56 protein-coding genes (2 of these 56 running past the window's edge) are annotated in these 56658 nt (G+C 68.6%); 24 read left to right on the top strand and 32 right to left on the bottom strand.

Going from position 1 to position 56658, the window contains the following annotated elements; translation table 11 throughout:
- Positions 1–45, top strand: the 3' end of a protein-coding gene (locus NCO8_RS25180; protein ID WP_067496897.1) for a KasA/KasB family beta-ketoacyl-ACP synthase. The gene continues 1176 nt to the left of window position 1, outside the view; the window shows 45 of its 1221 coding nt (coding positions 1177–1221); its start codon lies beyond the left edge, outside the window; its stop codon occupies positions 43–45.
- Entirely contained in the window at positions 45–1919 is a 1875-nt protein-coding gene (gene fadD32, locus NCO8_RS25175) for a long-chain-fatty-acid--AMP ligase FadD32 (RefSeq protein WP_067642714.1), read from the top strand. Before NCO8_RS25180 ends, fadD32 begins: the two co-directional genes overlap by 1 nt.
- Positions 1920–1988: 69 nt before the next feature.
- Here the strand turns inward: fadD32 and NCO8_RS25170 are convergent, their stop codons facing one another.
- From NCO8_RS25170 to NCO8_RS25150, 5 genes are all read right to left on the bottom strand, one after another.
- Complete coding sequence (locus NCO8_RS25170) at positions 1989–3434, bottom strand: LCP family protein (RefSeq protein ID WP_084457461.1); 1446 nt, start codon at positions 3432–3434, stop codon at positions 1989–1991.
- Between the two features lie 125 nt (positions 3435–3559).
- Positions 3560–4762 (bottom strand): L,D-transpeptidase, encoded by a 1203-nt coding sequence (locus NCO8_RS25165; protein WP_067642711.1) that lies wholly within the window; start codon positions 4760–4762, stop codon positions 3560–3562.
- 26 nt (positions 4763–4788) lie between these two features.
- Positions 4789–5334, bottom strand: coding sequence for a YceI family protein (locus NCO8_RS25160; protein WP_067642708.1), 546 nt, complete (start codon positions 5332–5334; stop codon positions 4789–4791).
- A 90-nt stretch (positions 5335–5424) separates the two neighbouring features.
- A complete protein-coding gene (locus NCO8_RS25155; RefSeq protein WP_067642705.1) occupies positions 5425–5619 on the bottom strand; it encodes a hypothetical protein in 195 nt (64 codons plus the stop codon).
- Positions 5616–6815, bottom strand: a complete 1200-nt coding sequence (locus NCO8_RS25150; protein WP_067642701.1) for an MFS transporter — start codon at positions 6813–6815, stop codon at positions 5616–5618. Before NCO8_RS25150 ends, NCO8_RS25155 begins: the two co-directional genes overlap by 4 nt.
- A 105-nt stretch (positions 6816–6920) precedes the next feature.
- Between NCO8_RS25150 and NCO8_RS25145 the strand changes: the two genes are divergently transcribed.
- Positions 6921–7751 (top strand): DUF72 domain-containing protein, encoded by an 831-nt coding sequence (locus tag NCO8_RS25145; RefSeq protein WP_245655488.1) that lies wholly within the window; start codon positions 6921–6923, stop codon positions 7749–7751.
- A 314-nt stretch (positions 7752–8065) separates the two neighbouring features.
- Entirely contained in the window at positions 8066–8374 is a 309-nt protein-coding gene (locus NCO8_RS25140; protein WP_067496918.1) for an Rv3235 family protein, read from the top strand.
- Between the two features lie 6 nt (positions 8375–8380).
- Here NCO8_RS25140 and NCO8_RS25135 read toward each other — a convergent pair whose 3' ends face one another.
- Together NCO8_RS25135 and NCO8_RS25130 are read right to left on the bottom strand one after the other, a co-directional pair.
- On the bottom strand, positions 8381–8869 hold the full coding sequence (locus NCO8_RS25135; protein ID WP_167353330.1) for a DUF4254 domain-containing protein: 489 nt from the start codon (positions 8867–8869) through the stop codon (positions 8381–8383).
- 96 nt (positions 8870–8965) lie between these two features.
- Positions 8966–10111 (bottom strand): acyl-CoA dehydrogenase family protein, encoded by a 1146-nt coding sequence (locus NCO8_RS25130; protein ID WP_067642692.1) that lies wholly within the window; start codon positions 10109–10111, stop codon positions 8966–8968.
- A 331-nt stretch (positions 10112–10442) separates the two neighbouring features.
- On the opposite strand from NCO8_RS25130, the gene NCO8_RS25125 reads away from it, so the two are divergent.
- Positions 10443–11729, top strand: a complete 1287-nt coding sequence (locus NCO8_RS25125; protein ID WP_067642689.1) for a hypothetical protein — start codon at positions 10443–10445, stop codon at positions 11727–11729.
- A gap of 63 nt (positions 11730–11792) precedes the next feature.
- Here the strand turns inward: NCO8_RS25125 and NCO8_RS25120 are convergent, their stop codons facing one another.
- The 10 genes from NCO8_RS25120 to NCO8_RS25075 form a co-directional block, all read right to left on the bottom strand.
- Entirely contained in the window at positions 11793–13370 is a 1578-nt protein-coding gene (locus tag NCO8_RS25120; protein ID WP_067642685.1) for an AIM24 family protein, read from the bottom strand.
- Positions 13371–13436: 66 nt separating this feature from the next.
- Entirely contained in the window at positions 13437–13997 is a 561-nt protein-coding gene (locus tag NCO8_RS25115; protein ID WP_067642682.1) for a GNAT family N-acetyltransferase, read from the bottom strand.
- Positions 13994–14968, bottom strand: a complete 975-nt coding sequence (locus tag NCO8_RS25110) for an ABC transporter substrate-binding protein (protein ID WP_067642679.1) — start codon at positions 14966–14968, stop codon at positions 13994–13996. The genes NCO8_RS25115 and NCO8_RS25110 overlap by 4 nt, the downstream gene beginning before the upstream one ends.
- Before the next feature lie 32 nt (positions 14969–15000).
- On the bottom strand, positions 15001–16080 hold the full coding sequence (locus NCO8_RS25105) for a FecCD family ABC transporter permease (RefSeq protein WP_067642676.1): 1080 nt from the start codon (positions 16078–16080) through the stop codon (positions 15001–15003).
- Complete coding sequence (locus NCO8_RS25100) at positions 16077–16988, bottom strand: ABC transporter ATP-binding protein (protein ID WP_084457454.1); 912 nt, start codon at positions 16986–16988, stop codon at positions 16077–16079. The genes NCO8_RS25105 and NCO8_RS25100 overlap by 4 nt, the downstream gene beginning before the upstream one ends.
- Entirely contained in the window at positions 16985–17971 is a 987-nt protein-coding gene (locus tag NCO8_RS25095; protein WP_084457453.1) for a GHMP family kinase ATP-binding protein, read from the bottom strand. Before NCO8_RS25095 ends, NCO8_RS25100 begins: the two co-directional genes overlap by 4 nt.
- Entirely contained in the window at positions 17968–19233 is a 1266-nt protein-coding gene (locus tag NCO8_RS25090; RefSeq protein ID WP_067642673.1) for an MFS transporter, read from the bottom strand. Before NCO8_RS25090 ends, NCO8_RS25095 begins: the two co-directional genes overlap by 4 nt.
- A complete protein-coding gene (locus tag NCO8_RS25085) occupies positions 19230–20312 on the bottom strand; it encodes a PLP-dependent cysteine synthase family protein (protein WP_067642670.1) in 1083 nt (360 codons plus the stop codon). The genes NCO8_RS25090 and NCO8_RS25085 overlap by 4 nt, the downstream gene beginning before the upstream one ends.
- Positions 20309–21130, bottom strand: a complete 822-nt coding sequence (locus NCO8_RS25080) for a hypothetical protein (protein ID WP_245655487.1) — start codon at positions 21128–21130, stop codon at positions 20309–20311. Before NCO8_RS25080 ends, NCO8_RS25085 begins: the two co-directional genes overlap by 4 nt.
- Positions 21127–22386, bottom strand: coding sequence for an ATP-grasp domain-containing protein (locus tag NCO8_RS25075; protein ID WP_157105088.1), 1260 nt, complete (start codon positions 22384–22386; stop codon positions 21127–21129). The genes NCO8_RS25080 and NCO8_RS25075 overlap by 4 nt, the downstream gene beginning before the upstream one ends.
- Positions 22387–22486: 100 nt before the next feature.
- On the opposite strand from NCO8_RS25075, the gene NCO8_RS25070 reads away from it, so the two are divergent.
- Positions 22487–23179, top strand: coding sequence for a DUF8020 domain-containing protein (locus tag NCO8_RS25070; RefSeq protein WP_067642667.1), 693 nt, complete (start codon positions 22487–22489; stop codon positions 23177–23179).
- A gap of 94 nt (positions 23180–23273) precedes the next feature.
- Positions 23274–24698 carry an amidase gene (locus tag NCO8_RS25065; protein ID WP_067642664.1) on the top strand — a complete coding sequence of 475 codons (1425 nt, stop codon included), beginning with the start codon at positions 23274–23276 and terminating at the stop codon, positions 24696–24698.
- Between the two features lie 4 nt (positions 24699–24702).
- Here NCO8_RS25065 and NCO8_RS25060 read toward each other — a convergent pair whose 3' ends face one another.
- Together NCO8_RS25060 and NCO8_RS25055 are read right to left on the bottom strand one after the other, a co-directional pair.
- Complete coding sequence (locus NCO8_RS25060; protein ID WP_067642662.1) at positions 24703–24927, bottom strand: hypothetical protein; 225 nt, start codon at positions 24925–24927, stop codon at positions 24703–24705.
- Positions 24928–25126: 199 nt separating this feature from the next.
- A complete protein-coding gene (locus tag NCO8_RS25055) occupies positions 25127–25576 on the bottom strand; it encodes a MarR family winged helix-turn-helix transcriptional regulator (RefSeq protein WP_067642659.1) in 450 nt (149 codons plus the stop codon).
- A 69-nt stretch (positions 25577–25645) separates the two neighbouring features.
- On the opposite strand from NCO8_RS25055, the gene NCO8_RS25050 reads away from it, so the two are divergent.
- From NCO8_RS25050 to NCO8_RS25020, 7 genes are all read left to right on the top strand, one after another.
- Entirely contained in the window at positions 25646–26020 is a 375-nt protein-coding gene (locus tag NCO8_RS25050; protein WP_067642656.1) for a cupin domain-containing protein, read from the top strand.
- Between the two features lie 67 nt (positions 26021–26087).
- Complete coding sequence (locus tag NCO8_RS25045; protein WP_067642653.1) at positions 26088–27017, top strand: metal ABC transporter substrate-binding protein; 930 nt, start codon at positions 26088–26090, stop codon at positions 27015–27017.
- Complete coding sequence (locus NCO8_RS25040) at positions 27014–27742, top strand: metal ABC transporter ATP-binding protein (RefSeq protein ID WP_067642650.1); 729 nt, start codon at positions 27014–27016, stop codon at positions 27740–27742. Before NCO8_RS25045 ends, NCO8_RS25040 begins: the two co-directional genes overlap by 4 nt.
- A gap of 41 nt (positions 27743–27783) precedes the next feature.
- Entirely contained in the window at positions 27784–28611 is an 828-nt protein-coding gene (locus NCO8_RS25035) for a metal ABC transporter permease (RefSeq protein ID WP_210740780.1), read from the top strand.
- A 31-nt stretch (positions 28612–28642) separates the two neighbouring features.
- Positions 28643–28993 (top strand): MmcQ/YjbR family DNA-binding protein, encoded by a 351-nt coding sequence (locus NCO8_RS25030; RefSeq protein ID WP_067642645.1) that lies wholly within the window; start codon positions 28643–28645, stop codon positions 28991–28993.
- Positions 28994–29006: 13 nt separating this feature from the next.
- Positions 29007–29549: a YaeQ family protein gene (locus tag NCO8_RS25025; protein ID WP_067497047.1), complete on the top strand. Its 543-nt coding sequence runs from the start codon at positions 29007–29009 to the stop codon at positions 29547–29549.
- Between the two features lie 40 nt (positions 29550–29589).
- Positions 29590–30513, top strand: coding sequence for an alpha/beta hydrolase fold domain-containing protein (locus tag NCO8_RS25020; protein ID WP_067642757.1), 924 nt, complete (start codon positions 29590–29592; stop codon positions 30511–30513).
- On the opposite strand, the gene NCO8_RS25015 is transcribed toward NCO8_RS25020, so the two are convergent.
- The gene (locus tag NCO8_RS25015) at positions 30504–31085 is read right to left on the bottom strand and encodes a TetR/AcrR family transcriptional regulator (RefSeq protein ID WP_067642643.1); all 582 of its coding nucleotides are present in this window, start codon (positions 31083–31085) and stop codon (positions 30504–30506) included. The two genes, NCO8_RS25020 and NCO8_RS25015, sit on opposite strands and share 10 nt — an antisense overlap.
- 93 nt (positions 31086–31178) lie before the next feature.
- Here NCO8_RS25015 and NCO8_RS25010 point away from each other — a divergent pair, with 93 nt between their 5' ends.
- Positions 31179–32216: a beta-ketoacyl-ACP synthase 3 gene (locus NCO8_RS25010; protein WP_067497053.1), complete on the top strand. Its 1038-nt coding sequence runs from the start codon at positions 31179–31181 to the stop codon at positions 32214–32216.
- On the opposite strand, the gene NCO8_RS25005 is transcribed toward NCO8_RS25010, so the two are convergent.
- A complete protein-coding gene (locus tag NCO8_RS25005; RefSeq protein WP_245655491.1) occupies positions 32213–32629 on the bottom strand; it encodes a CinA family protein in 417 nt (138 codons plus the stop codon). The genes NCO8_RS25010 and NCO8_RS25005 overlap by 4 nt on opposite strands.
- Positions 32626–32997, bottom strand: a complete 372-nt coding sequence (locus NCO8_RS31560) for a hypothetical protein (RefSeq protein WP_157105087.1) — start codon at positions 32995–32997, stop codon at positions 32626–32628. Before NCO8_RS31560 ends, NCO8_RS25005 begins: the two co-directional genes overlap by 4 nt.
- Before the next feature lie 285 nt (positions 32998–33282).
- On the opposite strand from NCO8_RS31560, the gene NCO8_RS25000 reads away from it, so the two are divergent.
- Together NCO8_RS25000 and NCO8_RS24995 are read left to right on the top strand one after the other, a co-directional pair.
- Positions 33283–33927 (top strand): MspA family porin, encoded by a 645-nt coding sequence (locus NCO8_RS25000; RefSeq protein WP_084457452.1) that lies wholly within the window; start codon positions 33283–33285, stop codon positions 33925–33927.
- Between the two features lie 34 nt (positions 33928–33961).
- Positions 33962–34627, top strand: a complete 666-nt coding sequence (locus NCO8_RS24995; protein WP_067496968.1) for an MspA family porin — start codon at positions 33962–33964, stop codon at positions 34625–34627.
- Positions 34628–34822: 195 nt separating this feature from the next.
- Here the strand turns inward: NCO8_RS24995 and NCO8_RS24990 are convergent, their stop codons facing one another.
- The 6 genes from NCO8_RS24990 to NCO8_RS24965 all read right to left on the bottom strand — a co-directional run bounded on the left by NCO8_RS24990 (position 34823) and on the right by NCO8_RS24965 (position 41596).
- Positions 34823–36205: a sensor histidine kinase gene (locus tag NCO8_RS24990; protein ID WP_084457451.1), complete on the bottom strand. Its 1383-nt coding sequence runs from the start codon at positions 36203–36205 to the stop codon at positions 34823–34825.
- A complete protein-coding gene (locus tag NCO8_RS24985; protein ID WP_067642637.1) occupies positions 36192–36893 on the bottom strand; it encodes a response regulator transcription factor in 702 nt (233 codons plus the stop codon). Before NCO8_RS24985 ends, NCO8_RS24990 begins: the two co-directional genes overlap by 14 nt.
- On the bottom strand, positions 36890–37417 hold the full coding sequence (locus NCO8_RS24980; RefSeq protein ID WP_067642634.1) for a TerD family protein: 528 nt from the start codon (positions 37415–37417) through the stop codon (positions 36890–36892). The genes NCO8_RS24985 and NCO8_RS24980 overlap by 4 nt, the downstream gene beginning before the upstream one ends.
- Before the next feature lie 21 nt (positions 37418–37438).
- A complete protein-coding gene (nhaA, locus tag NCO8_RS24975) occupies positions 37439–38728 on the bottom strand; it encodes a Na+/H+ antiporter NhaA (RefSeq protein ID WP_067642751.1) in 1290 nt (429 codons plus the stop codon).
- A 157-nt stretch (positions 38729–38885) separates the two neighbouring features.
- A complete protein-coding gene (locus NCO8_RS24970) occupies positions 38886–39467 on the bottom strand; it encodes a TerD family protein (protein WP_067642631.1) in 582 nt (193 codons plus the stop codon).
- A gap of 56 nt (positions 39468–39523) precedes the next feature.
- The gene (locus tag NCO8_RS24965) at positions 39524–41596 is read right to left on the bottom strand and encodes an acyltransferase family protein (protein WP_157105085.1); all 2073 of its coding nucleotides are present in this window, start codon (positions 41594–41596) and stop codon (positions 39524–39526) included.
- Between the two features lie 170 nt (positions 41597–41766).
- Here NCO8_RS24965 and NCO8_RS24960 point away from each other — a divergent pair, with 170 nt between their 5' ends.
- Positions 41767–42813 (top strand): hypothetical protein, encoded by a 1047-nt coding sequence (locus NCO8_RS24960; protein ID WP_067642628.1) that lies wholly within the window; start codon positions 41767–41769, stop codon positions 42811–42813.
- Here the strand turns inward: NCO8_RS24960 and NCO8_RS24955 are convergent, their stop codons facing one another.
- Both NCO8_RS24955 and NCO8_RS24950 read right to left on the bottom strand, forming a co-directional pair.
- Complete coding sequence (locus NCO8_RS24955) at positions 42814–43182, bottom strand: MerR family transcriptional regulator (protein ID WP_067642627.1); 369 nt, start codon at positions 43180–43182, stop codon at positions 42814–42816.
- A gap of 1 nt (position 43183) precedes the next feature.
- Positions 43184–44701 carry a SulP family inorganic anion transporter gene (locus NCO8_RS24950; protein ID WP_067642624.1) on the bottom strand — a complete coding sequence of 506 codons (1518 nt, stop codon included), beginning with the start codon at positions 44699–44701 and terminating at the stop codon, positions 43184–43186.
- 304 nt (positions 44702–45005) lie between these two features.
- Here NCO8_RS24950 and NCO8_RS24945 point away from each other — a divergent pair, with 304 nt between their 5' ends.
- The 4 genes from NCO8_RS24945 (at position 45006) to NCO8_RS24930 (ending at position 55167) form a co-directional block, all read left to right on the top strand.
- Positions 45006–46034, top strand: a complete 1029-nt coding sequence (locus NCO8_RS24945) for an Acg family FMN-binding oxidoreductase (protein ID WP_067642621.1) — start codon at positions 45006–45008, stop codon at positions 46032–46034.
- Between the two features lie 291 nt (positions 46035–46325).
- Positions 46326–51782 (top strand): ATP-binding protein, encoded by a 5457-nt coding sequence (locus NCO8_RS24940; protein WP_067642618.1) that lies wholly within the window; start codon positions 46326–46328, stop codon positions 51780–51782.
- Positions 51783–52113: 331 nt separating this feature from the next.
- Positions 52114–53154: an ATP-grasp domain-containing protein gene (locus NCO8_RS24935; protein ID WP_225280910.1), complete on the top strand. Its 1041-nt coding sequence runs from the start codon at positions 52114–52116 to the stop codon at positions 53152–53154.
- Positions 53155–53166: 12 nt separating this feature from the next.
- Positions 53167–55167: a hypothetical protein gene (locus tag NCO8_RS24930; protein ID WP_067642615.1), complete on the top strand. Its 2001-nt coding sequence runs from the start codon at positions 53167–53169 to the stop codon at positions 55165–55167.
- Here the strand turns inward: NCO8_RS24930 and NCO8_RS24925 are convergent.
- Positions 55164–55436 (bottom strand): hypothetical protein, encoded by a 273-nt coding sequence (locus NCO8_RS24925; RefSeq protein ID WP_067642612.1) that lies wholly within the window; start codon positions 55434–55436, stop codon positions 55164–55166. The genes NCO8_RS24930 and NCO8_RS24925 overlap by 4 nt on opposite strands.
- A gap of 195 nt (positions 55437–55631) precedes the next feature.
- Between NCO8_RS24925 and NCO8_RS24920 the strand changes: the two genes are divergently transcribed.
- Positions 55632–56048, top strand: a complete 417-nt coding sequence (locus NCO8_RS24920) for a hypothetical protein (protein ID WP_157105083.1) — start codon at positions 55632–55634, stop codon at positions 56046–56048.
- Complete coding sequence (locus NCO8_RS24915) at positions 56045–56512, top strand: hypothetical protein (protein ID WP_157105082.1); 468 nt, start codon at positions 56045–56047, stop codon at positions 56510–56512. The genes NCO8_RS24920 and NCO8_RS24915 overlap by 4 nt, the downstream gene beginning before the upstream one ends.
- A gap of 3 nt (positions 56513–56515) precedes the next feature.
- Here NCO8_RS24915 and NCO8_RS24910 read toward each other — a convergent pair whose 3' ends face one another.
- Positions 56516–56658, bottom strand: the 3' end of a protein-coding gene (locus tag NCO8_RS24910) for a RidA family protein (protein WP_067642604.1). The gene runs 253 nt beyond the window's last position; 143 of the gene's 396 nt are visible here — the last part of the coding sequence; its start codon lies beyond the right edge, outside the window; its stop codon occupies positions 56516–56518.

Here is a 56658-nt window from a genome sequence, read left to right as displayed (position 1 = left end):
GGCTTCGGCGGGCACAACGTGGCCCTGGCCTTCGGGCGGTTCTGATGATCGGCGAGACACTCGACGACTACCTCGACGAGCACGGCGCCATCCGCATTCCCGGTAACCAGACGCTCATCGATTTCGTCGACAAGCACAGCGAAGCCAACGGCGACGAGCTGGCCTACCGGTTCATCGACTACTCGCGCGAACGCGACGGCGAGTACCAGGAGCTCACCTGGCGTGAGTTCGGGGTGCGGTTGCGGGCGGTGGCGGCGCGCTTGCAGCAGGTCACCGAGCCGGGCGACCGTGTTGCGGTCCTGGCGCCGCAGGGGCTCGACTACGTGGTGGCGCTGTTCGCGGCGGTGTACGCGGGCAATGTCGCGGTGCCGCTGTTCGATCCGGAGGAGCAGGGGCACAGCGATCGGTTGCACGCGGTGCTCGGCGACTGCGAGCCGGCCGCGGTGCTCACCGTCACCGGTTCGGCGGCGGGGGTACGCAACTTCTTCCGTGAACAGCCGAACACACGAAGGCCGAGAATCATCGCGGTGGAGGCGATTCCCGATGCGGTCGGGTCGCGCTGGCGCAGGCCCGATATCTCGATCGACAGTGTGGCCTACCTGCAGTACACCTCCGGCTCCACCCGGGTGCCCGCCGGTGTGGAGATCACGCACCGCTCGGTCGGCACCAATCTGCTCCAGATGATCGACGCCATCGGCATCACCGAGAACGCGCGCGGTGTCACCTGGCTGCCGCTGTTCCACGACATGGGTCTGCTCACGGTGATCCTGCCGACCATCGGCGGCAAGTTCATCACCATCATGTCGCCGAGCGCGTTCGTCCGCAGGCCGTCGCGCTGGATCAAGGAACTCGCCGCGCAGGCCGACGGGGCCGAGATCTACTCAGCGGCACCGAACTTCGCGTTCGAGCACGCGGCGGTGCGCGGATTGCCCAAGGGTGACGAGACGCTCGACCTGTCGAACGTGATCGGGCTCATCAACGGCAGCGAACCGGTGTCGGTGGCCTCGATGCGCAAGTTCAACGAGGCGTTCGCGCCGTTCGGGCTGTCCAAGACCGCGATCAAGCCTTGCTACGGGATGGCCGAGGCGACGCTGTTCGTGTCGGCGACCCGCCGCGAGGACGAGGCGCGGGTGGTCTATGTGGACCGGGGCAAACTCAATGCCGGGCGCATGGTGGAGGTCGACGAGCACGCCGCGCAGGCGGTGGCGCAGGTGTCGTGCGGGTATGTCGCCAGGTCGCAGTGGGCTGTGATCGTCGATCCGGAGACGGGCATCGAGCGGCGCGACGGCGAGGTCGGCGAGATCTGGTTGCACGGCGACAATATGGGCATCGGGTACTGGGGGCGGCCGGAGGAGACCGCGCAGACCTTCCACAACCGGGTGACCCGCAATCCGATCGGCAGCCGGGCCGAGGGCGCGCCGGAGGACGCGACCTGGATGCGCACCGGCGACTTCGGTGCCTACTACGACGGGGAACTGTTCATCACCGGCCGGGTGAAGGACCTCGTCATCGTCGACGGACGCAATCACTACCCGCAGGACCTCGAGTACTCCGCGCAGGAAGCGAGCAACGCGCTGCGGCCGGGTTTCATCGCGGCGTTCTCGGTTCCGGCGGGAGAACTGCCCGCGCCGGTGCGGGTGGCCGACGCCGACGACCTCGCCGAACAGCTCGTCGTGGTGGCCGAAAGAGGTTCGGGGGCAGCGAAACTCGATCCGCAGCCGATCATCGACACCGTGCGTGCGGCGATCTCGCGCAGGCACGGCGTGACGGTGCGTGATGTGCTGCTGGTGCCTGCCGGTTCGATTCCGCGGACCTCGAGCGGCAAGATCGCCCGACGCGCGTGCCGGACGGCCTACCTCGACGGGACGCTGCGTGGGGGTTACCGGCAGCAGGACTATCCGGACGCTCCGGTCGACTGACGTCATCGAAAACGGCTCGGCCGCCGGGAAACCGGTGGCCGAGCCGTTTGTCGTCAGCCGTAGAGCGGCTCAGTTCACGCAGGGGATCGTGTCGCCGATATTGGTGGTGAGTGGTTTCCCGGCGTCCGGCAGGGGCTGTCCGGCGACGCTGGTTGTCGTGGTGACGGGGCGGGTGGTGGTGGTCGGGCTGAGTTCGGCCGGGGGAGTGAAGTCGGTGCCGAGGATGACGCGCACATGGCCGTCCTCCACCCAGGGTGACGCGGAAACCGGTAGCCCACCGAGGATTTCGGCGACAGCACGGGCGTCATGGATGGCACCGGGGCCGTAGGTGACCGCCGAATAGGGCTCGTCGTTGCCGTCACCGCCGCCGACCTCGCCCTGGCCGTAGCCGCGCGCTGTCAGCATCTTCGACACCAGGGCAGCCTGCCCGGTCGTCGAGCCGAGATTGTGCACATCAACCACGGCATCGGGATTCGCCGCCACAGTGGTTGTCGGGGCCTGCTGACCGAAAGCCGCACGCACCTCGCGTTTGATGGCCGCCGGGTCGACGATATTGACGTCCTGACCGTCGATCACGTCGTAGCGCAGCACCGGCAGGGTGCGGAACTCGACCGGGATGCTGCCCGCCGCACCGAGATCGCGGACGAATTCGAACAAGTCCCAGCCCTGCGACAGCACGATGTCGCGGTGCGCGGCATCCATCAGGGCGGACAGCTTGCTCAGATCGGTGAGCGTGCCGGAGTCCTTGAGCGACTTGGCAACCGAGGTGAGGAAGGCCTGCTGACGGTGGGTGCGGTCGAGGTCGCCGTTGGGCAGACCGTGGCGCTGACGCACGAACGCGAGGGCCTGGGACGCGTCGAGATGCTGACGGCCCGCCGGGAACACCGCGCCGGAGAACTCGCTGTCGTCGACGGCGTTGGTCAGGCACACATCGACGCCGCCCACCGCGTCGGCCAGGTCGTAGAACCCGGCGAGCGAGATCTCGGCGAACCGGTCGATCGGCACCCCGACCAGGTTGCGCACCGTGGTGACGATGGATTCGCGGCCCGCCTCCCGGCTGCGGCGCTCGAGTTCCACGGGGTCGTCGACGCCCTGCTCCATCAGTTTCGCCTGCACCACAGCCTTTTTCAGGCCGTACGCCTCTTTGATCTTGATGCGCGAGTAGCCGGGGATGCCGGTGACCGCCACATAGTTGTCGCGGGGGATGGAGAAGGCGACGATCTTGCTCATGTCGGCCGGGATGTGCAGCAGGATCAGTGAATTGGCGTTGTAACCGCCTTCGCTGCCGTCGCCGGCGTGCAGCTGATCGAGGATCGCTTTCGGCAGGTCCTTGCCGTCGAGGTCTTTGCGGGTGTCCAGGCCGATCAGCAAGATGTTGACCGCGCCGTCGAGCGAGCGCGGCGCGTCGTCGCCCAGCGCGTCGGAGTGCAGGAAACCGGCATCGAAACCGTTCTTCGCCGACCAGGCGAGGCCGGTACCCGCCAGCACCGCGAGCGCGACGGCGGCGACGAACATCCTGGTGGCGATCGAGCCGATGCGGCGCAAGCGGGCATGGTTGGTCGACCGGGGGACGGGTGGGGCGCCGATACGCCTGGGCGGCTGCCGGCGCGGCCAGGGCGCCGGTGGTTCATCGATCCGGTTCACCTCAGGGCACTACCCGCCAGCCACTGGTCCCAGGGCACGCTCCAGTCACCGTTCTGCCACACTTCGAGCGGTGCGCCGCCGGTATTGCGGATCTCCACCACATCGCCGGGCTGGGAGAACTCGTAGAACCAGCGCGCGTTCTCCCCGCTGAGGTTGAGGCAGCCGTGCGAGACGTTGGTGTTGCCCTGCGCCCAGATGGTGTCGTCGAGTTGATGCAGGTAGATACCGTCGGTGCTGATCCTGGTCGCCCAGCCGATGGTCTCCTTGTAGCCGAGGCGCGAGTTCACGGGCAGACCGTAGGTGGAGGAGTCCATCACCACCGGGTTGGCCTTGTCCATCACCGTATAGACACCGGGCTGGGTCCAGAAGGAGATGGTCTTGCCCGCGACCTCCTCGCTGCCGCCGCGACCCATCGAGGTCGGCATGGTGCGCACGAGGGTGCCGTTCTCGTAGACCTGGACCTGTTTGGTCGTGTCGTCGACGATCGAGACGTGGGACGCGCCGATGGTGAAGCTGGTCTCGGTGTCCTCCTGGCCGTAGAGGCCGCCGCCGAGGTCCTTGCCGTAGATGTCGGCGGCGAGCGTCACGCGGGTACCCGGCTCGTAGTAGTTCTGCGGGCGCCAGTGGGCGTTGCGGTCGTCGAGCCAGTACCAGGAGCCGGTGACGGGCGGGTCGGTGGTGACCGACAGGTGCCGTTCGGCGGTGGCGCGATCCGGCACGTTCTCGTCGAAATGGGCGACGACAACCGTGCCGACGCCGAAGGTCCCCTGCGGTGACAGGGCCGTGCCGCCCGTGGTGCGGAAATACACCTTGGTCTGGTTGTTGGGGGCCAGCGTGGTGAACGTCGAGGTGGTCGGTTCGGTGCCGCGGTCGGTCGCGGCGGTGATCGTGTAGGTGCGGCCGTAGCCGAGGGGTTCGGTCGGCTTCCAGGCGGTGCGGTCGGGGGTGAAGACGCCCTCGACCTCGTTGCCCTGCTCATTGGTCATCGTGACCGAGGTGAGCGTGCCTTCGCTGGTGCTGACCCGGACCGGGGCCAGCGGGTCGATCTCGGTGGCGCCCGACTCGGGCGACACCGAGACCACGGCCTCGGGCGGAGCGTCGGTCGAGGACCCGGAGTCGGTGGTCGAGCCGCCGCAGGCCGCGACCAGCAGCAGCACGAGCACGGCGGCCAGCGCGGCCGAACAACGTTGTCGGATCATCTGCCCCTCCCTCGGTCCGGTTCCGCTCAGCTCTGCAGGCCGACCTCGATGTCGAGGGACAGGTTGATCTTGTCGCCGATCACCGCGCCGCCGTCGGCCATCGGCATGTCGATGGTGAGGCCGAAATCGCGGCGGTTCACGGTGGCGGTCGCGGTGAAACCGGCGACCGGCGCGTCGGCCATGCCGGGGCCGGTGCCGAGGAACTCCACGTCGAGGGTGACCGGGTGGGTGATGCCACGCACGGTGAAATCGCCGGTGACGCTGAATTCGCTGCTCAGGGCCTTGAATCCGGTGGCCTTGAAGGTGGCGGTCGGATAGTTGGCGGCGTCGAAGAAGTCGGCGGTGGCCAGGTGGGCGTCACGCTGGGGGTTGTCGGTGGTGAGTGAGGCGACCTGGATCTCGGCTTCGGTGTCGGCGGTGCCGTCGTCGTGGACGACGAGGGTGCCGGAGAAGTCGGTGAACCGGCCGCGCACCTTGCTCACCATGAGGTGACGAACCGAGAATTCGAGGCTGGAGTGGGCGGGGTCGATGACCCAGGTTCCCGCGGCCAGTCCCTTGGCAGGTGCCGACATGATCTCTCCTCACTTGACGATCCGGCCGAGGGACGGCCGACGGGGTGTGAAGCGATAACGAACCCAGCCTAGCCCGGCGGAGAGTATCGGTCAGCTATCGCTGCTCGTCCGTTCGCCGAGGAACCGCAGCAGCGCGGGGTCGGCGGAGGTGAACCGGTCGACCTCCTGGCCGCCGGTGCATTCGAACAAACCGATGGTGACGCTGTCGGCGCGGCGGGTGAGCACCCGCCAGATCGCGCCCGAATCAGCCCAGCGATGCAGGGTTTCGACCGGGTCGGTGCTCATACCCGTTCACGATAGTTGGCCGCGACCAGCGCGAGGCAGGCCGCGGCGATCACCGCGGTCACCAGATACATGGCGGGATAACCGAACCCGAAGCTGCCGTGCAGCGCCGACAGGATCGCGGGCACACCGAAACCGAGGTAACTCACCGAATAGAACACCGCGTTGAGCCCGGCCAGGTCACCGGGGCCCGCGATCCGCTCGATCTGCTGCAGTCCCGCGACCAGACCGATGCCGTAACCGCTGCCGAGAACGACGGCGGTGAGCAGCGTCGCGCCGATGGTGAGGGTCGACGCGGTCCACGCCGCGAACAGCATGCCGGCGGTGAGCAGCACGAGCGCGAGCACCGCGGCGCGGGCGGTGCCGGGCCGATCGATGCGGCGCGCGACCGACTGGATGGTGAAACCACAGCCGAGCGTGACCATGGTGACCAGGGCCGAGAACGCGATCGGGGCCTGGGCGACCTGCCCGAGCATGAGCGTGGGCAGCACGGCGTAGGCGGTGGCGTTGGCGGTGAACAACCACAGGGCCACGGGCACCGCGACCCGCAGGAAGCGGCGGTGACCTGCGGCGGGGATCTTCAGATCGTCGAGCAACCGGGCCGGATGTGTCTGTCGCCGCACGGTTTCCGGCGCTCGCACCAGCCAGACCGTGGCCAGGACACACAGCGCCACATTGACCAGATACGCGGTGGAATCGGGCAGCGGACCCCACTGCGCGAGCACGCCCGCCACACCCGCGCCGAGGGCGAAACCGGCGGTCAGGCTCATCGCCGAGCGCCGAGCACCGACGCCCGGCCCGGACAATTCCTTGAGCCAGCTGCCGCCGACGGCCATCGCCAGCCCGAGCGCGACACCGCACAGCATCCGCCCGGCCGCGAGCATCGGCACCGACGACGCCCCCGCCGCCAGCAACAGCGAACCGGCCGCGGCGATCAGCGGGGCGGGCAGCATGAGCGGGCGCCTGCCGAAGCGGTCCGACAGCGGACCGCCGATGAGCAGGGCGGGCACGATGCCGAGCACGTAGTAGAAGAGCAGCAGATCGACGGCCGTGGCGGCCAGCCCGTGCCCCTTGTACATCACCAGCAACGGGGTGAACTCGTTGCCGCCCCAGGCGATCGCCACCACGGCGGCCGAGACCGCCTGCCAGGCGCGGGTCGCCGGGACAGCACGGGGCCGCTCGCTGGTGAGAATCGCCATCACAGGCCCTTTCCGTCGTGCGCGCACCGGGGAAACGCGCACGGGCGAAATGGTGGCAACCGGTCTCATTTTAGGGACGGGCGCTCGCTGTAATACGGTCGGGTAGTGCGTGAGCTGCGGGTGGGGTGTGCGATGTGGACTCATCCGCAGTGGCCCGCGTCGGCCGAGAAGCTGCGTTCCTACGCCGCGCACTGCGGCGCCGTGGAGGGCAATACGACCTTCTACGCGACCCCCTCGGCGTCGACGGTGCAATCCTGGGCGCGTCAGACGGCGCCGGACTTCCGGTTCGTCCTCAAACCGCCGAGGGCGATCACCCACGAACGCAGGCTCGTCGACGCGCGCGCCGAACTCGCCGCCTTCCTGGACGTGATGGCGCCCCTCGGTTCCCGGGTGCACGCGCTGTGGCTGCAGCTGCCCGCCTCGTTCGGTCCCGGAGATCTCGGCGCGCTCGCCCGGTTCCAGCGTGAGCTGCCCTCGGGTCTGCGCTGCGCCGTCGAGGTGCGGCACCCGGCCTTCTTCACCGACGACCACGCCGCCGTGCAGCTGGAACGGGTGCTCGGGCGAATCGGCGCCGAATGGGTGCCCTTCGATACGACGGTGCTGTTCGACGGGCCGTCGGCCGACGCGGCCGAGGTGGAGGCACGGGCGAAGAAGCCTCGGGTGCCAAGGCGTACCCGCGCGCTCACCGAGTATCCGATCGTGCGCTATCACGGCCGTTCCGACGAGGAGCGCACGGTGGCGGGGTGGGAGCCCTGGGTGGCGACGGTGGCGCAGTGGATGCGGGAAGGCCGGTCGCCGACGGTCTTCGTGCACACGCCCGACAATGCGGCCGCCCGCGACCTGGCCCGCCGGTTCCACGCCGAGGTCGCCGCGGTGGTTCCCGAACTCCCACCGCAACCCGCGGGCGGGACCGAGGAACCGATGACACTGTTCTGACCAGCCTGTCCGCCTCGGTTCCGCGCACACTTGTCGGAGGGTCGTGGCATGCTGTGCGCCAGCACTGGGGAGTGTGTGGGCGGGACTCGAGGGGACAGCCCATGTCTGGGTCGATGGATGGAACGTCGTTGTTGCCCGCGCCGCACTGTGAGCCGCGCTTGGAGTACGGCGGGCGATCGGAAGAGGTTGTGCCGCATCGGGTTACCCGGGCGCGCACGCGGCGGTCCGGGCACGGCACGCCCGCCGGGATCAGGCGCGCGGTACGCGGTGCCTGTGTGGCGCAGCCGCCGGTGGTCGAAGCGCCCACGGAGACAATGCGATTCGCCGAGCAGGTGCTGCGGTGGGTGCTCGAAGTCCTCGACCGGCGGCGGTCGGTCACGCATCTGCGACCCTTCGCCGATCCGCTGGTGGTGTCGGCGGTCGCCACCATGCTCGCCCAGGATCTGGTTCCCGGAAAGGGATTGGGCGCCGCCAATCTCACGCGTGTCCGGCAGACCTCGGCCGAACCGGGAGCAGCCGAGGTGTTCGCCCTGTATCAACGGGGCGACCGCACCCTCGCCATCGCCGGACGGATCGAATCGGGCAAGGACACCTGGCGGCTGGTCGCGCTGCGAATGTATTGAAGAAGGCTATTCGGTGCCCGGCCGATGCTGGTCGGCCTGGTCGCGGCCGCTGCCGGGGGCGTCGTCGGAGCAGTCGGGCAGGCGGCGCGTGCCGTTGGCCACCTCGGCGACGAGATCGTCGTAGCCGCAGGCCAATTCGTGCAGCCGCTGCTGGGCGGCGCGCAACTCGGCCTCGGCGCCGCAGGCCAGCGCCCGATAGGTGAGCGCGGCGAAATGGGCCATGCGATCGACGACGGCGCCGATGCTCTCGGTGTGCATCGGCGCCGTGGTCGGTGGTTTCGGCGAGCGGAGCAGCACCCAGCGGTCGATCTCGCAGACCAACCGGGCACGCTCCCAATCGATGTCGCTGGTGTCGCCGGGCACCAGCTGTTCGCGGCGTTCGTGCAGGGCCGCCAGTTCGTGCGCGGCCGCGAGCACGGGGTCGGCGGACCCGGTGACCCCGCACACGGCACGCATCATGTCGGTGCGGGCAGGCAGTCCCGGTTCCCTGTCCACGTTTCGCCGCACCGTCCTGTCCTGTTCGTACCGCTTTCCGAAGAACATTCGTCCCGGTCGCGGATACGGATAGGTCGGACGGTTGCGCCCGCGGTCCTACAGGCTGCGCGCGATGATCTCCTTCATGATCTCGTTGGTGCCCGCGTAGATCAGCTGCACGCGGTTGTCCACCCACATGCGCGCGATCGGGTACTCGTTCATGTAGCCGTAGCCACCGAACAGCTGCAGGCAGGTGTCGGCGATCTGCATCGCCTTGTCGGTGCACCACCACTTGGCCATCGCGACGGTGGGGATGTCGAGTTCGCCGCGCAGGTGCTTCTCGATGCAGTCGTCGATGAACACGCGCGCGATGCGGGCCTCGGTGGCGACCTCGGCCAGCTTGAACTTGGTGTTCTGGAAACCGAACACCGGGCGGCCGAACGCCTCGCGCTCCTTCGTGTAGCGCAGCGTGTGCTCGAGCGCGACCTCCATGCCCGCGACCGCACCGTGGGCCACGATCAGGCGCTCCTGGGGCAGCTGCTGCATGAGCTGGACGAAGCCCTGGCCCTCCTGGGTGCCGAGCAGGTTGCTCACCGGCACGCGCACGTCCTCGAAGAACAGCTCGGAGGTGTCCTGGCCCTTCTGGCCGATCTTGTCGAGCACGCGGCCGCGACGGAAGCCCTCGCGGTCGGCCTCGACCAGCACCAGCGAGACGCCGGACGCGCCCTGGGTGGGGTCGGTCTTGGCGACCACGATGATGAGGTCGGCCTGGGCGCCGTTGGTGATGAAGGTCTTGGAGCCGTTGATGACGTACTCGTCGCCGTCGCGGATCGCCTTGGCCTTCACGGCCTGCAGGTCGGAGCCGGTGCCGGGCTCGGTCATGGCGATGGCGCCGACGACCTCACCGGAGGCCATCTTGGGCAGCCACTGCTTCTTCTGCTCCTCGGTGCCGTAGGCGAGCAGGTAGTGGGCGACGATGCCGTTGTGCAGGCTCACGCCCCACGAGGTGTCGACGGCGCGCGCCTGCTCCTCCATCAACACCGCCTCGTGGGCGAAGGTGCCGCCACCGCCGCCGTACTCCTCCGGGATCGACAGACAGAGCAGACCGACTTCGCCCGCCTTGTTCCACAGGTCGCGATCCACATGGTGCTGCTCGCGGTACTTGTCGATATTCGGGACGAGTTCCTTGGCCAGGAAGGCGCGGGCGAGGTCGCGCAGGGCGTCCAGATCCTCGTTCATCCAGCTGGACCGATTGGCGGCCATCGAGTCTCCTTATTACGGCTCGGCACAGCACCGGCCTCAGGCGTGACCGGTGGTTACGGATACAGTGTGTACCAATATTGGCGGAGTGACAATAGCGGCTTCGATCGGGGTGGCGAACGGTGTTCGACAACATTTGAGCCGCAGTGAAGTGAAAAGTGGGCTGTTTCGGCCGCAGGTGTGAAATGCGCGTGTCGCTCGCGGCGCGCCGCGTTTGGGCAGTGGTGTGGGAGCATCGGTTTCGCGCCGGAGGGTGAATGCACTAAGAATGGCGTGTGCCGTTCACACGTGTGCTCACCTGTCTGCCATCGCGATCCCGGGGCGGTGGTCTGGCATGACCAGCGAATCGCCCCTCGAGGACGACGTCAGCCAGCTCGCCCAGCGCGTCGAACGGGCGCGCGGACGACTCGCCTACCAGTTCGACCCGGCGCTCACCGACGCCCTGTCCGAGGACGAACTGCGCGCCGAACGTGAACTCGCCGAACGCATCCGTGAACAGGATCGCGAACAGCGCTGGAAACACACCCAGGCGATGGCGCAGGCCTCGGACCGTGCAAGGCAGACCACCGAAGCTATCGAGAAGGCCGACATGCGAGATCTGCTGCTCGCCAGGAAGGCGATGGCCGCCCAGCGGCGCGAATCGAGCCCGCACGCCAAACTCGCCTCGCTGTATCGGCACCGGTCCTGGTCACTGAAGGCGCTGGCGGGCGTGGTCGCCGCGGGCATGCTGTGGTCGGCGGTGAACGTGCAGCAGAACATCGCGCCCGGCGGCCCGACGGACCCGCTGTTCTGGTTCAGTTACCTGCTCGAGGCCATGATCAGCGTGTGTCTGATCATCATCATGGTCGGCACCAACAAGGTGGCCGAATGGGGCGTCATCGACAACCGGCGCCAGGTGGCGCTGGCCGAGATGGCGCTGCTCTCGCTCACCGTCACGCTCAACACCTACCCCTATGTGCGTGACGGCCGCTGGTACGACGCCGCCGTGCACGCTGTCGCTCCGGTGATGATCGGTGTCGCGCTGCTCATCCACGACGCGGTGAGTGCCAGGTACGGCCTGGCGATCACCCGGGCCACCAGCCAGGTCAGGGACCTGCCCGACCCCGCCGAGAGCATCCTCAACCGCCAGGCCGTCGACGGCGTGCGCCTCACCTACACCCCGCCGATGACCGGAAGCACCCGCATCGAGTCGGCGCCGCCCGCGCCGTCGGTGACCGCCCCGGTCACCCGCGAACCCGCCTGGACCCCGTCCGAGCCGGTTTCCAACGGAAGGCCGGCCGAGAAGCGCAAGCGTTTCGGCATCGGCAAGCCGTCCTCGGGTGACAAGGCTACGGCGAAGAAGACCGTCGTTGCCGCGGCCGAGCCGGTGAAGGAAACGCCCAAGCCGGTCGAGCAGGTGAAGACCACCGATTCGGTCCCCGCCGCCCGCAAGAGCACGATCTCCGATATCGAGGCTCGCGTCGAAAAGGCCTTTGCCGAAGCCAACTTCGGCTACGAGGCCATCGAACCGACCAGCATCTACGACACCGGCCAGTTCCGCATCGCCGAGAGCCTGGAACAGGAACTCAACGAGATGCGCGAGGCCCGGAGGCAGGCCCGCAAGGAGCGCGCGGGGTCGTAGGCACTCCTTCCATACGCGCAAAACCGCCCTGGTTCCGAGCGAACCAGGGCGGTTTCGTGTGTGTCAGCCGAAGAGGCTGCCGCCGGTGCCTGCTTGCTGGCCGCCGCCGGTGCCGCCGAGGAGGCCGCCGGGTGGGAGTTCGGAGGGCTGGACGATGACGAAGCCGCGGCCGGAGAACGACAGGGTGCTCGCTTCGCCGGTGCTGCGGCCGATGAGGCGGCCGAGGCCGAAGGAGTCGTTGCGTTTGATGCCGGTCTGCAGGCTGGAGGACCAGGCTACGGCGGCGTTGGGGTCGGCGTAGGTGGCCTGGTCGACGGTGAGGACGACCGGGGTGCCGTGGGTGGTGATGGCGATGCGGCCGCGGCCGGTGAAGACGCAGTTGAAAAGGCCGGCGTTGGAGGCGATTCCGGCCGCGCCCTGTACCCGGCCGATGTCGTAGCGCAGGGTGGAGTCGAAGGCGAGGACGTTGGCGCCGTTGATGGTGAGACCGTCGGAGCCGTCGAGGTCGATGATGTGCACGTCCGCGGCGCTGTTGGCCAGGAACAGGTCGCCGCGCCCGCTCACCTTCATCAACGGCACACCTTCGCCGGTGAGGTGCTGCCGGATCGCGCGGCCGATGCCGCCGGAGCCGAGCGCTTCGAATTTCAGGTCACCCTGGTAGGCCACCATCGACCCGGACCGCGCCATCACCTCCCCGTTCAACCCGACCTTGACCATCTTGCCGCCCTGCTTCTGGATACCGAGGCCGTTGACCTCGGCATGCGAGGGGTCGAACAGGTCGCTGTGCACGGGCGGGACTCCTTGCTGAGAGGCGTACGAAGGTTGCGCACCAGGGTGAGCGGGTGGTGGGGAACCCGGTTGACCAGGCGGGGGGAACTGCCCGGGCGGCGGGTAGGCGGCCGGTCCGGGGGTTGGTGCATGTCCGGGCGCAGGGGCGTAGGCGCCTTGTCCGGGGGCCGGGGCCTGTCCAGGTGGTGGGTACGCGCCAGGTGGTCCGGGAGGTGCGAACTGCCCGGGAAGGCCGTGACCAGGCAGGGGGTGGCCCCCGCCCACCGGGGGCTGCCCGGGAGGCATCGGGGCGCCGGGATGCTGCGGCGGGTTCGCGGGAAGCGTCGTATTCCCTTGGTGCGCGGCGGGTTCCGGTTCGTCGTCGAGGTTCACCCCGTAGGCCGACGCGATGCCCGCGAGCCCGTCGTCGTATCCCTGGCCGATGGCGCGCACCTTCCACGCCGCGCCGCGCCGGTAGATCTCCACGCACACCACACCGCTCTCGGTGGTGAGCCCGGAGACGGGGAACGTCAGGGCGGTCGGCCCGGACTGGATGGTGGCGGTGAGGTTGCCGACGGTGGCGAAGGTGGCGGGTCCGCGTCCGTCGAGGCTTGCCGTGACCACCACCTTGTCCACGTCGGCGGGCAGTGCGGAGGTCTTCACCTGCACGATGTCGGGTCCGCCGTTGCCGTGCCGGTACACCACACCCGGCCCGGTCGGCTGGTTGAAGAAGACGAAGTCGGCGTCGGAGCGCACCTTGCCCGCGGTGTCGAGCAACAGGGCCGACACGTCGACCGGGGCCGAACAGGCCACGGTGACGGTCAGCTCATCGCCCGGCGCGGGCCGGTTCTCTCCCGGTGCGAGCACGGTCACGACACGGCACCCGAACGCGGGCGGTTTCGCTGCTGTTCCACGAGTTCGATAGTGCCGTGTGTGCCGTCACCGCGCCAGTTCTCGATTCGGCCGGTCGAGGGGGATCTCGAGGTGCACCGTCTGGAACCCGTCGTGCGGACCGCGCGCGTCGTGCACGATGTGGCCGAAGGTGAGCCAGAACTCCAGGGCGCCCGGAGTCCGTGCGTCGGTGTGCAGGTACAGCCGGTCGAATTCCGGTGTGGCCCGGACGGTTTCGACGGCAGCGGTGACGAGTCGGGTGGCCAGCCCACGCCGGTGGTGTTCGGGCCGGACGTAGACCCGGAACAGCTGGGCGGTGGTGTCGTCGGGATAGCGGCGTGCCAGCTCGGCCGGATGGGGTGGGTGCGCAGGTCCCTTCGCGCGGATCGCGGTGGTGCCGACGACGACTCCCTCGTGCTCGGCCACCCACAGCCGATTGCGCGGGTGACGCAGGTACGTGGCGTCGAGGTCGATCACGTCGTGGTGGTGTTCGGGCAGGTAGCCGATGCCGAACACCTGGTAGAAGGTGTCGAGCATGACGCTGCGCGCGCCGGTCAGGTCGGCGGGACCGGCCGGGCGGACGAGATAGTCGGTGGTGGTCGCGGTCATCGCAGGCCCGCCAGTTCGCGGTCGAGCACTTCGAGACCTTCGACGGCGACCGGTCCCGGACCGGTGTAGCCGAAGGGTGCGACGATGATCCGGTTGTCGCGGATGGCGCGCAGCCCGGCCAGCTCGGGGCGCTGGCGAAGGGTGGTTCGCACCGATTCGGGGGTCTGGTCGCCCTGGGTGAGCAGGATGATCACCTCGGGGTCCTGGGCGATGAGCGTTTCGGTGTTGGCTTCGAAATTGCGTTTGGCGATGTCGCCGTAGATGTTGGACAGGCCGAGGATGCGCATCTGTTCGTGGACGGTGCTCTGCGAGCCGTAGGCCTTGAGCTGGGCCCCGTCGCGCGACAGGATCAGTGCCGCGGCGCGTCGAGGAGCAGTTGTGCCGCTGTGCTTTTCGGTGACCGCTCGCACCCGCTGCCGCAGCGTGGCGACTTCGGCATCGGCGGCGTCCGCGGTGCCGAAGAGCTTGCCGTAGAGCGAGATGTCGGCGAAGACGTCCTCGAAGGTGCCCGCCGCGTCGCGGCAGTAGCCACGGGTGACGATCAGCGGGATGTTCACCTGGGCCAGGTCGTCGGGGGTCACCGACAGTCCCTCGACGCTCACCACGAGGTCGGGGGAGCGGGCGATGATCTCCTCGCGAGCGAGTTCGGCTGTCGGCGCGGTGATCTCGATGCCTTTCAGGGCATCACCGTACTGGCCCGGGAAGGCGGCGGCTTCGAAGGTGCGGGTGACGATGCGGTCGGCGGCACCGGCGGCGGCGATCGTCGGCGCGGCGATGGAACCGACGGTGACGACCCGCTGCGGGGGCGCGGTGAAGGTGACATCACGCCCACAACTCGAAACAGTCAGGGGGAAGCCGTCTTCCGCCGTGCTGGTGGCCGGTGCGGGCGCACCGCAACCGGTGACCACGGCGGTGAGCAGCGCGAGGGCGGGGATCGCACGGTGACGTGCGGAGGAGACACCTGTGAACACGGTGATCGGTATTCCTTTCGATGGAGCAGAAATCAGGAGGCGCGGGAGCGGCGGATCAGCAGCAGGAGCAGGGGCGCGCCGACGGCGGCGGTGACGATGCCGATGGGCAGTTCGCGCGGTGCGAAAACGGTGCGGGCGCCCACATCGGCGATCACCAGGAACAGCGCGCCGAGCAGGGCACTCACCACCAGCAGGTGCCGGTGGGTTCCGCCGACGCACAGCCGCGCGACGTGCGGAACGATGAGCCCGACGAAGCCGATCGCCCCCGCGACGGCCACCACCGCGCCGACGGCGAGCGCGACGATCAACAATGCCCACAACCGGATTCGATTCGGGGCGAAGCCGAGCGTGCGCGCGGTATCGTCACCCGCTGCGAGCGCGTCCAGGCGTGGCGCCATCAGCAGCACCGCGAGCAGGGCGCCCGCGACCACGGCGACGGTGGTCGCCACCGAGGACCAGGCCGCCGGGGCGAGTGAGCCGAGCAGCCAGAACAGCACGGTCCGCGCGCCTTCGGGGCGGTCGGAGGCGAAGATCAGAAAGCTCGTGGCGGCCGAGAAGATGTAGCCGATGGTCACCCCGCCGAGCAGCAGGCGCAGCGAGGTGAGCTGCCCGTTGATCCGGGAGATGGCGAACAGCAGCACCGTGGCGATCAGTGCCCCGATGAACGCACTCGCCGCGAGTGCGGCGGAGGTCGCCGCCGCACTCACACCGAACAGCAGGTAGACGGCGGCACCGGTCGAGGCGCCCGAGGTGACGCCGAGAATGTGCGGATCGGCGAGCACATTGCGCACGATGGTCTGCAGAACGGCGCCGGTGATCGCCAATGCGGCGCCGACGAGCGCGCCGAGCAGTACGCGCGGCACCCGGACGAGCCAGACGATCGAGTCCTGCGCGGTGGTCCAATCGGGAGTCACCGGCCGGCCGAACGTGTGGTGGCCGATGATCCGGGCGACGGTGCCCGGCGGAACGGCCACCGGCCCGAGCCCGGCCGCCACCAGCACGGTGACGGCGAGTGCGATGAGCAATCCGCCGATCAGCAGCACGGTGCGCGTGCGGTGCCGTGCGTGATCGAGGTCGTCGACGATCTGCTCGACCTCCAGTGTCGCGGTCATCGCGTCGCCGCCTCTCGGGTCTCGGTCATCGACGGTGACCCCTCGGGGCCGTCATCGGTGAGTTCTGCTGCGCCGCCGGGAGTGTGGTCAGCCGGCGTGGGGTGGATTTCGGCGGCCTCCGCGACAACCGGGTTGTGTTCTTCCGCATCGTCCGACGGCCCGAAGAGGAGTTGGGTGGCGCCGAAGGCGGTGGTGCGGCGGACGGGGATGTGGTAGACGGGTTCGAGGGTTTCGGGGGTGAGGACCTCGTCGACCCGGCCCGCGGCGGCGACGCGGCCGTTGTCGAGCAGGACCAGGTGGTCGCAGTAGCGGGCGGCCAGGTTCAGGTCGTGCAGGACGACGATGGTCGTCGTCTTGTCGAGGCCGCGGACCAGGGCGAGCAGTTCGTGTTGGTAGCGGATGTCGAGGTGGTTGGTCGGTTCGTCGAGGAGCAGGTGGTCGGCCTGTTGGGCCAGGGCGCGGGCGATGAGGACGCGCTGCCGCTCGCCACCGGACAGGGTCGCGAAGGGGCGGTCGGCCAGGTCACGGGCGCCGACACGGGCGAGGGCGGCGGCCGCGGTGATGCGGTCGGCGCGTGAATATCCTTGGAAGGCACCGACCCACGGCGCCCGGCCGAGCAGAACCGTCTCGGCGACCGTGATCGGTGTGTCCGGTGGTGATTCCTGGGCGACGACGGCCAGGCGCGTGGCGAGATCACGTCCGCGCAGTGTGCCGACCGGGGTGGCATCGATCGTGATGGTCCCACCAGCGGGGCGCAGGGCGCGGTACAGCAGGCGTAACAGCGTCGACTTGCCCGATCCGTTCGGGCCGATCAACCCGACGGTGCTGCCCGGGTCGGCGCGAAAGCTGATGTTGTCCAAGGTGATTCGTCCGCCGTAGCCGAAGCGGACCTGTTCGATGGTGATCATGCGGGTAGCTCTCTGCTCGGGAGGCGCTCGTGCGGAAGCCGGTGTCCCCGGACCGGTCGGCGGGTGTGATGCACGCTCACCGCGCAGCCGAACGAAGCGCAGAGCTGCTCCGCGGCAGCGAGTTTGGTGCGGTAGTCGCGGTCATTCTCGCTCAGCAGGATTCCGGTCGTCGTGCCGCTGTGCGCGACGACGACACCCACCGCGCCGAGTGCGCGCGCTTCCCGGATGGTCGAGTCCAGATGCGGGCGGTGGCGGAACGCGGCACTCAGCACAGCACTGCGGGTGGCCACCGCGCCGATCGCCGTCACGTCCCCGCGCACGATCGCGACACCGAGTTCGTCGAGCAATCCGGCGTATTCGCGCTGGTGCCCGGGGCCGAAAGACGGTTCGGTGCGGTTGAATTCGACGGTGTCGACCACGCCGCCCTCGTCGCCGGTGACGATGGTCAGCGGCGGCAGCGCACCCAGCCGGGTGTGCAGACGCACCTCCCGATGGAAGTAGGCGACCGTGCCGGAATACATCACCCCGTCGGAGGGCTCGATGGCACGCAGGTCGGCTTCGAGTTCGGTGAGGCCGACCGTGCGGCCTTCGGCATCGGCGACCGCGCGAGCCGTCGCCACCAGGTCGGCGGTGGAGCTGGCCAAGCCTTTGCCCTCGGGCAATTCGCTGCGCACGGTGAGTCGTCCGCCGCGCAGCACCCGTGAGCGCGCCACCATCGCGCTCGCCAGGCGCCGAGCCTTCGACTTGTGCCCGGGGACGACGGTGATGTCGTCACCGCCTGGTTCGAAGACGGCGACGGAGCCGCGCTGGATGGGCAGCGTGACGAGGAAGTGGCGGTCCCCGTCGAGCACGCCCTGCAGCAGTTCCCCGCAACTGCCGTTGGCGCGGCCGACGCCGATACCCGGAGTGTCGGCCGTCGGCGGTGTCCGGTGCTCGATAAAAGGCGTGCGCCACTCGCGCACCGGGTGGCGGGGATCAGTCATGTGCGGTCTCCCGAGTGAGCGATATCGGCATCGGGCAGCACGGCCCGCCGATGCAAGCCGAGGATCGCGACCGCGGACAGCACACCCGTCCCGGCGCACAGCAGTGCGGGCGGCCAGGTGAGCGACCCGCCCGCCCAGTCGAGCACCGCGCCGCTCAGGGATGTCGCGACCACGGTGAACAGTCCCGATGCCAGGTAGAACGCCCCGAAATAGGTTCCGGTGAGCCGGTTTCCGGCGAAGCGGCCGATCGACTCGTTCACGAACGGCTGCACTGCCGTGACCCCGATGGCCAGCACCACCGCGCCCGCCACCACGGGAACGACCCGCAGTACGGTCCCCGCGAGTCCGCTGCCCACGCCTGTGACAACACCCGCGGCGGCCGGTGCGATCAGGAACGACACGCCCATGATCGCCATCCCCGCCGCCATCGCGGGCCCGCGCCGAGGCCGGCGGATGAGCACCGTGGTGACCCGAACCTGCAGGGCCACAACGGCTATGGTCTCCACCACGAACAGCGCGGCCACCGCCCCGGCGCGGTACCGGGGATCGGCGCTGTCCTGTGCCTGCAACGTGAGCAGAAAATAGATCTGGCTCTGTAACGCGAACATCGGCATCAGGGCGAGGGTGAACGCCCAGAAACGGCGATCGGTGAACACGGTCGTGAAGTCGGCGCCGATCCCGCTCTCGTGCGCGGGCACCGGGCGCGCGGGCAGCAGTACCCACTGAACCACCGCCAGCACTACGAAAATCACGGCGGCGACCAGCGCGGATATCCGGAAGCCCGCCGCGATCAGCACGGTCCCCAGCACCGGCCCGATCGCCGAACCAGCGTTGCCGAACACATTGAACAGAGCGAACGCCTCCGCCGACCGCGAACCACTGTCGGTGGCGATATACGCGCGCACGGCCGGATTGAACAGCGCGCCCGCGAAACCCGTGAGGATCGCCGCCGCGAGCACCACCGGCAGTGAACCACCGAGTGCGAACAACGCGAACCCGAGCGCCCGCACGGCCAGCCCCACCATGATCACGCCCCGCGCCCCCAGCCGATCCGCCGCCGACCCCCCGACGAGAAACAGGCCCTGCTGACTCAGATTGCGCACTCCGAGCACGACACCGACCACCGCCGCCGACAGCGCGAGGTCGTGCAGCAAATAGTCGGCGAGAAACGGGATCAACAGATAGAAACCGATATGCCCGACCAGATGATTGACCAGCAGCAACCGCACGCCCTTGGGCAGCGCGAGAAACGTCGTCCTCACCCGAGCACCTCGGCAGCGTCGTCGTGCACTGCGGTGGCGGGATCGGTCGGCGCGGGGGCGGGGTCGCGGACCACTGTGCAACGCCCCCAGCCGCTGACCTCGGCGCTGTCGGGGGTCGGGATGGTTGTGGGTTCTGTTGCGGGAGGGGCGAACAGGCCGTTCGCGCCGCACCAGGTGTCGTTGTAGATGGTTCGGAGGTAGCGGTGGGGGCCGTCGGGGAAGACGGTGAGTACGCGGGAATCCGGCTCGCGGTCGGCGATCCAGCCGGCGACCAAGGCGGCGGCGCCGGTGCTCCAGCCGCCCGCGATTCCGGTGTGGGCCGCGAGTGCGCGGCAGGACGCGACGGCTTCGGCGGCGCCGACCCAGTGCACCTCGTCGAAGTCGGCATAGGCCACGTTGCGGGGCAGGATGCTGCTGCCGAGGCCGCGCATGAGCCTGCGGCGGTCCGGTTGCCCGAAGATGCGGGAGCCGACGGCGTCGACGCCGACCACCCGCAGCCGAGGCCAGCGGGTGCGCAGGACGCGGGTGAGCCCCGCACAGTGGCCGCCGGAACCGATCGAGGCGACGAGCACATCGACGTCGTCGACCTGCGCGAGGATCTCCGCGCCCATGGCCTGGTAGCCACCGGCATTGTCGGGGTTGTCGTACTGGTCGGGCCAGTACGCGCCGGGTGTCGCGGCCAGCAGTTCGGCCAGCCGGTCGAGCCGGGCCTGCTGCCAGCCGCCGGTCGGGTGCGGGGTGGTGACCACCTCGAGGGTGATGCCGAACGCCGAGAAGAGACCGCGCAGGTCCGGTTCCAGTTCGTCGTCGACCACGAGCACGATCGGGTGACCGAGCGCCTTGCCTGCCAAAGCAAGGCCTAATCCGAGAGTGCCGCTGGTCGATTCGATGATCGTGGCGCCCGGCGCGAGGTCGCCTCGCGCGGCCGCCGCCCGCATCATCGAGACCGCCGCACGGGCCTTCATCCCCGCGATGCTCGCCGATTCGAGTTTGGCTGTGTACCAGCTGTTCCCGGTGGGAACCTGGACGACCGGGGTGTTGCCGATCAGCTGCAGCAGGCCGGGCTGCGGTGCGGTCATGAGCGCTCCCGGTAGGTGACCAGGGTGCTCGCGGCACCGTCGAGAGAGAAGAAGGGATAGGGCTCGGCCGAGATCGCGTGCACTCCGGCGCCGAGGAACCAGGGCAGCACCGCGCTGCCCGTCTGGGCGAAGAGAACCAGGGGTAGTCCCCGCTCGCCCGCGATGGCGCGGAATTCGTCGAATGTGCCGTTGCCCAGGGTCATTCCGGTGACGAGCAGTGCGTCGTAGTCCGACGGAGCCGCCGTCACGGACTCGAAGATCGGTTCGTCCCACTCGGTGACACCACCCGCGAGATCGCACGGCACGTAGGCGATGCCACGGTCGCGCAACTCGGCCAGCAGCGAACCGACCACCCCGACCACGAGCACCTTGGTGACCTCGGAAGGGAGCAGATCGACGACGGTGTTCGCGCGGCGCCGCGATTTCGTCAACGAGGTCGGCCCCGCCACCACCACGGGGCTACCGTGCAGACCCGCGGCCTGCGGATGCGGGTGAACATGCATCAGATAGGCATCGAGCGCCGCGACACGCACCGCCCCGACCTGGTGTTCGAGCAGGTCACCGACGGTCGCCGCGACACAGTCGTCGATCAGCTCGCCGGTAGTCGAACCGGGTTCGAGCCCACACGAGCCGACCGCCGCACCGACCCGGATGCTGAGCACCTCGTTGCGGTAGGCGCGGGTGCGTCCCGCGTGCCTGGTGCCGTAGGTCGTGAGAAAGGCGGTCGAAGCCTTCAGGGTGTCGGGGTCGGGGCCGAGTCGCCCGGTCCGTGCCCACATGGTGAGCTCGGCCACCGAGGCGGGGTGTGTCTGGATCACGCGACACCGCCGTCGAGCTCGACACGCAGCTCGGCGATCAGGAAATTCGCGAGTTCGCCTGCCTCGCCGGTGTTTTCGGACGTTACGAGGACGTGGCCGAGGTAGGTGTTGTTGTCGGTGGCCGGGCGGATCTCGGCGCCGGGCTCGGGGAGTTTGTGTTCCACGATGCGCGGATCGTCGGCCCAGCCGGCCGCACCGGCGACACGGGTCACCACGCCTGCCCGGTCGGGCACGGCGAAGGCGACGGCGGCGCTCCCGGCATCGGTCTGCCGTGGGGTGAGCTCGGGTGTCCCACCCAAGACGGCCTCGACATGGACCCTGGTGAGGTCGATGCCGGTGACCCGGCGGACCAGTTCGGTGATCCGGTTGCCCGCTGGTCGTGGGTTCACCTCGATCAGGCACGGCCCGTCGACTGTGAGCTTGACCTCGGTATGGGCGACGGTCGCGTCGAGACCGAGCGCCTCGACCGCCGCTACGGCGGTCTCGGCGACGGCCCGGCGATCGGTAGCCGACAGGTCGGCCGGGAACATATGGCCCGACTCGATGAAGGCGGGGGCGCCGGTGAGCTGCTTGTCGGTCACCCCGACGACAGTGGTCCGCCCGGCGGCGGTCACCGTCTCCACACTGAATTCGGGTCCCTGCACACATCTTTCGACCAGCACCTGCGGTGACCTGCGCTGCCCACGCGCGTTCACCGGGAACCCGGCGATGCGCTCCACCGCGGCGCGCAACTCGGCATCGTCGTCGACCCGGCACACGAACATCCCGCCACACAGATCGATCGGCTTCACCACCAGCGGATAGCCCAATCGAGCTGCGGCGCCGAGAATCTCGTCCATCGTCTCGGCGACGGCGAAGTCGGGTCCGGGAACTCCGGCGGCGCGACAGATCTCGCGGGTCCGGTACTTGTCGCACGCCGCCGTCACCGCCTCCCGGCCGGGGCCGGGCAGGCCGAGATCGGTGGCGATCGCGGCCACCGTCGGCAGGTAGTAGTCGCACGAGGTGAGTACGCCGTCGAAACCGAAGAGCTCGTGCAGCTTTCGCACATACGGCAGCAGCGCGGCCTCGTCGTTGGTCTCGGCGGTGAACACATTGTCAGCGGCCAGCAGCGGGTGCGGCGACGGTGTGCCCGGGCGGAGGTAATGCCCGAGATCCCTGGTCAGGAAGCTGAATCGGTGTCCGCCGTCCTTGATTCCCTGCGGCAGCAGGGTGCTCATCGAGCCGACCCAGCTCTCCACCATCAGCAGATGTCCCACTACGACCTCCCAGCCTCATCGAGATGATAATGATAACCATTATCGCTACGATTGCCACCGCCGGTCACCGCGATCGGCTGAAATCGATGAGGAATCACCCATGTTCTTGAAGAAAATCGCTGTGCCCGTGGCCCTTTCGCTGTCCGCTCTGGCCGTCACCGCAGCCGGCGCCCAGGCGGAACCCGCGGCACCGCGGCCGGTCGAATACACCGCGCACACCGACGGCACCACCTCGGTCATCGAGATCGAGCACGGTTCGCTGGTGGTCGACAACGGCACGCTGCAGGTGCGCGACGCCGCGGGCACCGTCGTCGGCGCGACGCCGCTGACCTTCGCGATCGACGACTTCCAGTTCCCCATCGACGCCCGGGTCGACGGTCGAACGGCGACCCTCACCCCTGCGCTGAGCATGGACAAGGCCGTGTACAAGCCGGTCGCCCTGCCGTTCGAGGACAAGGCGCCGTGGAAGTCCGAATACGACCGTGAACAGGCCGCCTGGTCCCGGATGACGAGCACCATCTCCATGGGCGCCACCATCGGCACCCTCGTCGGTGGCATCGGCGGCGCGGCCCTCGGTTGCCTCGCCGGTGCCGCCGCGGGCGTCGTGCTCACCGGTGCCCTGCTCACCCTGTTCGGTGCGGGACCGCTGGCAGGTTGTGTCGCGGGTGCGGCCGCTGTCGGTTTCCTCGGTGTGCTCGCGGGTCAGATCTTCGTCACCGCGCCGGTCGCCATCGGCGCGGTGATCCAGTACGTCACCACGATCAACCAGCCGTTCACGGCGCCCGCCAAGTAGGGACACCCTCGTGCGGCTCGCCCACTGCCGGGCGGGCCGCACTGTCTGGCCGAAGTTCGTTACCCGCGCGTACGGTCGCGATTAGGCTGCGGACATGAGCTCTGCCGTCCACGGATTCACCGACGACGCCCTCGGCGACCACGACGCCGTCGGCCTCGCCGCCGCACTGCGTGCCGGGGAGGTGAGCCGGGCCGAGGTGATCGAGGCCGCGATCGCCCGGACCCAGGCCGTCGACCCGCGCCTCGACGCCGTGCAGGTGCGCAGCTTCGAACGGGCCGCCTCGGCACCCGAAACCGCCGGCGTGTTCGCCGGGGTGCCCGCGTTCGTCAAGGACAACACCGATGTCGCCGGGCTGCCGAGCTGTCACGGGTCGGCCGCGTTCACGCCGCACCCGGTGACGGCGACGAGCGGGCCCGCCGCGCAATTCCTGCACTCGGGTGTGGTCGTGCTCGGCAAGTCGACGCTGCCGGAGTTCGGGCTCACCGCGAGCACCGAGTTCGTCCACCGCCCGCCGACGCGCAACCCGTGGAATCCGGAGTTCTCGGCGGGCGCGTCCTCGGGTGGGTCGGCGGCGCTGGTCGCGGCCGGGGCGGTGCCGATCGCCCATGCCAACGACGGCGGTGGTTCGATTCGCATTCCCGCCGCCGCGACGGGTCTGGTGGGACTGAAACCCACCCGGTACCGGCTGCTCGACCAGCCGGGCGCGCGCAAACTGCCGGTGCACCTGGTGGCCGAGGGTGTGCTCACCCGGTCGGTGCGCGATACGGCGCATTACCTGGCCGCGGTCGAGAGTTTCGGTGCCCACCCGAAACTGGCGCCGGTGGGGCTGGTGGAAGGGCCGAGTGCGCGACGACTGCGCATCGGCGTGGTCACCGCCGACGTGTTCGGCAGGCCGGTGCATCCCGACAACCGGGCCGTCCTCGATTCGGCCGTCCATGTCTTCGCGGGTCTCGGGCACGAGATCGTCGCGAAGCGGCTGGAGGTCGACCCGCGCTTCGTCGACGACTTCAAGCAGTACTGGGCGGTGATGGCCGCGGCGATGACGCTGTCGTTCCGGCTCGGTCATCGCGGACGATTCGACGCGCGCAAACTCGACCCGTTCACCACCGGCCTGATCGGAATGGCCAAACGCAACCCACTGGGTTCCGCGGCGGCCGCATGGCGGCTACGCGCCGGAACCGCCGCCTACGATCGGCACTTCGCCGATATCGATGTGATGCTCAGCCCGGTGCTGTCGCATCCGGCGCCGCGCATCGGTGAGCTGGCGCCGGATCAGCCGTTCGACGACCTGTTCGCCAAGCTCGTCGACTATGTCGGCTTCACGCCGCTCAACAATGTCGGTGGGGGACCGGGCATCTCGCTTCCGCACGGACTGCTGCCGACGGGTCTGCCCGGCTCGGTGCAGCTGGCCGCCCCGCGCGGCGCGGAGCGAACCCTGCTCGACCTGGCCTACCAGCTGGAAGCGGCCAGCCCGTTCCCCCGGATCACCGACCGTCGCGCCGACGCGGGCGCGGCCTGAGGGCTCAGTTGTGGCGGGTCGCCACGTTGATCGGGCGGAGGCTGCCGGTGGTGCCCGCCTCGAACGCCCAGTGCTCGCCACGCCAGGTGGGGTGCTCGGCGCGCCAGCGGTCCACCAGCCGCGGGTCTTCGAGGGAGGCGACGACACCGGCGGAACCGGTGTACTGCAGCCGTTCGTACTTGTGGCGGGTGATGGTGTCGACCGAGGTGGCGGTCGCTAGAGCAGACATTCGAACTCCGGGATAGCGGGAACGGTGCGTGACGAGGCACGGCCCGGACCGGCGGCCCGGGGTGCTGCGGTGGCGCGTCACCGCTCGCAGCCGAGTATGCCGCTCGTCGCGATGTCGCGCGCGGGTTTCGAAAATCCTGTTGTTCGGATTAACGGATACCTGACAACAGATCGTTCGTCCGCCGCGAAGGGTTACGCCCTCACCAGCTCGGGCGGACCCGACCCGGGATGACGACCCGCGCCAATACGTCCCTGACCTGGTCGAGGTCGCCTGCGCCAAGGGTTTCGGACCAGTTTTCGGTGAGTTCGCCCAAGGCCGCGTCGGCGGCGCGAGTGCACGCCCAGCCGCGGTCGGTGAGCGTGATGAGCCGGGCGCGTGCGTCGCGTGGGTGCGGATTGCGTGCGACATAGCCCTTGGTGACCAACTCGTCGACCAGTTGGCTCGCCGCCTGCTTGGTGACGCCGAGATGCTCGGCGATCTCGCCGACGGTCGCCCCGTCGGGTGCCATTCGCACGAAGGCGAAGCCGTGTGTGGGCCGTACATCGGGGAAGCCGGCCGCGGCGACCCCCGCCTGGACCGCATCTGTCACCTGGGCGGCGGCCGCGAGGAGCAATAGGGGGAGGTCACCGGCAGGGGGCACGTTCGTCATTCTGGCACTTGACGTGATAGGAAAGCTACTTGACTATATAGACAAGTAAATTGACCAACAGGAGACGCAATGCCGGTAGTCCGTTCCGCCGACGCCCAGGTGCACGAAGTGCACAACGCCCGCTTCACCTCGTTGATCCGCCCCGGCACCGGCAGTGCCGACCTGTGCGTCTGGCAGACCGACGTCGCGCCCGGCACGGCCGGAGTCGCCCACCGGATCCTCGGCGAGGAGGTATTCGTGCTGCTCGCGGGCGAAATCGTCCTCACCATCGACGGCGAGGCGACCACCCTGCGGCCCGGTGATGCCGCCGTGGCACCCGCCGGCTCGCTCATCGCGCTCACCGACGAAGCCGGGGCGGGCGCGCGGCTGCTGGTCACCGTCCGGACCGGCTTCGCCGCGGAGTTGCCGGACGGGTCGACCTTCGTCCCGCCCTGGGCATCATGACCGGTCACCACCGCTGTTTCGGCGACTGAACTTGAAAGTTCGGTCACCCGAACAATATAATTTCGGGATGAAGGTTGGGTTCCACCGTTCGTCGCGAGTGCTCGCGGCGTGCGTGCTGAGTGTCATGGTGTTCGCGCTCACCGCTTGCGGTGGCGTCGGCGCGTCCGACGACGACCGGAAGGTGGTCCTCACCACCTTCACCGTGCTCGCCGATATGGCGCGCAACGTGGCCGGTGAGCATCTACGGGTCGAGTCGATCACCAAGGTCGGCGCCGAGATCCACGGGTACGAGCCGACGCCGGGGGACATCAAGAAGGCCGCCAAGGCCGATCTCATCCTCGACAACGGGCTCAATCTCGAGGCCTGGTTCGCCCAGTTCGTCGCCGACCTCGAGGTGCCGCATGCCGTGGTGAGCGAGGGCGTGACGCCGATGAACATCAGCGAGGACGCCTACGCGGGCAAGCCGAATCCGCACGCGTGGATGTCGCCGGTGAACGCACAGATCTACGTGGACAACATGGTTCGCGCGTTCACCGACCTCGACCCCGACCACGCCGAGGCCTACCGCGCCAACGGCGAGGCGTACAAGACCCAGCTCGGTGCGGTCCGTGACGAGCTGGTGGCCGCGGTCAGCACACTGCCCGCCGACCAGAAGGCCCTGGTCACCTGTGAGGGAGCGTTCTCCTACCTGGCCCGTGACGCGGGACTGACCGAGAAGTACATCTGGCCGGTCAACGCCGAACAGCAGGCCACACCGCAGCAGATCGGGTCGGTGATCGACTTCGTCCGCCAGCGCGGGGTGCCCGCCGTGTTCTGCGAGTCGACGGTGTCGGACGCGCCGATGCAGCGCGTGGTCGAGGCGACCGGTTCGCGCTTCGGCGGCACGCTGTATGTCGACTCGCTGTCGGAGGCGGACGGCCCCGTGCCGACCTACCTCGACCTGATCCGGCACGACGCCGACACCATCGCGGCGGCACTGGCAGGAGCACCGAAATGACCGAGCCTGTTGTCGAAATCCAGGACGTGACAGTTCATTACGGTGATGTGCTCGCCCTCGACAACGTGGAACTCACCTTGAAATCGGGTCGGGTGTGCGGGCTGATCGGGATGAACGGGTCGGGCAAGTCGACACTGTTCAAGACCGTCATGGGACTGGTGACGCCCGACCGCGGCCGGGTGCTGGTCAACGGTGGCGCACCCGCCGCCGCGCGCAAGGCGGGCGCCCTCGGGTACGTGCCCCAATCCGAGGACGTGGATTGGACTTTCCCGCTGTCGGTGCGCGATGTGGTGATGACCGGGCGCTACGGGAAAATGGGTTTCACCCGGCGTGCGAGCAAGGCCGACAAGGCCGCCGTGGAGGAGGCGCTGGCCCGGGTCGAACTCACCGACTTCGCCGACCGGCAGATCGGGCAGCTCTCCGGCGGGCAGAAGAAGCGGACCTTCGTGGCGCGCGGTATCGCGCAGGAGGCGACCATCCTGCTGCTGGACGAACCGTTCGCCGGTGTCGACAAGCGCTCCGAGGCCACCATCACCGCGTTGCTGCGTGAGCTCGCCGCCGGTGGCGCGACGATCCTCGTGTCCACCCACGACCTGCACGCGCTGCCTCGATTGGCCGACGAGGCAGTGCTTTTGAACCGCCGGGTGCTCGAACACGGCGATCCCGACGTGGTGTTGCGGCCCGAGAACCTGGCCAAGGCGTTCGGATTGGACACAGACCAGTGAACCTCGAAGAATTCTTCCTCGACCCGTTGCGCTACGAATTCATGGTCCGGGCGCTGGCGACCACCGTCACCGCGGCCGTGGTGTGCGCGGTGCTGTCGTGCTGGCTGGTGCTGATCGGCTGGTCGCTGATGGGTGACGCGGTATCGCACGCGGTGCTGCCCGGGGTGGTGCTCGCCTACATCGTCGGCTGGCCGTTCGCGGTGGGCGCGGTGATCTTCGGGTTCCTCGCGGTCGCGTTGATCGGGGTGGTGCGCGATACCAGCCGGGTGAAGGAGGACGCGGCCATCGGGATCGTCTTCACGACGCTGTTCGCGTTCGGGTTGGTGCTGGTTTCGGTGACACCGAGCCAAACAGACTTGAACCACATCGTTTTCGGCAATCTGCTCGGGGTGAGTCGCGAGGAGATGATCCAGATCATGATCCTCGCGGCGATCGTGCTCGTGGCGTTGGTGCTCAAGCGTCGCGACTTCACCCTGTACGCCTTCGACGCCACCCACGCCCACGCCATCGGTCTCAACCCCCGCGTGCTCGGCACCGCGCTGCTCGCACTGCTCGCCCTCACCTCGGTGGTGGCGTTGCAGGCGGTGGGTGTGGTGCTGGTGGTCGCCATGCTCATCATTCCGGGCGCCACGGCCTACCTGCTCACCGACCGTTTCTCGCGGATGCTGCTGATCGCGCCGACCGTGTCGGTGCTGTGCGCGGTCACCGGTCTGTACATCAGCTACCACCTCGACACCGCCGCGGGCGGGATGGTGGTGGTCACCCAGGGCGTCGCCTTCACCCTGGTCTACCTGTTCGCGCCGCGCCACGGCATCATCGGCCGCCGCATCACCGCGAGCCGGGCCCGTTCGGCCAAGCTCGCCGTCTGAACCTGTCGGTGCGTTTTGAGATGATCGGGTCATGACAGTCACCGGGGACGACGTCCGCTCCTTCGCCTTGTCCCTGCCCGGCACGGCGGAGGAATTCGCCTGGGGCATGCCGATTTTCAAGGTCTCGGGCCGCCTGTTCCTCACCCTCCCCGAGAACGAGACCTCGATGGCCGTCCGCTGCCCGATCATCGACCGCGACGAACTCGTCCAGGCCGAACCCGCCAAGTTCTGGATCGCCTCCCACGAGGCGAACAACGCCTGGGTCCGCGTCCGCCTCTCAGCCCTCGACGACCACGACGAACTCACCGCCATCATCACCGACTCCTGGACCCAGGCCGCCCCCCGAGCCCTCCTGGAGTCTCATGAGTCCGCTACCAACTAGGGTGGCGGGTCTTATGGGAATCAGCGCTACTGTGCACACTTTCGCTATTCAGCTCGCCGATGTGGATCGGGGGGTCTATGAGGAGTTGGAGTTGCGGGTGGCTCGGCATCCTTCCGAGACGCTCGAGTACATGGTGACGCGGATTCTGGCGTACTGCCTGCAGTACGAGGAGGGGATCGTGTTCAGTGAGGGTGGGATCTCGGCTACCGACGAGCCCGCGGTGCAGGTGCGGGATCTGACGGGGCGGACGACGGCCTGGATCGAGGTGGGGGCGCCCGACTCGGAGCGGATTCATCGGGGGAGCAAGCTGGCCGGGCGGGCGGCGGTGTACACGCATCGGGATCCGGTGAAGGTGCTCGCGCAGTACGCGGGCAAGAAGATTCACAACGCGGCCGCGATTCCGCTCTACAGTTTCGACCGGGCGTTCATCGACGAGGCGGCGCGGCTGGTGGATCGGCGCAATACCGCGAGCCTGTCGATCACCGAGGGCGTGGTGTACCTCGATCTCAACGGCTCCAGCCTGCGGACCGACATCATCGAACAACCGTTGGCCTGAACGGGTAATTTGGCGGGCACCTGTACGAGTGGAGGTTGCGGTGCCCACAGTGATGAGCCGGTTCGTGATTCCCGGGTTCCTGCGAGTAGCGCGCCGCAACCGGAACTACATCGACGCCGAACGCGCCGAGGCCCATATCCGCGAGTTGGCGCTTCGCCCACTGCCCTACGGCCCGCCACGCACCCTGCGCGGAGTCGACATCGCCGTGGTGCGCGATCGTGGCTGGCCCGTCTACACCCTCACCCCGCGCACCGGAAAACCACGCGGCGGCCTGGTGTACGCACACGGTGGCGGCTGGGTCGGTGAGATCGCGGTGCAGCACTGGCGGCTGGCGGCCATGCTCGCCATCCGCGCACGGCTCACGGTGACGGTGCCGATCTACCCCCTCATTCCGTTCGGCACCGCCGCGGACGTGATTCCCCGCGTAGCCGACCTCGTCCGCACCAGCGCCGACGAACACGGCCCCACCTTCCTCGGCGGTGATTCGGCCGGCGGCCAGATCGCCCTGTCCACCGCTCTGCACCTCCGCGACCTCGGCACCACACTGCCGCGTACCGTCCTCATCTCCCCGGCTCTCGACCTCACCCTCGAGAACCCGGAGATCGACGTCGTGCAGCAGCGCGACCCGTGGCTCGGTCGTGACGGCGGCCTCGTCTACGGCCGCCGGTGGAGCGGCGAGCTGCCGATGAAGGACCCCATGGTGAGCCCCCTGTTCGGCGATCTCACCGGCCTCGGCCCGATCACCCTGTTCACCGGCACCGACGACATCCTCAATCCCGACGCCCGTCTGCTGCGGGACAAGGCCCGCGCGGCCGGTGTCGACCTGGACTACATCGAGAAACCGGGTCTGGTGCACGTGTATCCGCTGACCCCGAGTCCCGAAGGCGCAACGGCCCGCCGCCACATCGTCACCACGCTGTGCGCGGATCTCGATGGCGCACAGGATGTTTCACCTCAACGCTGAGACAGGTGATAGTTGAACAGGATGGTCAGCTGGGTGACCGCCTGATCGAACGGATGCGCCGACTTGAGCGCCCGGCTGTGCACGATGGTGCCCTCGATGGTGGTGAGCAGGAACCCGGCCAGGGACACCGCCGTCGCCCGTTCGATCCCGGCCGCGACGATGCCGTCGGCCAGGCGCGCGGTCCATTCGGCGAAGGCCTGTCCGGCGATCGACTGCACCACCGGATCGCTTTCGTCCAGCGCGGCGGCCATCATGAACGATCCGGCCCGGAACTCGCTCTGTTCGAGCGGCACCCGCCAGAAGGCGAACAGATCGGTCAGCCACTGCTGCGCCGACGGCGCGGTCTGCAGGGCGTCGGCCACGGCGCTGACGTGCGAGTACACCAGCCGCGACACGATGCGGGCCGCGGTCTGCACCAGTTCGCTCTTGCCGGAGGGAAAATGCTGGTAGAGCGAGTTGCGTGAGGTATTGCTCCGCTTGAGCAGTTCGCTCAACGCCGCCGCGTGCACACCGTGCTCCTGCACGGTCGCGATGGTGTGCTCGATCAGTCGGGCGCGTGGTCCGGCCGGCATCCGACTCTCCTCCCCGAAACGCTTGATTGAACCGATCGGTTCATGTTAGACCTTATGACGGATGAACCGATCGGTTCACATGGAGAGGATGTCATGCCAACCCCCATCGCCACCTCGATTCCGATCACCCACACGGGAATTCTCGGCCTCGGCGTGTACCGGCCGCGCCGCGTCGTGCCCAACTCGGAGATCGTCGAGGCCATCGACTCCTCCGACGAATGGATCAAGACCCGATCCGGCATCGCCGCCAGGCACTGGGCCGAAGACGACGAGACCATCGTGTCGATGAGCACCGCCGCCGCCCGCGACGCCCTCACCGCCGCGGGCATCACCGCCGACCAGGTCGACGCCGTGCTGCTGGCGACCTCGTCGCAGATGGTCCTCGGCCCCTCGGCGGGCGCGGTGGTCGCGACCGAACTCGGCATGCACGACACCGCCGCCTACGACATCTCCGCCGGGTGCGCGGGCTTCTGCTACGCGCTGGCCGATGCCGCCAACCTGGTCCGCTCCGGTCAGGCGCGCCACGTGCTGGTGATCGGTGTGGAACGGCTCTCGGACCTGCTCGACCGCACCGATCGCGGCACGGCGTTCATCTTCGCCGACGGCGCGGGCGCGGTGGTCGTCGGCGCCGCCGAGCAGGAGGGGATCGGACCGGTGGCGTGGGGCTCGGACGGGTCACGCACCTCGGCGATCAAGCAGGACAAGGACTTCCAGGAGTACTTCGCCGAGGTGGCGGCCGCCGAGGCCAGTGGTGGCACGACGGTGCGGCCCTACATCCGGATGAACGGCACCGAGGTATTCCGCTGGGCCGTCACGTTCCTGGAGCAGGCGTGCCGGGAGGCCTTGAAGCTGGCCGGTGTCACCGCCGCCGACCTGGACGCCTTCGTGCCGCATCAGGCCAATATCCGCATCACCGACGCGCTGGTCCGCACCCTCGACCTGCCCGACACCGTCGCCGTGGCGCGCGACATCGTCGACACCGGTAACACCAGTGCCGCCTCGATTCCCATGGCCATGGAACAGTTGCTGCGCAGCGGCGCCGCCGAACCCGGCCAGACCGCGTTGCTGCTCGGCTTCGGTGCGGGTCTGGCGTACGCGGGCCAGGTGGTGCACCTGCCACCGATCGTCTAGCCGGTGAAGCGCTTCTCGCTCTCGCCCAACATCTCCAGCGCGCACCGGACCGACTGCTCGAGCACCTGCTCGGGTTCGCCGTCGAAATTCCGGTGCACGGCCCAGGAGGTGTCGCGGGTGGCGACAGCGCACCACACCGACCCCGCCGGTTCGCCGTCCTGATCGCCCGGCCCACCGACGCCGGTGGTCGCGGCAGCGATATCGGCGTCGGTCAGTGCACGCACGCCTTCGGCCATGGCCAGTGCGGCCGTCTCCGACACCACCGGCACGTCGGGCACGCCGAGAACGGACTGTTTCACCGTCACGGAGTACGCGACGACCCCGCCACGGAACCACTGCGCGGAGTCGGGTGCCGCCGCGAGGGCGGCGGCGAGGTTACCGCCGGTGAGGGATTCGGCTACGGCGACTGTCAGCCCGTGACGCTTGGCGAAGTCGCCGACATCTGCTGCGGTGGTGATGATGGCCTCCTCTGACGCGCCTGATCGCTGACTGGAACAGCGTAGGCCGCCCCGTCGCGGATGCCGAACTCGAACCGGCACGGGAACAGCGACGGCAGGCCGGTGGCGCGCAGGTCGTAGTTCGCGGCGAGGGTCTGCATGGCCCAGTTCTGCAAAGAATCCGGCAGTCGCAGGGTGGTGCCGTCGACGCAGGAAACATAGGCGTGGGTCTGTTCACCGTCGACCGGAAGTGGATTGCGCAATCCGACCGCGCCGATGTCGAGAATTCGTCCGGAGTTGTGGGGAGAAGCGACGCTCGGCAAATCCAACTCGATGTCGTCCATGTGGGAAACCGTAACGCAGCAACTATCCAGGGAACATCGAAATCACGCCCCCTATACCGAACTTCGCAACATTGGCTGAACGCCGCATTTGTGACGATCGGTCTGCGCCCATCGCAACACCATCGCAAAGAACCGGAAATCTTCTCGTTCCGTGAGCTTCATCGCCGGGTCCTCGACTGGTTCTCACCCCGCCATGGGGCGCGTGAATGCTTCGATCCGGCCCTCGACGCGCCCTGCCAGGTGCCGACGTCGAGGCGATACCGCTCGAACCTGATGAGGGGAAGAATGACAATCAAACGCTTCTACGTGGCCACGGCCGCCGCGGTCGCACTCGGTGGTTTCGCCGCCGGTTCCGCCGGCGCCGACGCTTTCGTCCCGCTGCCCGACGGCCAGAAGGCAGGCCCGGGCGTGACGATCACCCGCACCGCCGAGCGCGCCACTGTTTCGCCGTCGCTGGCGGCCAACGGCGCCGGCCGCGTCGCCTGGGTCTCGGGCACCGTCACTGCCGACGTCACCGCGACGCCGGAGGGCGAGGTCGGCCCGAACAACGGTCCGTCGGGCAAGGACGGCTCCAACAACTCCTCCACCCACGGCGCCTCGCAGCTGAACACCGGCTACATCGTCGGTTGCCAGGTGGCCATCGGTGACGACGCCATCTCCGCGGGCGTCTCCGGCGGCATCGACCTGTCCGGCGGCAGCATCGGCGGCTCGGTCGGCCTCGACCTGGGCCCCGGTGAGGTGAAGTTCGTCCAGATCGAGAAGAAGGACATCCTGAAGGCGGGCGTCTACTCGGTCGAGTACCAGGACGTCGAGATCGAGATCCAGGGCTGCGCCGGTTACGCCCAGGCCCGCGCCTACTCGGTCGTGGAGATCATCGGCGACCACTACTCCAAGACCACCCTCTACGGTGCCCCGTTCAGCATCGGCTGAGCGCATCCGACTTCGATCGCAAGGAATGACACACATGATCGACCGTAAGAATTCGGCCCGCATGGCCGGTCTGGTCGGCGCGGCCGCCGTGACTTTCGGCCTGCTGTCCGCCGGTGCCGCCAACGCCGACACCTTCGTTCCGCTGCCCGGCGGCGAGATCGTCAAGACCCTGTCCGACGGCTCGACCGTCACCGTTCGCCTGGTCGGCGAGTCGGCCCTCATCAGCCCGTCGATGGGCTCGACCCCGGTGCACCGCAACGCGTGGGTGTCCGGCTCCGCGCAGGTCGAGGTCTCCGGTAACGCCAAGGGCGGCAAGATCTACCCCGGTTACGTGGTGGGTTGCCAGGTCAACATCGACGGCGGCGGCGTCGAGGGTGGCGTCGAAGGCGAGAGCAGCTGGGACGGCGAGGACGTGAGCGTCGGCGCCGAGTCCGGTGCCGAACTGAGCCTCGGCCCCGGCCAGGCCAAGTCGTTCTACATTCTCGACATCGAGAAGGCCGACGACTACGGCAACGAGGACCACGGCACCAACAACAAGTTCAAGGGCAAGAGCGGCTCGGTGACCTGGGCCGACTCGACCATCGGCCTGAGCGGCTGCGCCGGGTACGCCCAGGCGCGTGCCTTCGTGAAGGTCAAGGTGGAGACCGAGAACGTGAGCTCGGTCGTCACCCTGTGGGGCCAGCCCTTCAGCATCGGCTGATCCTGACAACCCCAGCGGGGCCCGGCGTCCGAGTGGCGCCGGGCCCCGCCGCGTGATGACGAGAAGTCACCGGTGTCGGTGTCGCGCGACGACTTCGGGAATCGGCCGCGTGCCGTGGCAGCGCGACTTGTCCTCCTCCAGCCCGAGGTCGTGGCGATCACCCGACCCGGTGACCGTGACGAGAATGGATGACTTTCATTGCGGCGGCTCGGACGTTTTCTTTGCGATCACGTGACGATCCAGCGCGGGCAGTGTCAACTCGAAGCGCGCACCACCGCCCGGCCGCTCCGAGCAGCGGATCCGGCCCTGGTGTCCCGCAACGGTTTCGGCGACGAGGGCCAGGCCGATGCCGGTGCCGCCCGTGCGGCGCGAGGCGGTGACGAAGCGTTCGAAGATGCGTTCGCGGTCGGCCGCCTCGACACCGGGGCCTTCGTCGTCGACGGTGACGCGCACGTCGTCGCCGTCGCGCTCGACGCGCACCGCGGCCACACCGCCACCGTGGCGTTCGGCGTTGACGAGCAGGTTGAGCAGGGCGCGTTCGAGTTCCATCCGCCGCCCGCGCACCAGTCCTCGGTCGGTGGCCGTGAGCACCTCGGCGTCGACGCGACGGCTCGCGAGCAGGTGGGCCAGCAGTTCGGCCAGCGACAGCGGCGCCGGGTCGGAGCGGTGGATGCCCGCCTCGGCGCGTGCGAGGGCGAGCATGTCGTCGAGCAGACCGCGCAGGTAGGTGGTCTCCTCCACGAGCAGTCCCAGTGCGGCGCGCGGCCTTTCGGACAGTTCGTCGCGATGCCCGGCCAGCACGGTCGCGGTGGTGGTCAAGGTGGTGAGCGGGGTGCGCAACTCGTGACTGAGGTCGGAGACGAGCCTGCGTTCGCGTTCGATGCGCCGCTGCAGGGAGTCGACCATGGCGTTGAAGGCCTCGACGGTCGGCGACAAATCGACATCTTCGGGCCGCGACAAGCGCAGGTCGAGGTCGCCCGCGGCGATGCGCGACGCGGTGCCCGCCACCTGGCGCAGCGGGCGCAGCGCGAGGTGCGCGGCCCAGGCGCCGAGCGCGGCGGCCACCGCGACGGCGAGCACCGCGCAGGCGAAGAGGATGGTACGCAGCATCTTCAGGGTGTCCTCCAGCTCGCGCAGCGGCGCGAATTCCTGGAGGACGGCACCGTTTTCGACGTAGGTCGCGGTGCGCAGATAGGGCTCGCCCGCGATGCGCACACGGGTGGCGGGCGAGGGCACCTCGGCGGCCCGTTCGAGCGTGGCGACGGTGGCCTGGTCGGCGCCGAGCACGCCGGTGCCCGTGGTGGTGTCGAGGAGCGCGATGGTTCCGGCGGGCAGCCGCAACGATTCGAGGGCCTCCTGCCCGGTGGCCAGCGATTCCATCCGCAACCGGAGGATCTCGGCGTGCACCCCTACCGCGCGTTCGACCGTCCGAACCCGTTGGGACTCCATGTAATTGGTGCTGATGGCATACACCGAACCCGACAGCAGCACCGCGACGAGACTGGCGCTGAGGACGAACGCCGCTGTTACGCGACCACGCAGGCCGCGTAACCGGGTGGGCAACTCAGGACCCGGCATCGAGGCGATAGCCGAGCCCGCGCACGGTGACGATCAGGCGCGGTTCGGCGGGATCGCGTTCGATCTTGGTGCGCAGGCGGCGGATGTGCACGTCGACGATGCGGTCGTCGCCGAAGAACCCGCGGTCCCAGATCTTGTCGAGCAGCACCTGCCTGCTCAGCACGAGCCCGTCGTTCTGTGCCAGTTCGCACAGCAACCGGAATTCGGTGAGTGTCAGGTGCACGTCTTCGCCCGCCAGCCGCACCGAACCGCGCTCCGGGCAGAGGATGAGCTGGCGGTCGGCGTCGAGGACGAGTTCGACCACCTCGCGTTCGGTGTTGTTGCGGGTGCGCCTGCCCACGGCCCTGATCCGCGCGGTCAGTTCCTTGACCTCGAAGGGTTTGGTGACGAAGTCGTCGGCGCCTGCTTCCAGGGCGGCGACCACGTCGTGGGTGTCGTCACGGGCGCTGACCACGATGATCGGCACGTCGTGTTCGCGGCGCACTTCCCGGATGCAGGTGAAACCGTCCATGCCGCCGAGCATGAGGTCGACGATCAGAACGTCCGGCACGCCGATCCGGTGTACGTGTTCCAGTGCGTGCTCGGCGCTCTCGGCCTCGGCGACGATGTACCCCTCGTCCTCCATCGCCAGCCGTAACGACTCCCGCACGCGGGTGTCGTCCTCCACGATCATCAACTGGGCGTTCATGCCCTGCCCAGGTATGGGATCAGCTGGGGGAGCGCGACAGTGGGGTGATCGGCGAAGATCGGATCGGCGATCACGGAGAACTCCCAGCCCGTGCCGATGCGGTGCAGCTTGCCGAGTACGAAGCCGGTGTGCGAGGTGGCGCTGGACAGGTCGATGCGTACCATCTCCGCACCGCTCACGCTGTCGACGACACGGCAGAAACCGTTGACGACCTGGTCGAAAGTCTGCCCGGTGTAGCAGGTGACGAGAAAGACGATGGTGCTCGTCGCGACGTCGACACGTGTGAGGTCGACGGTGATCACCTCGTTGTCGCCGTCACCGTCGCCGGTGACGCTGTCGCCGAGGTGGCGCAGCGCGCCGTCACGAGACGTGAGTTGTTCGTGGAAGGCCGCGTCGACGAAGTCGTGTCCCGCGAACGACAGTGCCGTGATATTGAGGTCGATGTCCTTGCGCTTGCGGCCGAACAAGCCGGTGGGCGGGGCCGGGTCCCAGCCGAGGCCGACGGACACGTGGGTGAAGGTCATGGTGGTGCTCCTGTCGGACGGTCAGGGGGACGTCTGCTGGTAGACGTCCGGGACGCCGTCGCCATCGGCGTCGAGTGATTCGGCCTCGTCGAGACGGCGGTAGGTGCGGTTGCGAGCGCGCAGCACGATGGTCGCCAGCAGGGCCGCCGCGAGGGTGCCGCACAGGACACCGATGCGGACGTGGTCGGCATGGGTCGGGTCGCCTTCGAAGGCCAGTTCGCCGACCAGCAGTGACACCGTGAAACCGATGCCGCCGAGCAACGCGACACCGGCCACGTCCACCCACGTCAGGTCGGCGTCGAGTTCGGCGCGGGTGAGCTTGGCGGTGAGGTAGGTGGTGGCGGTGATGCCCACGAGCTTGCCCACGACCAGGCCGACGATGATGCCGATCGTCACCCGGTCGGCGAGGGATTCGGTGAGCCCGGTGAGGCCGCCGATGGTCACACCGGCCGCGAAGAAGGCGAAGATCGGCACCGCCACTCCGGCCGAGAGCGGGCGGATGGTGTGTTCGAAGCGTTCGGCCAGGCCGTGCTCGGTATCGGTCTCGCCGCGACCGGCGAGCACGGGCACCGTGAAACCGAGCAGCACACCCGCCACGGTGGCGTGGACGCCGGAGGAATGCACCAGCCACCACGTCACAAGGGCGAGCGGAACCAAGAGGAACGGCGAACTGATCCGGCGCTGCACAGCGACAGCGAACAGGGCGATCGGGATCAGGGCCAGCGCCAGATAGGGCAGGTGCAGTTCGCCGGTGTAGAAAATCGCGATCACGGTGACGGCCAGCAGGTCGTCGACCACGGCGAGGGTGAGCAGGAAGGTGCGCAGCGCGGCGGGCAGATGGGTGTTGATGACCGCGAGTACGGCGAGCGCGAAGGCGATGTCGGTTGCGGTCGGGATCGCCCAGCCGTCGACCGACCCGCCCCTGTTGATCGCGAAGTAGATGAGCGCGGGCACGGCCATGCCACCGACGGCTGCGACGACCGGAAGCGCGGCCCGGCGCGGATCGCGCAGATCGCCCGCGACGAACTCGCGTTTGAGTTCGAGGCCGACGACGAAGAAGAAGATGGCGAGCAGCCCGTCGGCGGCCCACTGACTCAGCGTGAGATTCAGGTGCAGCGATTCCGGGCCGATGCGGAAGTCGCGGAGCGCCACATAGGCATCCGCCCAGGGTGTGTTGGCCCAGACGAGCGCGACGATCGCCGCGACGATCAGCAGGACACCGCCCACCGTCTCCCGTCGCAGCACCTCGGTGACTCGACGAGATTCGGGCCAGCTGCCTCGGGTGAGGACAGTGCGTCGTGCCGCGCGGATCATGCGTGCCCGGGTGCGGTAGGTACGAACATGAAAGTTCCCGTCTTCACTCGAACCCCACTCGACGGAGTTCGAGCTGGGTTGCCGACCAGACTTCCCGGCGCACCAACCTTAACGATGCCGCACCCACCACACCCCGCGCAAACCGTGCGTCCGGCTAGCCGAGGGCGAATCGCAGCAGCGCCTGCTTGTCGCCCTGCTTGATCTTGCCCTTGCGATCGAGCACCTCGAGCTGCCACACCGGTCCGTTGCGGAAGGCCCGCGCGATGGCGTTGGCATTCTCGGCGCCGAGCAGCGACGGCCAGATATCGGCCACCGGCTGGCTGTCGGCGCCGGTGGCGTCGTAGATCTTGAACGAGACGTTGTTGGCCTTGTCGAACGAGGAACCCTTCTTGAACGCGGCCGCGAGGAACACGATGGCGTCGATCGCGGTCGGCACATTCGCGAAGGTGACGTGCACGGTCTCGTCGTCGCCCGCGGCCGCGCCGGTCTGCTCGTCACCGGTGTGCAGCACCGCGCCGTTGCCGAGCGGGTCGAGCGAATCGAGACCGGCGAAACGCACCGGCTCGCCGCCCTGCATCAGGACGGCGACGAGGTCGAGGTCGACGCCGCGCTTGCGGCGCGCGATGCCGAGCAGTCCACCGCTGGAACCGGCCGACGGATCCCAGCTCACCCCCACGCTCATCTTGGTGATACCGGCGAGATCGGCCGCGCCGTCTTCCTTCTTCAGAGTAATCACAGCTCCGAGGCTACGGACTTCCCGAGTTGCCCGCATGCCCAAGCGATTTCGCTGCCTCACCACCATCCGAGCACGGGGCCGATGGCGCGGCCGAGCGCGTCGGCGAGGGTGCGCGAGTAGGTGGCGGTGAGGTGGTGCTCGTCGTGGTAGATCAGCACATTGCCCTCGGCGACGGCGCAGACGGTCGGGCCGCACACGGCGTCGGTGAGGTCGACGGGGAAGACGTGCGGGAAGGGTGCCGCCGCTTCGCGCTGCGGGTCGATCGGGTCGAGTGCGTCGCTGCGCCGCATGCCGCAGCTGATGCGGTCGCCGCCCGAGGCCAGGCAGTCGGTGGCGCGGTAGCGCACGCCGTCGCGGCGCAGCCACGGTGTGTCGCGCAGGGTGAGCACCGCGAGGCCGCGCTCGGACAGGGCCGTCCACACATCGAGGAAATCCGGCGGGGTCTCGTCGCCTCCGGCGTCGCGGGGCCGGGTGCCGATGGTGAACACCCAGTCGGGGCGGTCGGTGCCGAGCCGGTCGATCACCTCGCGCGACCAGTTCCGGCAGTCGGGGATGGGTTCGCCGTTGTAGGTGGCGTCTTCGGCGAGGGTGAGCGGGCACCCCATCTTCAGATACACCTGGATGCGGAAGGAATGCTCCTCGGCCAGCACCTGCAGCGCGGGCAACCAGTGTTCGACGTGGGAGCTGCCCGCCATGGCGATGGTGCGTTCGGCGTCGGGGTCGCCGTAGGTGCAGGTGACGACGGAGCGGGTGTTCCAGTCGGCGATGCAGCCGTCGAGCGTCGGCGGTGGCTGGTCGTTGCGGGCCTCGAAGAGGTTGGGCCGCAACGGTTCGGGCGCGACGGGGGTGTTCGCGGTGAGGGCTCGCGCCCCGGGGTACCTGGTCGCCTCGGCGTCGGTGGTCGCGGCCGGTGGCGCCGCCCGCACGACGGCGAACTCCCAGGCCGACGCGGTCGCCACCACGGCCGCGAGCAATGCGGCGACGCCAGCGGTGACCAGGCGCCTGCCGGGCCGGCGCGTCTTGGCGCGCAGTGGTTTCTCGATCAGCTGGTTGGTGAGCCAGGCCAGTGCCAGCGACACCGCGATCACGCCGGTGCCACCGAGCAGGTCGACGTCGGCGCTGTCGCGTTCGGTGAGGAAGAAGATGAGAATCGGCCAGTGCCACAGGTACAGCGGGTAGGCGAGTTCGCCCAGCAACCGCATGTGCCGGTGCGCGAGCAGCCGGTTGGGGCCGTCCCATTCGTGGCGTGGCACGTTCGCGACCGACACGATCACCGCCGCGGCGGCGAGCACCGGAAGCAGGGCGGCCGGGCCGGGGAAGCGGTTGGCGGCGTCGCCGATCAGCCAGCCGCACAGCACGACTCCCGCGATGCCGAGGGCGGCCAGCGGCGCCCGGCACCAGCGCGGCAGCACCAGGTACGGTGCGGCGACCGCGAGTGCCGCGCCGATCAGCAGTTCCCAGCCGCGCGCGAAGGTGTCGTAGTAGTTCCAGCCCTGGTGGGCCGCGGTGCCCCGGGTCGCGTACACGAAAGATGCCGCGGCAGCGGCGATCACGATCACTCCGACAACGGCTCGCGCCTGGCGCAGCCGTGCGAACACCGCGACGAGGATCAGCGCGACCAGATAGAACTGGCCCTGCACCGACATCGACCAGAGGTGTTGCAGTGGGCTCACCGACGGGTCGGCGGCCAGATAGTCGGCCCAGGTGAGTGCCAATTCCCAGTTCTGTGCGAACAGCAGCGAGGCGAGCGTCTGCGCCGCGACCGCCGACCACTGGGTGTAGGGCAGCAGCAGCGTCGAGGCCACCAGAACCCCGGCCAGCACCACCGCCATGGCAGGCAGCAGCCGCCGCGCGGTCCGGCGAACCACCGGCCACACCCACCCGCGTGGACCGTGCTCGGCGCGGCGCAGCAGCATCCCGGTGAAGAAGTAACCGGACAGCACCAAAAAGACGTCCACGCCACCCGACACCCGGCCGAACCAGATGTGGAAAACCACGACCAGGCCGATCGCGAGGCCACGCAGACCGTCGAGGTCGGAGCGGTATTGCACTGTGCCGCTGCGTTGTTCGGCCGTCGAGCCCGAACCTGCCGAGGTCTCCGGCGAGAGAACCGAGGGTGACCACGCCATGTCATGTGACTATCACGCGGCCCGCGTGGATGTCACATCGAGGCATCGAAAACCGTGCGCCGCAGCGAAGATGGCGCGACGGGTTTGCCTTCCACCCGAACAGCCGCCAAAATTTCGGGAAGGGACGCGGACATCACCGAATCGATGCCGCGCGGGGCTGGGAGAGACCTGTGACACGCGAAGATCCGCCCGCCGGGGGTGCCGACGATCAGGGTTCGTGGTGGATGACACCGCGTGCCGACGGGCAACAGGCCGATGCCGCCCCGCCGACCGTGCGCGCGGATACGCCCGGTTTCGGGCAGCAGCCCCCGCCGAGCCAGCCGCAGTGGCCGGTCGGTCAGCAGAGTCAGCCGTGGCAGCAGCCGCCGGTGAGCCAGCCGTGGCAGCAGCCGATGCCGGGTCAGCCGATGCCCGGTCAGCCGATGCAGGGTCAACCGATGATGGGGCAGCCGCAGTGGCAGCAGCCGCGGCCGCCGTACGCGCGGTCGGGGTCGTCGTCGACGCCGTGGTTGATCGGCGGTGCGGTGGTCTGCGCGTTCCTCGTGCTCATCGTGATCGCGGTGGTGATCGGCGGCAACTCCGATCCCGATTCGCCCGTCGTCGCCGCGCCCACCACCACGTCCTCGACGGTGCCGTCCACCTACTCCACCACCTCGGCCGCACCGACCTCGAAGCCGTTCGACTGGAACACCCTCGACAGTGCCGCCACCGACGACACCCCGCTCACCGTGAAAGCCCTGCTGCCGCAAAGCTTCACCGACTCCAAGGGCGTGCTCTACACCCTGCGTGCCAGCGGTGAACACGGGTGCGATCAGCCGGGCAACTCCGACAACGTGTCGTCCGCGATCACGTCCAACGGGTGCACCACCAATATCACCGGCTCCTACATCGACAAGGACGACCACATCCTGGTGTCGGTGAACGTGCTGGTGTTCCCCACCGACTCCGCCGCCCGCTCCGCCTACGACACCCTCGACGGCCAGACCCAGGACTGGGGAATCTGGTGCCCCACAACCGGTCTGGCCAGCGATACCTGCCACGGTGACATCATGTCCGCCACCCGGGTGCAGTGGTCGGCCTACAGCCATCGCTACTTCACCCAGGCCACCGGCATCTACATCGACCTGTCCGACAACAGCAGCCTCGAGGAATGGTGCAAGGCGGGCGCCAACGCGGCGGCCACCACCGTCGGCCCGAAGAACTACTGGCAGAAGTGATCAGCGCGCTCGTCGCTCGGCGAGCAAGGCGGTGAACTCTTCGGCGTAAGCGAGCTGGCGGCGCAGTTTCGCGACACTGTCCTCGGCTTTGGCGTGCAACGCGGCGAGCAGTTCACGGGCCGACGGGTCGCCGAGATCGTCGAGGGCGGACAGCAATTCGCCCATCTCGGCCAGGGTGAAGCCGAGCGGCTTCATCCGGCGGATCACCAGCAGCCGGTCGATATCGTCCTCGGTGTACAGGCGGAACCCGCCCGCGCTGCGTGCCGAGGGCCGCACCAGGCCCACCTCGTCGTAGTGCCGAATCGTCTTGACCGACAACTCGGTTCGTTCGGCGACCTGACCGATCTGCAAATGCGCGCGGGCGGGCATCTCAGTGCCCTGCCAGGTGCCCGGAGAGCCTGCCGTGGCGCTGTTCGGAGGCCGCGTCGAGCCCGACGATCTCGACCTTCTTGCCCTTGGACTCGTACTTGGTGGTGATCGCGTCCAAAGTGGCGACCGTCGAGGCGTCCCAGATGTGCGCGTCGGACATGTCGATCACGATATTGCGTGGGTCGTCGACGTAGTCGAATTGGTACACCAGGTCGTTGCTCGAGGCGAAGAACAGTTCGCCGCGAACCTTGTAGACCCTGGTGTCGATGTCGCCGTCGTGGTCGATATCGGCCTCGCCGATCTTCTCGACCTCGGTGAAGTGGGCGACGCGGTGGGCGAAGGCAACCATCGCGGTGAGCACGCCGGCGATCACGCCGTAGGCGAGGTTGTGCGTCGCCACCGTGACGGCGACGGTGACCAGCATGACCGCGGTTTCGGCGAAAGGCATGCGGCGCAAGGTTTTCGGGGCGATCGAGTGCCAGTCCAAGGTGCCGACCGACACCATGATCATCACGGCGACGAGGGCGGCCATCGGGATCAGGGCGACGATGTCACCGAGCCCGACGACCAGGATCAGCAGGAACACCCCGGCCAGGAACGTCGAAATCCTGGTGCGCGCACCGGAGGACTTCACATTGATCATCGTCTGGCCGATCATGGCGCAACCGCCCATACCGCCGAAGAAGCCGGTCACCACATTGGCCACACCCTGGCCCCAGCCCTCGCGGGTCTTGTCGGAGTGGGTGTCGGTGATGTCGTCGACGAGCTTGGCGGTCATCAACGACTCGAGCAGGCCGACCAACGCCGTCGCCAACGCGTACGGGGCGATGATCTTCAGCGTTTCCAGCGTGAACGGCACATCGGGGATCAGCCAGGTGGGCAGGCTCGACGGCAGCTCGCCCTCGTCACCCACGTTCGGGACGTCGAGCGAGAACACGAGGGTCGCGGCGGTGAGCAGCACGATCGCCACCAGCGGGGCAGGGACGACGTCGGACAGCTTGGGCAGTAAGACCATGATCGCGATACCGATGGCGACCATCGGATACACCAGCCACGGCACCCCGAGCAGGTGCGGGATCTGCGCCGTGAAGATGAGGATCGCCAGCGCGTTGACGAACCCGACCATCACGCTGCGCGGGATGAACCGCATCAGCCGCGCGACCCCGATCACGCTGAGCACGATCTGCAGCACACCGGCGAGGATGACCGTGGCGATCAGGTAGTCCAGTCCGTACTGCCGCATGACGGGCGCGATCACCAGGGCGACCGCGCCGGTCGCGGCCGAGATCATCGCCGGGCGGCCACCGACGAACGCGATGGTGACGGCCATGGTGAACGACGCGAACAACCCGACCCGCGGGTCGACCCCGGCGATGATCGAGAACGAGATGGCCTCGGGGATCAGGGCGAGCGCGACCACCAACCCGGCCAGCACTTCCGTGCGGAGGCGGCGCGGGCTGCGCAGGGCGGCCATCACCGACCCTTCGGTCTGTCTACTGGCGGACACGGCTGTCCCCATCGGCTGCTCCCAACGAAAGTGTCGCCATCACGGCGCTCGGCCGGCACGAGCGGACGCCCGTGCGATCGACCAACCCTACCCTCCCGTAAGGGTAGAGTCGGTCGGTGGTGGTCACGAGGAGATAACCCCGGGGTGCGAGCTTCGCCACTGCCGGCCGCGCTCGTGACGGGGGAGTGGGCGCGAGATTCGGCGATCGACGGGGGTTCCCGCACGACCCGAGCTCATGTCACGAACTGGTCAACGGCCCAGATCACATGGAAAGTGCCAGGTCGCGCGCCTAAGGTCGGTTACCGAGTTCGACGAGATGGAGTATTCGCCAAGAGGAAGTTGGGGGCGGACATTGCTTCGCAAGAGACCCAGTACACAGACGTGCCGTGACGCGGTGGAGTTGGCCGTGCGAGCACCGTCGGTGCACAACACCCAACCGTGGCGGTGGCGCATCGGGCACGGCCGCGTCGACCTGTTCGCCGATTTCGGCCGTCAGGTCACCGCGACCGATCCCCGCGCCCGCGCGCTGATGGTGAGCTGCGGTGCCGCGCTGCACCATCTGACCGTCGCGTTCGCGATGCTCGGCTGGCACGCGGTCGTCGAACGGCTGCCCGATCCCGCGCGGCCCGATCACCTCGCGCGGGTCGAACTCACCCCGCGCTCGCCGAGCGATCACGACATCCAGTTGGCCGCCGCCATCCATGTGCGCCGCTCCGACCGGCGCCGCTTCCCCGACCTGCCCATCCCGGCGCGCGACCTGCGGACGGTGTCGCGCTGTGCCTCACGGTTCGGCGCCGCGGCCCGCCACGTTCCGGACATGCTGCTGCCCGAGCTGGCCGAACCCATGCGCTCGGCCGCCGCCCGGCACGCCGTCGACGGTGACTACCTCGCGGAACTGAGCGAGTGGAGCGGTTGCCACGGTGACCTCACGGGTGTGCCCGCCCACAACGCCCCCGCGCCCCGCCGCCCCGACGAACTACCGGTGCGGGTCTTCGCCGACGCGCAGCTGTCGGAGTACACCGACGAACCCGACGCCGCACACTGGCTGGTCGTGTGCACCCCGCGCGACACCCGGCTCTCCCAGTTGCGCGCGGGCGAGGCGACGAGCGCCATCCTGCTCGAAGCCACCCGGCTCGGTCTCGCCACGAGTCTGCAGTCCGAACCCCTCGGCATGCTCGACCTGCGCGACCAGATTCGCACCACGGTCCTGCAGGAATGTGCCTTCCCACATGTGATGGTCCGCCTCGGCGTCATGCCCCACGCCGCCGCACCTCTGGAATCCACTCCTCGCCGCCTCGTGGACGACGTCATCGAGTACGACGAGACCGTGTTCGCCATGGCCTAGTTCTCCGCCCGGCAGTCCCCGTCAGCGTCGCCGCCCGATCCGGGTGCGCGGCGCTGACGTGCGTTCGGGCTCGAACGAAACCGGCTCGCCATCCGTAATCATCTCTGTCACGCGGCGATATACGACTGTATCGCCAGACGCGTACTGCCGCTTCGGACAACGATACGTGCGGGTAACCCTGCCTCGCGGTACACATACGTGGCAGAAGAAGGCAGACTGCCAGCAATCGCGAGTTTCGCAACCTCACCCGTCCGGGCCAGGTCCTTGGAGAATTGTGGAAGGAGTCGGCGAGTGTTCAGCCGTATCGCCATCGTGAATAGGGGAGAGGCCGCTATGCGCCTCATCCATGCCGTGCGTGATCTGGCGGCGGCGACAGGACTACCGATCGAAACGGTGGCCCTGCACACCGACGTCGACCGCACCGCGACCTTCGTGCGCGAGGCCGACATCGCCTACGACCTCGGGCCCGCCTCGGCCCGCCCGTACCTCGACCTCAAGGCGCTCGAGAAGGCACTGGTCGCCACCAAGGCCGACGCCGCCTGGGTCGGCTGGGGCTTCGTCGCCGAGGACCCCGCCTTCGCCGAGCTGTGCGAGCACATCGGTGTCACTTTCATCGGCCCGAGCGCCGACGCCATGCGCAAGCTGGGCGACAAGATCGGCGCCAAGCTGATCGCCGAGGAAGTCGGCGTCCCGGTGGCGCCGTGGAGCCGCGGCCCGGTCGACACCATCGATGACGCCATCGAGGCCGCGGGCCGCATCGGCTACCCACTGATGCTGAAGGCCACGGCCGGTGGTGGTGGGCGCGGCATCCGCGTCATCACCAACGAAGCCGAACTCGTCGACGCCTACGAGCGCACCAAGCAGGAAGCCGCCCGCGCCTTCGGCAGCGGTGTCGTGTTCCTCGAGCGCCTGGTCACCGGTGCCCGCCACGTCGAGGTCCAGGTGATCGCCGACGGTCAGGGCAGCGCGTGGGCGCTCGGCGTGCGCGACTGCTCGGTGCAGCGACGCAACCAGAAGGTCATCGAGGAGTCGGCGTCGCCGGTGCTGAGCGCCGAGCAGACCGCCGACCTGAAGGCCTCGGCCGAGCGCCTCGCGATCGCCGTCGGCTACTGCGGCGCGGCCACCGTCGAATTCCTCTACCACCCCGGCGACCAGCTGTTCGCCTTCCTCGAAGTCAACACCCGACTCCAGGTCGAGCACCCGATCACCGAGATCACCACCGGTTTCGACCTCGTGCACGCCCAGATCCGCGTCGCCTCGGGCATCAAGCTGGAGGGCGCCGCGCCCGCCGAGCGCGGCCACGCCATCGAGGCCCGCCTCAATGCCGAGGACCCGGACCGCGACTTCGCACCCGCCCCCGGCCGCATCGTCCGCCTCGACCTGCCCGCGGGCCCCGGTATCCGCGTCGACACCGGTGTGAGCGAAGGCGACACCATCCCCGCCGACTTCGACTCGATGATCGCCAAGATCATCGCCTACGGCCGCGACCGCGACGAGGCGCTCGGCCGGTTGCGCCGGGCCATGGCCGAGACCCGCGTCGTCATCGAGGGCGGTGCCACCAACAAGAGCTTCGTGCTCGACCTGCTCGACCAGCCCGAGGTGATCGACGCCAGCGCCGACACCGGCTGGATCGACCGCGTGCGCGGCGAGGGCCGCCTGGTCACCCACCGCCACTCCACCGTCGCCCTGGCCGTCGCCGCGATCGACGCCTACGAGGAAGACGAACGCGCCGAACAGCACCGGCTGCTGTCCACCGCGTCGGGTGGCCGTCCGCAGGTGCAGCACCAGAGCGGTCGCCCGCTCGACCTGAAACTGCGCGGCGCGAGCTACCGCGTGCGCGTGGCCCGCATCGGCGCGCACCGCTTCCGCGTCGGCATCGAGGCCGGTGCCGAGCTGCGCACCGCCGATGTCGATCTCGATCGTTTCGATCGCCACACCGGCCAGATCGTCGTCAACGGCACCCGGTACCGCCTGATCACCGGCACCCACGGCCCCACCCACGTGGTCGATGTCGACGGCATCACCCACCGCATCAGCCGCGACGAGGGCGGCGTGGTCCGTTCGCCCGCGCCCGCGCTGGTCGTCGGCACCCCCCTCGAAGTCGGCGCCGAGGTCGAGGCCGGCGCGCCGGTCCTCGTGCTCGAGTCGATGAAGATGGAAACCGTGCTGCGCGCGCCGTTCCGCGCCCGCCTCAAGGAATGCGCGGTCTCGGTCGGCACCCAGGTGGAGACGGGCGCGCCGCTGCTGCGCCTGGAACCGCTGGCCGACGACGACGCCGAGGACACCGCCGCCACCGGCACGGTCGTCCTCGACCTGCCCGCCGAGCCGACCCCGCGCAGCCCCCACGAGCGGATGTCGCGTGGCCTGCAGGACCTGCGCAGCCTGCTGCTCGGCTTCGACGTCGACCCGCACGACAACAGTCGCGTACTCGACGACTACGTCATCGCACGCAAGGAAACCGTCGCCGACAACATCCGCCCGCTCGGCGAGGAACTCGAACTGGTGCAGGTCTTCGCCGACCTCGCCGAACTGAGCCACAACCGGCCCGCAGACGACGACGGCGCCCACAGCCACGTGCACAGCGCCCGCGAGTACTTCCACACCTACCTGCAGAGCCTCGACGTGGAGCGGGCCGGGCTGCCCGAGTCCTACCAGGCCAAGCTGTCGGCCGCGCTCGGCCACTACGGCATCACCGAACTGGACCGCACGCCCGACCTCGAGGCCGCCGTCTTCCGGATCTTCCTGGCCCAGCAGCGGCCCGCCGAGACCGGCGCGGTGATCACCACCCTGCTGCGCGAATGGCTCACCGAGCCCATGCCCGATCAGGTGCTGCGCGAGCCGGTGGGTCTTGCCCTCGAACGGCTCGTCGCCGCCACCCAAGTCCGTTTCCCCGTGGTCGCCGACCTCGCCCGCGGCCTGGTGTACGCCTGGTACGGCCAGCCGCTGCTGCGCCGCAACCGCGCCCGCGTCTACACCAATGTCCGCAGGCACCTGAGCTACCTCGACGCCAACCCGCAGGCCTCCGACCGCACCGAGCGGATCGCGGAGATGGTCCGCAGCACCGAACCGCTCGTCCGCCTGCTCGGTCAGCGGCTGCAGCGCGGCAAGCCCGACCACACCGCCATGCTCGAGGTGCTCACCCGCCGCTACTACGGCAACAAGGGCATCACCGGGGTCCGCACCGAGCAGGTCGGTTCGACCACCTTCGTCGTCGCCGAACGCGCCGGGTCGAGCCTGGTCTCGACCGCGGTGAGCTTCGCCGCGCTCGGTACCGCCCTGGACGGGCTGGCCGAGCTGGCCCGCGGCGCGGTGTCCATCGACGCCGACATCTACCTCAGCTGGGAGGACCAGCCCGAGGACTTCGACGCCATGGCGGTGGCCCTGCAGGAAGTGCTCGGCGCGCACCCGCAGCCGAACCAGGTGCACCGCATCACCGCGACGGTCGCGGGCAGCGGCGGCTCGGTCATGCACCACCACTTCACCTTCCGTCCCTCGGTCACCGGCATGGCCGAGGAGCGGCTGATCCGTGGCCTGCACCCCTACATCGCGCAGCGCATGCAGATGGAGCGGTTGCGCAAGTTCGACCTCACCCGCCTGTCGTCCTCGGACGAAGAGGTGTACCTGTTCCGTGCCGTGGCCAAGGAGAACCCCTCCGACGATCGGCTGATCGCCTTCGCCCAGGTGCGTGACCTGGCGGCGCTGCGTGAGCAGGACGGCAGGCTGGTCGCGCTGCCGACGGCCGAGAGCGCCATCGCCACCTGTGTCGACTCGATCCGCCGGGCCCAGTCGCGGCGCCCGTCGGCCAAGCGGCTCAACACCAACCGCATCGTGATGTACATCTGGCCCCCGATGGATGTCACCCGGGCGGAACTCGAGACCATCGGTGGTCACGTGCTGCCGTCGGCGGCGGGTGTGGGTCTCGAGGAGATCCTGCTCATCGCCCGCCAGCGCGATCCGCAGACCGGCGAGCTGAACAAGATCGTCGTCCGGATCTCCTTCGACGCCACCGGCGGCACCGAGGTGACGGTCGGCGAGCGGACCGATGAAGCCGTCGAACCGCTCGACGAGTACCGCCAGAAGGTCCTGCGCGCGGCGGCCCGCAACACGGTCTACCCGTACGAATTGACCGGACTGCTCGGCGAATTCGCCGAGTACGACCTCGACGAGAACCACGCGCTCGTCCCCGTCGACCGGCCGAAGGGCCACAACAAGGCGGCGCTCGTGGCCGGTGTGGTCACCACGCCGACCCCGCGTCACCCCGAGGGCGTCACCCGGGTGCTGCTGCTCGGTGACCCGACGAAATCCCTTGGTGCCCTGTCGGAGCCGGAGTGCCGCCGCGTGATCGCGGCGCTGGATCTGGCCGAACAGATGCGGGTTCCGCTCGAGTGGTACGCGCTGTCCTCGGGTGCGCGGATCTCGATGTCCTCGGGCACCGAGAACATGGACTGGGTCGCGGCCGCGCTCAAGCGGATCGTCGAATTCACCCAGGACGGCGGCGAGATCAACATCGTCGTCGCGGGCATCAACGTCGGCGCCCAGCCGTACTGGAACGCCGAGGCCACCATGCTCATGCACACCAAGGGTGTGCTGGTGATGACGCCGGATTCGGCGATGGTGCTCACCGGCAAGCAGTCGCTGGACTTCTCCGGTGGTGTGTCGGCCGAGGACAACTTCGGCATCGGCGGTTACGACCGGGTGATGGGCCCCAACGGTCAGGCGCAGTACTGGGCGCCGAACCTCGGTGCGGCGCGCGATGTGCTGATGTCGCACTACGAGCACACCTACGTCGTCCCCGGTGAGTCCGCACCGCGCCGGGCCACCAGCACCGACCCCGTCGACCGGGACATCTCCAGCTTCCCGCACACGCTGGCCGACAGCACCTTCGCCACCGTCGGCGAGATCTTCTCGGCGGCCGCGAACCCGGATCGCAAGAAGCCCTTCGACATTCGCACGGTGATGCGCGCGCTGGCCGACCAGGACCACCCGGTGCTGGAACGCTGGGCGGGCATGGCCGACGCCGAGACCGCCGTGGTGCAGGACGCGCACCTCGGCGGAATCCCGGTGTGCCTGCTGGGTATCGAGTCGCGCAATGTGCCGCGTCGCGGCCTGGTACCCACCGACGGTCCCGACACCTACACCGCGGGCACCCTGTTCCCGCGCTCGTCGAAGAAGGCCGCCCGCGCCATCAACGCGGCCAGCGGTAACCGTCCGCTTGTCGTGCTGGCGAACCTGTCGGGCTTCGACGGTTCGCCGGAGTCGATGCGCAAGCTGCAGCTCGAGTACGGTGCCGAAATCGGCCGCGCCATCGTCAATTTCGACGGCCCCATCGTGTTCTGCGTGATCTCGCGCTACCACGGCGGTGCGTTCGTCGTCTTCTCGAAGGCACTGAACCCGAACATGACCGTGCTCGCCCTGGAAGGCTCGTTCGCCTCGGTACTCGGTGGCGCGCCCGCCGCCGCCGTGGTGTTCGCCGGTGAGGTCAACGCCCGTACCGCCGCCGATCCCCGGATCGGCGAACTGGAGGCGCGCGTGGCCAACGCCTCGGGCACCGACCGGGCGACCCTGGCCGCCGAACTCGACGAACTGCGGTCGTCGGTGCGCGCGGAGAAGCTGGGCGACGTGGCGGCCGAGTTCGACCGCGTGCACAACATCCAGCGCGCGGTGGAGGTCGGCTCGGTCGACGCGATCGTCAGCGTCGCCGACCTGCGCCCGCGCATCATCGAAGCGATCGAAACCCGCCTGGGCTAGGCGATTTCGGGGACCGGCCGCCCTGCTCGGGCGGCCGGTCACAGCTTCGTCATGATTCCGCTCGCCCGAACTGGGTAATTCTCGGTTGGCAGCCTGTCGGCTGTCGATCGAGAAGGGATAAGGTTTGTCGATTTCCGCTGACGAATCCCAGAGTCGAAATCCGAACAAAGGTTACATTGCCCTCTTGGGCTGGAGTTTGAACGCCGTAGCGGCTGTCGATCGTTTCGATCGGCGCTACATCGTGGTAGCCCCCGCATGGGCGCAAGATTATTGCACAGAACACAACATTCCCTATATTCCATGGGATTTCGAACGTCTCAACGATCGTTCGATGGAGATCGCGGAAACGCTGAAGGATCTGGGCGTCGACGTCGCCATCCCGATCTTCGAGGAAACCGTCGAATGGGCGGGCGCGATCAATTCCGTGCTGCTCGACAACCCTCGCCTGCTCGGGCAGGCCATGCTGCTGCGCGACAAGTCGCTGATGAAGCGGCGCGCTCAGCTCGGCGGCATCCGGGTCGGCATCTTCGAGGAGGCGCACGACCGCGACGACGTGGCCCGTTTCCTCAAACGGGTCAACCAGACGCTGCTCAAGCTCGACGGCGATCCCAACGACCCGATCCACCTCAAGGCCTTCGACAAGGCGGGCTGTCTCGGGCACCGGGTGATCCGCACCCCCGACGAGATCGACACGATCCCCGACGACGAGTTCCCGATGCTGATGGAATCGCACCTCGACGGCTGGGAGTTCGCGGTGGAGGCCTGGGTACACAAGGGCCGCATCTGCTTTCTCAACATCTCCGAATACGTCACCCTCGGCTATTCGGTGTTCGTTCCGGCCACTCCTGAACTGGAGAAGTATCGGCCGGAGATCACCCGTCAGGTCGAAAAGCTCATCAAGACCTTCGACATCGAATTCGGCTTCATCCATCCCGAGTACTTCGTCACCAGCGACGGCGAGATGTATTTCGGCGAGGTCGCCTATCGCCCACCGGGTTTCAAGGTGTTCGAACTACTCGAACGCACCTACGGTTTCAACGCCTATCACGCGCTGGTGCTGGCCTTCGACCCGAAGACCACCGACGAGGAGATCGACGCCTTCTTCCCGAAGGAAGTCGTCGACGCCACCGGGCACGCCGGATGCTTCGGGGTGTATCCGCGCAGGCGGGTGGTCAGCCAGCTGTCGATTCCGCCGGAGACCGAGGACCACGACTATTTCGAGTCCCACGAGCTCACCGAGCCGCTGGCCGAGAAAGTCACCAAGCGAACAGCTTTCGGCAACCATTGGGGCCTGCTCTATTTCTTCGGCGACGACCCGTACACTCTGCGGGATCTGCTGAAGCGACAAGAAGAGCTCGACTTCTACATCTGATCGGATCGGCGATTGAGTCCAAGCGACCAGGCGACGCTCGACAAGCGTCTCGCCACCCTCGACCACGCCACCGGGGCCCTGCACGACACCGGCGAATTCGGCAAGCAGGTGAAGCTGCCGAGAGTGCTCGACGCGCTGCGCCGGGTACTGCTGGTGCCGGGCGGGTGTGCGGCGGTGCGCGAGCGAGCGCAGCGCCTCGAGGCGGCAGGCCTGTTCCTCGGCACCGATTGGGCGCAGCCGCAGATTCTCATTCCGGCGCTGAGCACCGGTTCGCTGCGCAGTGGCAATGCCGACACCGTTGTGGTGGAGGCGGTGAGCGATCTGCGGTTGCTCGCTGTGGCCAAGGGCGATTACGAGCATCCGCTGATCTCGGCCGCGGCGGCCGGTGAGCACCTGTCGCAGGTGCTCGCGGTGAATCTGTCGCTGCTGTTCTCGCCGCCCACGGAGGCCGAGCGGGAGCAGCAGGGGCGGATGGCGCAGGTGTCGCGCGAGCTGCTGCACTACCTGGTCGCCGAGGTCGGGTACGAGAAGGTGCTCGAGAATCTCGTGGACGAGATCTGGCGCATTCTGCGACAGCGGCCCATCCAGGTCGACGCGGTGAAGCGGATGATCACCCAGATCGCGGTGGCCAGAGCCAATCCCGATGTCGATCTCGGCGCAAGCGGACTCGGCGCCGACCGGCTCATCAGCAGCCTCTACGGCACCACCGAGGGGTGCCGGGAGGACCCCGGCGTCGAGATCTACCGCGCCCGCCTCGAATCCATGGACGACAGCGCCCTGCAGTACGAGGCGACAGGTTTCGCGCGTTCCATGCACGACACCGGCCTGGTATCGCCGTATCACGCTGTGCTGCTGCGCTTTCTGCTCGGCAAGGGTGAATATCTGCTCGGCGAGGCGATGGGTTTGTCGAGCACCGGTCGCGACAGCCTGCTCTGCTACCACGAGCTCGTCCGCACGCTGATCGAGCAAGCTGTGTTCGTCGAAACAGCGCAGTGTGTCTACGGTTTGGCGTTGCTGCTCGAACGCGGCATCCTCTATCAGCCGCCGGTGGCGCCCGCGCTGTGGCGGCAACTGTCGCTGCGCCTGTCACCGCATTCGCAGCAGCGGTTGACGCAGGTGTTCGGCGCCGTGCCCGACCCGCGCGCGCGGTTGCTCGCCGGGGTGCTGTCGGTGCTCGGTCAGCCGCTCGGCATCGGCCAGGGCGACAACCCCACCTGCCAATCGGCGCGGGCCCTGTCGATGTGGGCCTACAACGATCCCGACTACCTGCTGCAATCGGTGGTGTGGGCCGCGCGCGACGACGAGATCGTCATGCACTTCGAAGGTCAGCCGCTGTCCTCACGCGAGCACGGCGACCAGGCGAACGCCCTGCTGCACCACGACCTCGACCCGGTATCGCTACTGGTCGTGCCCCATCTGGACCGCATCTACGCCGAAATGGGCCACCGGTGCGCCGGTCGTGAGGGCGACCCGCATCGCTGGATCAACCCCGAATTCCACGGGTGGTGGTCCGGGCGGGGCTTCCGCATCAATGTCGATGTCGCCACCGGCAATCTCGTCGACCTCGACGATTTCCAGCGCCACTTCTACGCGAGCTATCACCCCTTCTACAACGGCAATCAGCCCGTGATCCACCCGCAGCCCGCCGGTATCGCGGTCACCGACAGCGCCGCCCGCTTCGTCGGCTGGCACGCGATCACCATCCTGCGCGTGAGCCTCGACCCGCAGGGCAAGATGCGCGTCTACTTCTACAACCCCAACAACGACAGCGGCCAGGACTGGGGCGACGGAGTAGTCGTCGGCACCGCGGGCCACGGCGAACGCTTCGGCGAAGCGTCACTGCCCTTCGAGCAGTTCGCCTCACGGCTCTACATCTTCCATTTCGACCCGCTCGAGCCCGGCGAATCGGCAGCCGTGGACCGCGCGGAACTGGATCGGGTCACCGGCTACATCCGGCGCAGTTGGGGTGCGGACCGACTACCGCCGGAAAATGGTGTGGCCGAACAGGATTAACTGTGCGTCGCGAGGTAGACCAGCGTGGCCACGCCGAGCGCGAGCGCGCCGAGAATGCCGCCGGCGATGGTGTCGGCGCGATTGGTCGCGATCCCACGTTCGATCCTGTCCCACCCGACGAACGCCGCGCCGACCGCGATCACGGCGGCGGGCACCGCGAGAAACTCACTCGCGAACGGGATCACGGAGAATCCGCACGCGAAGATGCCGAGAACCAACGAGAGCAGTCCCGCACCGTTGCGCGGCGGCGGCAACTGGGGTCCTGGCATTCCCCGAGCGTAGCGGGAGGGGCGTCGGCGGGCACCGCGTTGGCGGCGGTGACGGCGTGCGTGAGCGCGCGCTCCTCGTCGGCACCGGCCCGTCGCTGACCGGTTGCTGGTGACGGCCTCGGCATCTGTTCTATTTCATTTTCGTCCGGAAGTTACTCGGCGTTATATCGTGCAATTCCCTGTTCGAATGCGCTGATGCTCAGGACGAAATGGGGTTTCGCAATGATGGTCGGGGCAGGGAAGGGTTCGCTGAGAGGAAGCCGTCGCGCGGTTCGGGTGCGTGCGCGGCGGCCGTTGCGGGTGACGGAACTGGTCACCGGGGCGATGGTGTTGCTCGCCGCGGGTGGCGGAATGGCGGGGCCGGTCATCGCGGCCGTACTGGTGTATCGGGCGGGTGGGCCGCAGGTCGGCACCGCCGTCACGGCCTCGCTGGTGGTGGCGATCGCGGCGGTGGCGGTGTGCCTGGTCACCGGGCTCTGGCTGCTGGCCACGGCGTGGCGTCGTCGCACACCGCGCCCGGCTACCGACACCACGACCGTGCGACCCCCGGTGTCCCACGGCCTCCGTCCCCGGCTGGGGATGAGCGGCGTCGCCGTGCGAGGTGCGCCATGACGGCGGCAGAGCGGGTCGGCGTCGTCGAATGCCATCGGTGCCGGTTGTTCGTCGAGGTTCTCGACCGGGACCGGTGCGGGACACGGCTCGCCCAGCTTCTCGCACGCGCCAGGCAGCACTGGACCAGCCACAGCGATCGCGCCGTGTTCGGTCCACGAAACCACTGGGACGGCATCACCCTCGACGATGCCGTCCGGTGCCCGGGCGACCTGGTCGAGGCGGCCGCGGCCGGTTGCGGCTGCGGTGACCAGGCCGAGGACCTGGCCACCGTCCTCATGCTGCTCTCGGGCTGTCCCGTCGTGGTCGAGCCGGTCGCGGGGCAGCCGTGTTTCCTGCTGTCCTTGTACGGCCTGGCCGACGACGATCTCGGTCTCGCCGAAACCCTCGTCCAGGTCTTCGAGCTCGACCATTCCCTGCGCGTCGTCGACCGGACCAGCTGGACCGTTCCGGTCGCCGCCCGCTGACCCTCAGCCGCGCACCGCGAGCGCGTCCACCTCGAACAGCATTCCCGGCAGGGCGAGCGCGGCGACGCCGAGCAGCGTCTGGGTGGGCGGTCGCTCACCCCAGATCTGCGCGATCTTCTCGCCGAGCACGGTCAGCTTGTCGAGGT

The organism is Nocardia coubleae NBRC 108252 (genome assembly GCF_001612805.1).
GTDB lineage: Bacteria > Actinomycetota > Actinomycetes > Mycobacteriales > Mycobacteriaceae > Nocardia > Nocardia coubleae.
The sequence above is the reverse complement of the archived record's forward strand: the minus strand, read 5'-3'. Positions and strand labels throughout refer to the sequence as shown.

Coding starts and splice junctions, on each gene's coding strand:
- fadD32 (WP_067642714.1), top strand. CDS start 45: ATGATCGGCGAGACACTCGACGACTACCTCGACGAGCACGGCGCCATC.
- NCO8_RS25170 (WP_084457461.1), bottom strand. CDS start 3,434: ATGTTCGTCGCCGCCGTCGCGCTCGCGGTGCTGGCGGGTACCGGCCTC.
- NCO8_RS25165 (WP_067642711.1), bottom strand. CDS start 4,762: ATGATCCGACAACGTTGTTCGGCCGCGCTGGCCGCCGTGCTCGTGCTG.
- NCO8_RS25160 (WP_067642708.1), bottom strand. CDS start 5,334: ATGTCGGCACCTGCCAAGGGACTGGCCGCGGGAACCTGGGTCATCGAC.
- NCO8_RS25155 (WP_067642705.1), bottom strand. CDS start 5,619: ATGAGCACCGACCCGGTCGAAACCCTGCATCGCTGGGCTGATTCGGGC.
- NCO8_RS25150 (WP_067642701.1), bottom strand. CDS start 6,815: ATGGCGATTCTCACCAGCGAGCGGCCCCGTGCTGTCCCGGCGACCCGC.
- NCO8_RS25140 (WP_067496918.1), top strand. CDS start 8,066: ATGCGATTCGCCGAGCAGGTGCTGCGGTGGGTGCTCGAAGTCCTCGAC.
- NCO8_RS25130 (WP_067642692.1), bottom strand. CDS start 10,111: ATGGCCGCCAATCGGTCCAGCTGGATGAACGAGGATCTGGACGCCCTG.
- NCO8_RS25125 (WP_067642689.1), top strand. CDS start 10,443: ATGACCAGCGAATCGCCCCTCGAGGACGACGTCAGCCAGCTCGCCCAG.
- NCO8_RS25115 (WP_067642682.1), bottom strand. CDS start 13,997: ATGACCGCGACCACCACCGACTATCTCGTCCGCCCGGCCGGTCCCGCC.
- NCO8_RS25105 (WP_067642676.1), bottom strand. CDS start 16,080: ATGACCGCGACACTGGAGGTCGAGCAGATCGTCGACGACCTCGATCAC.
- NCO8_RS25100 (WP_084457454.1), bottom strand. CDS start 16,988: ATGATCACCATCGAACAGGTCCGCTTCGGCTACGGCGGACGAATCACC.
- NCO8_RS25095 (WP_084457453.1), bottom strand. CDS start 17,971: ATGACTGATCCCCGCCACCCGGTGCGCGAGTGGCGCACGCCTTTTATC.
- NCO8_RS25085 (WP_067642670.1), bottom strand. CDS start 20,312: ATGACCGCACCGCAGCCCGGCCTGCTGCAGCTGATCGGCAACACCCCG.
- NCO8_RS25070 (WP_067642667.1), top strand. CDS start 22,487: ATGTTCTTGAAGAAAATCGCTGTGCCCGTGGCCCTTTCGCTGTCCGCT.
- NCO8_RS25065 (WP_067642664.1), top strand. CDS start 23,274: ATGAGCTCTGCCGTCCACGGATTCACCGACGACGCCCTCGGCGACCAC.
- NCO8_RS25060 (WP_067642662.1), bottom strand. CDS start 24,927: ATGTCTGCTCTAGCGACCGCCACCTCGGTCGACACCATCACCCGCCAC.
- NCO8_RS25055 (WP_067642659.1), bottom strand. CDS start 25,576: ATGACGAACGTGCCCCCTGCCGGTGACCTCCCCCTATTGCTCCTCGCG.
- NCO8_RS25050 (WP_067642656.1), top strand. CDS start 25,646: ATGCCGGTAGTCCGTTCCGCCGACGCCCAGGTGCACGAAGTGCACAAC.
- NCO8_RS25045 (WP_067642653.1), top strand. CDS start 26,088: ATGAAGGTTGGGTTCCACCGTTCGTCGCGAGTGCTCGCGGCGTGCGTG.
- NCO8_RS25040 (WP_067642650.1), top strand. CDS start 27,014: ATGACCGAGCCTGTTGTCGAAATCCAGGACGTGACAGTTCATTACGGT.
- NCO8_RS25035 (WP_210740780.1), top strand. CDS start 27,784: ATGGTCCGGGCGCTGGCGACCACCGTCACCGCGGCCGTGGTGTGCGCG.
- NCO8_RS25030 (WP_067642645.1), top strand. CDS start 28,643: ATGACAGTCACCGGGGACGACGTCCGCTCCTTCGCCTTGTCCCTGCCC.
- NCO8_RS25025 (WP_067497047.1), top strand. CDS start 29,007: ATGGGAATCAGCGCTACTGTGCACACTTTCGCTATTCAGCTCGCCGAT.
- NCO8_RS25015 (WP_067642643.1), bottom strand. CDS start 31,085: ATGCCGGCCGGACCACGCGCCCGACTGATCGAGCACACCATCGCGACC.
- NCO8_RS25010 (WP_067497053.1), top strand. CDS start 31,179: ATGCCAACCCCCATCGCCACCTCGATTCCGATCACCCACACGGGAATT.
- NCO8_RS31560 (WP_157105087.1), bottom strand. CDS start 32,997: ATGGACGACATCGAGTTGGATTTGCCGAGCGTCGCTTCTCCCCACAAC.
- NCO8_RS25000 (WP_084457452.1), top strand. CDS start 33,283: ATGACAATCAAACGCTTCTACGTGGCCACGGCCGCCGCGGTCGCACTC.
- NCO8_RS24995 (WP_067496968.1), top strand. CDS start 33,962: ATGATCGACCGTAAGAATTCGGCCCGCATGGCCGGTCTGGTCGGCGCG.
- NCO8_RS24990 (WP_084457451.1), bottom strand. CDS start 36,205: ATGCCGGGTCCTGAGTTGCCCACCCGGTTACGCGGCCTGCGTGGTCGC.
- NCO8_RS24985 (WP_067642637.1), bottom strand. CDS start 36,893: ATGAACGCCCAGTTGATGATCGTGGAGGACGACACCCGCGTGCGGGAG.
- NCO8_RS24980 (WP_067642634.1), bottom strand. CDS start 37,417: ATGACCTTCACCCACGTGTCCGTCGGCCTCGGCTGGGACCCGGCCCCG.
- NCO8_RS24965 (WP_157105085.1), bottom strand. CDS start 41,596: ATGGCGTGGTCACCCTCGGTTCTCTCGCCGGAGACCTCGGCAGGTTCG.
- NCO8_RS24955 (WP_067642627.1), bottom strand. CDS start 43,182: ATGCCCGCCCGCGCGCATTTGCAGATCGGTCAGGTCGCCGAACGAACC.
- NCO8_RS24950 (WP_067642624.1), bottom strand. CDS start 44,701: ATGGGGACAGCCGTGTCCGCCAGTAGACAGACCGAAGGGTCGGTGATG.
- NCO8_RS24945 (WP_067642621.1), top strand. CDS start 45,006: ATGGAGTATTCGCCAAGAGGAAGTTGGGGGCGGACATTGCTTCGCAAG.
- NCO8_RS24935 (WP_225280910.1), top strand. CDS start 52,114: ATGGAGATCGCGGAAACGCTGAAGGATCTGGGCGTCGACGTCGCCATC.
- NCO8_RS24925 (WP_067642612.1), bottom strand. CDS start 55,436: ATGCCAGGACCCCAGTTGCCGCCGCCGCGCAACGGTGCGGGACTGCTC.
- NCO8_RS24920 (WP_157105083.1), top strand. CDS start 55,632: ATGCTCAGGACGAAATGGGGTTTCGCAATGATGGTCGGGGCAGGGAAG.
- NCO8_RS24915 (WP_157105082.1), top strand. CDS start 56,045: ATGACGGCGGCAGAGCGGGTCGGCGTCGTCGAATGCCATCGGTGCCGG.